We start from the raw sequence: 52,539 nt of genomic DNA, 5'->3' as shown, positions 1-52,539 counted from the left end.
TCCTCACCGCGGCGCGCCTCCTCCTCCTGGCTTCGCGCCTCTGCGTGGGCGCGGGCCCGCTCCTCGGCGCGCGCGCGCGCCTCCGCCTCGCGCGCGCGGGCGGCCTTCTCGACCGCCACCCGCTCCGCCTCGGCGCGCTGGGAGGCCTCCACGGTGGCGCGGTCCGCCTGGCGCGCGCGCGCCTTTCGCTCGGCGAGGTGGCGCCGCTCGGCCTCCTCCGCGCGCCGCAGGAGCGCCTCGAGGCCGTCCTCCTCCGCGGCATCGGAAGCAGCGGACGGAGCGGCCGTGCGGCGGAGCTCGTCGGCGCGGGCGCGGAGAGCCTCCGCCGCGGCGCGGCGGGCGTCCGGGGCGGCGGATCTCGCGGAGGGCGCCTGCGGGCGCGAGGCCGGAGTCGTCGCGGCTCGGGTCGGGTTCGAGGTCGCGGGGGGCGCGGTCGGGGTGCGGGTCGAGGTCGGGGTCGAGGTCGAGGTGCGCGTCGGGGTCGCGGTCGCGGTGCGGGTCGCGGTCGCGGTGCGGGTCGGGGTCGCGGTCGCGGTGCGGGTCGGGGTCGCGGTCGAGGTCGAGGTCGGGTTCGTCCCTCGACTCCGTGTCTCCGCTGTCGCGGAGGCGCCACGCTCGGGAGGAGCGGCCGCTCGACTCGGAACCATCGGGTTCGGGGCGCTGGCCGCGGCTGACGGCGTTGCGCTGCCGCGCGCGGGCACGCCCGCGGTGCCCTTGGGCGCGCCCGCCGGGAGAGGGACGGCGACGTTCCGTCGCGCGGCGCTCGCCGCGGGGGCCGGCGGCGCGCCCGCCGCCGCGGCGCGGGCGAGGGCCGCGGTCACCTCCTCCGCGAGCTGTCCGGGATCCACCGGTCGAGCGAGCTGCGGCGCGCCGGCGGGAGCGCCGTCGTCGCGGCCGAGGAGGATGAGCGGCAGGAGCGGGGCGCCGTCGCCCGCGGCGAGCCGGTGGGCGAGGGCGAGCGCCTCTCCGGCCTCGCAGGTCGCGCCCACGACGGCGAGGGTGGGCAGCGCCTGCGCCATCACCGCGAGCGCGTCGGACGCGTTCGTCGCGAGCACGGTCTGGTGCCCGGCGCGCATGAGCACGCGCTTGACCGCCGAGATCTCGGCGATGTCGTCGTCCACGAGGAGGATGCGCGCCACGTCGCGCGATTATGGATCGCGCCCAGCAGGGGACCAAGCGGGCGCCTCCGTCGCCGGGTGCGATACGGCCGCTCACAGCATGGAGTGCGGGTCCATGTCGAAGCGCACCTCGGCCCCTCCGGGCGGCCGGTGCGCCACGCGCGCGAGCGCGCCGTGCACGCGGAACAGCGCCTGGGGCGAGCTCGCGCGGAAGAGGAGGTGCCAGCGCGTGCGGCCGCGGATCCGCTCGATCGCCGCGGGCGCGGGCCCGAGCATCGCGACCTCGCCGCGGAGCGCCGGTCGGGCCGCCTCCGCGAGCGCCTCCGCGGTGCGGCGGGCGCCCGCCTCGGAGCCCTCGACCCGCGCGGCGAGGAGCCTGCCGAAGGGCGGGTAGCCGTGGCGCCGGCGGCGCTCGAGCTCGCCCGCGGCGAACGCCGCGTAGTCGTGCCCCGAGGCGCAGGCCACGGCGGGCGTCGCCGGGTTGAAGGTCTGCACGATCACCCGGCCCGCGTCGGCGCCGCGGCCGGCGCGGCCCGCGACCTGCGCGAGGAGCTGGAACGTCCGCTCGGCGGCGCGGAAGTCGGGGAGGGCGAGGGCGGTGTCGGCGAGCACCACCCCGACGAGCGTGACGCCCGGGAAGTCGTGCCCCTTCGTCACCATCTGCGTCCCGACGAGCACATCGAGCTCGCGCCGCGCGAAGCGCGCGAGCAGCTCCGCGGTCTCCTCGGCCGTCCCGACCGCGTCGCGGTCGAGGCGGGCGACGCGCGCCTCCGGGAGGAGCGCGCGGACCGCCTCCTCGACCTGCTCGGTGCCGACGCCCACGCCGAGACGGGCGCCGCCGCACGCGGGGCACCGCTCGCCGACGCGCTCCGTGCGGCCGCAGTAGTGGCAGAGCAGGATCCCGCGCCGCGCGTGGTGCGTGAGGGAGACGGCGCACTCGGTGCAACGCGCCTCCTCGCCGCACGCCTCGCAGACGACGAGGGTCTCGTAGCCCCGGCGGTTCAGGAACAGGATCGCCTGCTTCCCGGCGGCGACGGTCTCCGCGAGCGCCTCGGCGAGGCGCGGTGACACGAGCCCCGGGCCGAGGTCGCGTCCGGGGCGGCGGAGCTTCGAGAGATCGACGAGCTCGACCTCCGGGAGCGGGCGGTCGTCGATGCGCGCGGGCAGCTCGAGGAGCCGGTAGCGGCCGCGCCGCGCGTTCTCGAGCGTCTCGAGCGAGGGGGTCGCGGAGCCCAGCACGACGACCGCGCCCTCGAGCTTGGCGCGCACGACGGCGAGATCGCGCGCGTGGTAGGCGGGACCGTCCTCCTGCTTGAAGCTGCCCTCGTGCTCCTCGTCGACGACGACGACGGCGAGGTCCGGCACGGGCGCGAAGATGGCGCTCCTCACGCCCACGCAGATGCGCGCCTCGCCGGACCGGAGCCGCTGCCACTCGGCGTGGCGCTCCGCCGGGGAGAGTCCGGAGTGGAGCAGCGCGACCTCGTCGCCGAAGCGCGCCCGGAACCGGCCGGCGAGCTGCGGCGTGAGCGCGATCTCCGGGACGAGCACGAGGGCGCCCTTGCCCGCGGCGCGCGCCCGGGCGATGGCCTGGAGGTAGACCTCGGTCTTCCCGGAGCCGGTGATGCCGTGGAGGAGGAACGGCGTGAACGCGCCGAACGCCCCCGCGATCGCCTCGAGCGCCGCCGCCTGGGCCGGGGTGAGCGCGAGCGGCGCGGCGGAAGCGGGGAGGAGCCCGCCGCGCGCGACCGGCACCTCGCGCTCGAGCCGGACGAGCCCGCGGCGCGCGAGGGCGCCGAGGGCGGGCCTTCCCGCCGGGAACGCGGCTCGGAGCTCCTCGACCGGGATGCGCCCGCGCGCGAGCAGGTACTCGAGTACCGCGCGCTGGGCGCGGGCGCGCGCGAGGGTGGGGAGGGCGTCCGCGGCGGAGGCCTCCGGCGCGGCGTACTCGACGCCGCGGCGCACCGGCGCGGCGGCGCCCTTGCGCGTGTTGAGACCGGGAGGGAGCGCGGCGCGGAGCAGCTCGCCCGCGGGGACGAGGTAGTAGTCCTCCGCCCAGCGGATGAGCTCGACGAGCTTCGGCGTGAAGGGAGGGACGCGGTCGAGCACCGCGGCGACCTCGCGCAGCGCGACGCCCTCCGGCGCCGAGGCCGGGAAGCCGACCACGTAGCCGGTCGCGCGCCGGCTCTTGCCGAACGGCACGGCGACGCGCTGCCCGAGCGCGATCTCCGGAGCCAGCGCGGGTGGGGCGCGGTAGGTGAATGTCCCGCGCACCGCGGCGGCGACGGCGACCTCGACGAGCACGGCGGGAGTGTAGCAAGCGATCCCGCCGCGCGCCCCGCGCGGTAAACTCCGCGGCACCGCCCCCGCCTTCCGTTCCCGAACCGAGGAGAATCCCGATGCGCTCCCGCACGCTTCCGCTCGCCCTCGCCCTGCTCGCTGCCGTTGCCTGCGGCGAGCGCAAGGCCGAGCCACCCGCGCAACAGCCGGCCCCCGCCGTCGCCCCGCAGCAGCCGGCCCCGGCCCCGGCCCCGGCCCCGGCCCCGGCCCCGACCCCGACCCCGACCCCGACCCCGACCCCGACCCCGGCCCCGACCCCGGCCCCGGCCCCGACCCCGACCCCGGCCCCGGCCCCGACCCCGACCCCGACCCCGACCCCGACCGTGAAGCCGGCTCCCTCCCCGAAGCCCGCCGCCGAGGCCAAGCCCGCCCCGGCCGCGTCGCCCGCTCCTGAGGCCGCCCCCGCCGCGCCCCAGGGAGCGCAGCACGCGAAGGTCGGTGACTCGAAGTGCAAGATGTGCCACCGCGTCCAGCACCAGTCGTGGGCCGCGAGCCCGCACGCGGCGAAGGGGCTCGACTGCGAGGGCTGCCACGGCAACGGGGCCGACTACTGGCCCGCCTCGGTCATGCGCGACCGCGAGAAGGCGGTCGCGGCCGGGCTCGTCCTGCCGACGGTCGCGACCTGCAAGCGCTGCCACGCGAACCCGGACGCCGCGCTGCTCGCGAACGTCCACGCGCACAAGGCGAAGTAGCGGAGCGCCCGGGGAAGGCGCGCTCCTCCCGGCGCTCACCCGCCGAGGAGGAACGCGCGCGCCTCGTCGAAGATCCGGTCGAGCGACGCCGCGAGCTCGTGGCCGTCGTCGACCGCGACGAGGCGCGCGGTCGGGGTGCGCTCGACGAACGCCTCGACGTCCTCGAACGGGACGGTGTCGTCGCGCATGCCGGCGATGCAGAGCGTCGGGACGCGGACCTCCGGGAACGCCGGGTAGGCGCCGGCGTCCTCGAAGAACTGGAAGCCGATGCGCCGCATGCGCCCGGACGCGTAGTGCATCGTCTCGAGCCCGTTCGCGCGCCAGTCCTCGAGCGCCCCCGGCCCGAGCCGTGCGCGCCACCGCTCGAACAGCCGGAACGCCGGCGCGAGCAGGACGAGCTTCTCGACGCCGGGATCGCGCGAGGCCGCGAGCGCGGCGAGGTACCCGCCGAGCGAGCTGCCGATGATCGCGTGCGGCGGCGCGGCGCCGTCGAGCGCGGCCTCGGCGATGCCGAGCATGGACGACGGCGAGGAGCGCTCGAAGCCCTCCGCGCCGGGCGTGAGATCCGGGACGTGGAGGGGCGCTCCGAGGGCGGCGAACCGCTCCGAGAGGATGCGCGCCTTGTGAGAGGAGGGGCCCGACGCGAAGCCGTGGAGGTAGAGGATCACGGCGCCGAGCCTAGCGCGGAGGCACGGGGCGCGCCCGCTCGAACGCCACGTTGAGGGGGCGACGCGATCGCGACCCCGACGTCGACCGCGACCCCGACCACGACCACGCTCGTGGTTCGACAGGCTCACGACGAGCAGAAGATATCGTCCGCTCGCCCTGAGCCTGTCGAAGGGCGAGCGGTTCCGATGGCGACGAGGACAGCGGCAACCGAGGCCAAGCCCCACCACTCACCCCGCCCCCAGCGCGCCGCCCTAAGTGGCGGGACCTCGCGCCCGCAGGCGGGCCACTGGACGCGGTAGGCACCGCCCCGACCCACGGACCGCAATGCAACGCGGTTGGCCACGGCGACCTCGCCCATGCGCAGCCCCCGCCCGCAGCCCCGCGTTGCCGGCGGCGTCTGGCGGACGGCACCGCCCCCTGTACCTTGTCCCCGTCCATCGTGGCCCGCCGAGGACGTGAGGTCCCGTCCAGGCGGCGCGCCAAGGTGACCTCGGTCGCGGGAATGCCGGACAACCCGACCCGACCCCCAACCCGCCGTCGCCCCCGCGACGCGCCCGCCGATCCTCACGCCGCGGACGAGCCCGCCGCGTGCCGATTCGCCCCGGCCGCGCCATCCACTCCGGGCTTCACGCGCCGCCCGCCGCCGCCCGAGAACCCGCGCCGAAGCGCCCGCACCACCCCCTCCTCCCGCCACCGCGAGAGCTCGCGCCGGAGCGCCCGCGCCTCGCGGTCGCGCTCCTCGCGGAGGACGGCGAGCGTGGCGCGCGCGGCCCGGCGCTCGCCCCGCCCGCCCCGCCGGGCGAGGCGCTCGAGCCGCTCGATCCGCACGTCCGTGTCGTGGAGGTCGCCGAGCCGCTCCTGGAGCGGCACGAGCGCAGCGAGCATCCGCGTCGCGGCGTCCGGGAAGCCGCGGTCCACGAGCTCGGCGGCGTACCGGAGCTTCTTGGCCGCGATGCGGAGCCGGTGCACCTTGCGCGGCGACCGCGCGTCGTGCGCGTCGGCGAGGCGGCGATTCACGGTCCTGAGCCGCCTCGTCACCTCCTTCGCGAGCCGCTTTCCCTCGAGCCGTCCCTTCCCTGCCGCGTCCTCCGCCGCGCGCGCGATCGACGGCGCCACGGCGCCTTGCCACGCGCGGAGCGCGCGCCGCAGCCGCTTGGCAGCCTTCGGCAGGCCCGCGCCGGCCCACGTCGCGAGGCGGCCGGCGCCGCCCTCCTTCCTCGCGTGGCGCGCGAACCAGCGCCGCTGCACCTGGCCGTCGCGGACCTCGCCGAGGGCGTCCTGGAGCGCCTTCACCTCGCCCTCGAGCGCGGCGAGCTCGCCTCGGCCGAAGAGCTGGATCGCGGCGCGCAGCCGCCGCGTCGCGATGCGCATGTCGTGCACCGCGTCCACGTCGGGCTCGCCGTCCCCCTCCCCCAGCGCCGCGGCCTCGTACCGGCGCACGTCGTCGAGGCGCGCGCGGACGAGGAGTGGCCCGGCCACGGAGACCGGGGTGCCGGGCTCGAGCCCGGGGATCTCGGTCGGCTTCGCCACCCGCTAGCTCCCCGCGAGGAGGCGCTCCGCGTCCTCCGGCCCCTGCCACCCGAGGATGCGGGGGTTCTTCGGCTCGAAGAACACCGACGAGGTGAAGAAGTGCTCGATCTCCTCGAGCACCCGGCGGTCGAGGTCCGCGTGGGTACGCAGCGCCGCGCCGCGGGAGTGGACGAGGGGGAGCGCCAGGATCCGGTCGTTCCGCTCCCGCCCGCCGCGCTTCGCGTCCTGCTCGAGCGCGAGCACGCCGAGCGCGCGGCAGCGGACGACGACGCCGGGGTAGCTCGAGACGTCCCAGTACACGAGCGCGTCCACCGGGTCGCCGTCGGAGGCCTTCGTGCCCGGCACGAAGCCCCAGTCGTACGGATAGGCAAACCCGAGCGGCAGCGGCCGGTGGCCGATCATCACGTCCAGCGCGGGGTCGTGCTTGAGCTTCAACGTCGCGCCGCGCGGCGCCTCGACGACGACGTGAAAGCCGCCCTCCGCGCGGGCGGGAACGGAGGAGAGGGGCATGCCTCGAATGTGCGATCCGGCGCCCGTCCCCGCCACGGCCTGGCGAGCCGCCGAGCGCCTGGCGCCGTCCGGGCCGCGGCTCACCCCTTCGCCTCCCGCGCCCCGAGGAGCCTGAGGACCTTCGCCGTCGCGAGCCAGCGCAGGCGCGCGCCGCCCGGGCGCGGCGTGCCGTCGAGCGTGAGGAGGCACGCCCCGCCCTTGCGGAACGTGAACAGCGGCTCGGGGTCGCCGGCGACGAGGAGCGCCGCGAGGCGAGAGAGGTGCGGCTCGTGCCCGACGAGCGCGACGGTCCCGTCGCGGCGCCGAGCGCACAGCCACGCGATCACCTCCTGCGGCGGGCGGTCCGGCGCGAGCGCCGGGAGCCCTTCCTCCGGCGTGAGCCCGTACGCGTCGGCCACGATGCGCGCCGTCTCGACCGCCCGGACGAGGGGGCTCGGGAAGACGCCGTCGAGCTCCGCGACGAGCGCCGCGAGCCCGCGCGCGCCCCGGACCATGCGCCGGCGGCCCTCGGCCGTCAGCGGTCGGCGCGCATCCGCCGACTCGCCGCGCGAGGAGGTCCGCGCGGCGATGGCGTGGCGGACGAGCAGGAGCTCCATGTCCGCTGAGTATGGCCCGGGGCCGCGGCGGCGGAAGGGACGAGCCCCGCGGCGGGCCGGCAGGGCCCGAGCGAGCCACGGTCCCTCCGGGCTCCTCCGCTCGCTCGCGCGCCCGACCGGGTGGGGAGCGTGGGTCGAACGCGTCGCCCGACCGGGACTTCGGTGGCGGCCGCGACCCGCGCGCGCATATGAGCTTGGGAAGGATCGCTCAAATGCTCAGAGGCACGGGCGTGTCGCCGGGAGTCGCGCGGGGCAAGGCCCTCGTGATCGCCTGCGGCTACCGATCGGCGGCGCCGCGGCGCAGCATCCAGCCGTCGGAGGTCGAGGGCGAGCGGCTGCGCTTCGACGCGGCGCTGGCCACCGCCGCCGCGGAGCTGGCCACGCTCCAGGACGACGTGAACGCGCGGCTCGGCAAGAGCCAGGCGGACATCTTCGGCGCACAGGCGCTCGCGGTCGACGATCCGGAGCTGCGCGACCGGGTCCTCCGCCGCGTCCGCGAGAAGCTCATCAACGTCGAGGCGGCGCTCTCGGAGGTCATCGACGAGTACCTGCGGATCATCGAGGCTATCCCCGACGCCTACCTCCGCGAGCGCGCCGCCGACGTCCGCGACGTCGGCCGCCGCGTCCTCTCGACGCTCATCGAGCGCCGCGGTCCCTCGAGCCTCGTCATCCCGCCGGGCGCCATCGTGGTGACGGAGGAGCTCCTGCCGTCCGTGACGGCTCGCCTCGAGCTCGACCGCGTCGGCGGCCTCGTGACGGAGCGGGGCAACCGGTTCTCGCACAGCTCGATCCTGGCGCGCTCGCTGGGGACGCCGGCCGTCGCCGGGGTGCCGGAGGCGTCGCTCCGGATCCGGACCGGCGACCGGCTGATCGTGGACGGCATCGCGGGCGTGGTCTTCGTCGACCCGGAGCCGTCGCTGGAGCGCGAGTACGATCGGCTGGAGGCGGAGCTCCGCGCCGGCAAGGAGGAGCTCAGGCACCTCGTCGGGCTGCCCTCGGTGACGCGCGACGGCACGTCGGTCCCGCTCTACGCCAACGTGAACAAGCTCGCGGACACCGAGTCCGCGCTGCGCTTCGAGGCCGAGGGGATCGGCCTCTACCGGACCGAGTTCGCGTTCGCCATCCGGCCCGCGTTCCCCACCGAGGAGGAGCAGTACGAGTACCTCTCGCGCGCGGCGGGGCGGTTCCACCCGCGGAAGGTGGTCTTCCGCCTGCTCGACCTCGGCGGCGACAAGGTCCTGCCCTACTTCCCGATGCCGCCCGCCCGCAACCCGTCGCTCGCGCAGCGAGGCGTGCGGCTCCTGCTCCGCCACCTCGACGTGCTGAAGCCGCAGCTGCGCGCGTTCCTGCGCGTCAGCGCGGACCACCCGGCCTCCATCCTGCTCCCGGTCGTGGGCGGGCTCGAGGAGGTGCGGGAGGCGCGCGCGATCGTGCGCCAGGTGCAGGCGGAGCTCGCCGCCGAGGGCCAGCGCTTCAACCCCGAGATCCCCCTCGGCGCGATGATCGAGGTCCCCTCGGCGGCCCTGATGGCCCGGACGCTGGCGCGAGAGGTCGACTTCCTGAGCCTCGGGACGAACGACCTCGTGCAGTACGTGCTCGCGGCCGATCGCGAGGACGAGACCATCGCCCCCTACTACCAGCCCCTGCACCCGGGGGTCCTGCGCCTCATCCGCTCCGTCGCGGAGGCCGCGGAGAGCGCTGGGCGCGAGCTCACCATCTGCGGGGAGATGGGGGGCGACCCCGCCCACACGGAGCTGCTCCTCGGCCTGGGCCTGCGCGCGTTCAGCGTCGCGCCGGGCGAGATGCTCGAGGTGAAGAACGCGATCCGCGAGACCCGCCTGGACGAGGCGCGGGAGCTCGCGCAGCAGGCCGTCGAGCTGGGCTCGGCCGCGGAGGTGGAGGCGTTGCTGGGCGAGCGGCCCGCGGCCGCGCCGGACGCGAGCTGAGCGCGCGGGGTCACGCCGCGATCGCGCGGCCCGCGCGAACCGCCGCGACGGCGCGGAGCAGGTCGGCCGCGGCGTACGGCTTCGCGAGGTACCCGCTCGCCGCGAGGGCGCCCGGGTCCGCCGAGGACGTGACGAGCACCGGCACCCGGGCGAGCACCGGATCGCGCAGCTGCTCGCGGCGGAACTCCCAGCCCGACATGACGGGCATCTCGAGGTCGAGCAGGATGAGCTCCGGCGTGACCTCGGCGTCCTGGAGTCGCGCGAGCGCCTCGCGCCCGTGCCTCGCGGCCACCGCCTCGAAGCCGGCGTCCTTCAGGACCCCGACGACGAGCTCCCGCAGATCCTCGTCGTCGTCGACGACCATCACGACGCCACCCGTCCGCTCGACCATGCCGTCCTCCCGTCGGACGCCGACTCCACGCTACGCCGCGCTCCATGGCCGTCGAGCTTTCGGCGCCCGGGAACGTCAGCTCTCGTGGGTTCGGCCGACGGGAGGAGCGGCGGAGGCGCCTGGTCGCCAACGGCAGGGGCAGGGACCGTTCACCTGCGCCAGGGGCGCCCCTCGCTCGGGGGTTCAGGCCATAATCCCGCCCCTTCCTCGAGGAGAACCCCATGCCGCTCGTTCGCATCTCGCTCAGAGCCGGAAAGCCCGCCGCGTACCGCGCCGCCGTCGGCGACGCCGTCCACCGCGCGATGGTGGAGACGATGAACGTCCCCGCGAAGGATCGCTTCCAGGTCATCACCGAGCACGACGCCGCCGGCCTCGTCTACGATCCGTCGTACCTCGACATCGCCCGGACCGACGAGCTCGTCGTCGTGCAGATCACGCTCAACGCCGGGCGCACGCTGGAGATGAAGAAGGCGCTCTACGCCCGCATCGCCGAGCTGCTCTCCACGTCACCGGGGGTGAGGCCGGAGGACGTCCTCGTCTCGCTCGTCGAGGTCACGAAGGAGAACTGGTCGTTCGGGAACGGGATCGCGCAGTACGCGTGACGCCCGGCGCGGGTGGCTCGCCCGCGCGCCGCCTCGGGCCGGCGACCCGGCGTGAACGCGCCGGTACGCTCGAGTGTACCGGCGCGTACGGAGCCGTTCGCGCACAGCGCCGCACGCCGAGCGCCGACGTGGCCGCGGGACGGCGCTCGGGAGGCCCCACGTCTCGCGCGCTTGCACGCGAGAGACGGGCGCTCTTCGCTGTCCGTGACGCTTGCGACGACGCGGCATTCGCCTTGCGTACGCGCGTCATCTCGTCGCAGGGCCAGTAGGCCACGCCGGCCGAGGCGCCTGCGGAAAGGGAGCTGTATGCCGCGCACCACGCCACGCGCGCTCGCGTGCTTCGTCGCGCTCTCGCTCATCGCCTGCTCGGGCGGCTCGTCCGATCCCGCCGCTCCGCCCTCCCCCTCCGCGCTCGTCGTCACGACGACCTCGCTCGCGAACGGAGTGGTCGGCGCCGCGTACGCGGCGACGCTCACCGCGGGCGGCGGCACGCAGCCGTATTCCTGGAGCCGGGCCGGCGGCTACCTGCCGCCCGGGATCGCCCTCGCGTCGAACGGCACGCTGTCCGGAACGCCGAGCGTCAGCGGCACCTACGTCTGCACGGTGCGCGTGAGCGACGGCTCCTCTCCCGCCCAGGCAGCGACCGCGAGCCTGGGCATCACCGTGCTCGCGGACGCCGGGAGCGCCCAGATCACGACGGCCTCCCTGGCCGGCGGCACCGTGGGCTCCGCCTACTCCGCGACGCTCGTCGCGGCGGGCGGCACGGGCCCGTACGTCTGGAGCGTGGCGGCGGGGGCGCTGCCCCCCGGGCTGACGCTCGGAGCGGACGGCGCGCTCTCGGGCACGCCCACCGAGACGGGCAGCGCCACGTTCGTCGTCCAGGTCGCGGACGGCTCGACGCCGCCCGAGCTCGCGCAGAAGCAGTTCACCATGACCATCGGTACCGCGCCGCTCACCGTCACCACGGTCTCGCTGCCGAAGGGGGTGCTCGGGGCTCCGTACGCCGAGGCCGTGGCCGCCAACGGCGGGGCCGAGCCCTACGCCTGGAGCGTCGTCGCCGGCACGCTGCCTCCGGGGCTCGCGCTCGACGTCGTCACGGGCGCCCTCGCCGGCAGCCCCACGGCGACCGGCGGCTACACCTTCACCGTGCAGGCCGCCGACGCCTCGACGCCGCAGAAGGTCGCGTCCCAGGCGTTCAGCGTCACGATCGCCGCCGCGTCGAACGCGCTCGTCATCACCACCACCGCCTTCGGCGACGGCGTCGTGGGCGCGCCATACGCGGCGCACGCCGCGGCGATCGGCGGGACCGCCCCGTACACCTGGTCCGTGAGCGGAGGCGCGCTGCCCCCCGGGCTCGCGCTCGACGCCGCGACCGGCGAGCTCGCCGGCGTACCCACCGAAGCAGGGAGCCACAGCTTCACGCTCCGGGTCCTCGACGCGTCCGCGCCCCAGAAGAACTTCAGCGCGCCGTTCACGCTGCGCGTCTTCGCGCCGCTCGAGGTCACCACCGAGAGCCTCGCGGACGGCGCCGTCGGAGCTCCGTACTCCGCGGCGCTCGAGGCGGCCGGCGGCCTCCCGCCCTACGCGCTCTCGCTCGCCTCGGGCAGCCTGCCGCCCGGGCTGACGCTCGGCACGGCGGGCGCCATCGAGGGCACGCCGACTGCGAGCGGGATCTACGGGTTCGCGGTCCAGGTGACGGACAGCGCGAACCCGAAGCAGACCATCAGCGTCAACCGCTCCATCGCGATCCCGTGATCGCGCGCCCGCGTGGCCCCTGGCGATTCTCGCCCGCCAGGGGCCACGGGCGGGTACGTCCTGGCGGCGATCAAGGCGCCGCGACGCTCCAGGCGTCCATCACGCCCTGCCCGTTCGTGTCGCCCGGCTTCTTGTCCCCGACGAAGGTGTAGAGCGGCTTGCCCTTGTAAGTCGTCTGCTTCTTGCGGTCCTCGCGCGTGATCGTCTTGAAGTCGGCCGCGCTCGCGCCGCCGGCCGGCTCGACCTTCTCGCGGTGGTAGATCGGCCAGTTCGTCACGCAGGCGCCGGCGCAGGCGCTCTTCCCCTCCGAGTCCTTCTTGAAGACGTAGAGCGTCATGCCCTTGTCGTCGGTGAGGTAGCTCCCGGCCTTCTCGCTCTTCGCCACCTTCACCGCGCCGTCGGCCGCCCGCGCTCCAGGGGCGAACCCCAGCACCGCGGCGGAGACGATCGCCGCCACGATCCCACGCTTCGAAGCTCGCATCTCGAAACCCTCCCCGCCCGTACGGGCGCGATGAACGTAGGGCACGGAGCCCCGCGCGATCGCGGCTCGCGCGGGGCCACCGCCGGCGGGTGCGTCATGCCCTGGCGGGAACCGCGCCCGGGTCCCGCCTCGACCCTTCAGCCGACCGTCAGGGCGCCGCGGCGCGATCCACGAGCCAGAGGACGGAGCCGTCCGTCGGCCGGACGCGCCCCGCGGGGAGCGCCCCCGCGCCGCTCGCGCCGGAGAGGGCGCGCGCGAGCGCGGGCGCCTTCGCCGCGCCGGAGACGAGGAACACCACGCGAGCCGCCGCCTGCAGCGCCCGGAGGGTGAGCGTGATCCGGGGCGGACCCGGAGCCGGCGCGGGGGCGGCCACGACGAGGTGCGATGGCTCCTCGAGCGCGGGGCTCCCCGGGAAGAGCGAGGCGGTGTGACCGTCGGCGCCCATCCCGAGCAGCAGGAGGTCGAAGCGGGGGGCGCCGCCGAAGAAGGCGCGCAGCGCGTCCTCGTATGCGCGGGCGGCCGCCTCCGGCTCGTCCTCCCCTCGGATCCGGTGGACGTTCTCCGGCGGGAGCGCCACGGACGCGAGGAGCGCGTCGCGCGCCATGCCGTAGTTCGACTGCGGGTGATCGGGCGGCACCGCCCGCTCGTCACCGAAGAACACGTGCGTGCGCGCCCACGGGAGGGCGTCGCGGTACGGCGCGGCCGGGTCGGCGAGCAGCGCGTAGACCGCGCGCGGAGTCGAGCCGCCCGAGAGCGCGACCGCGAAGCGGCCGGACGCGGCCACCGCCGCGAGGGCTCGCGCGCGCCACTCGTCCGCGGCGGCCGGGGCGAGCGCGGCGGGGTCCTCGACGACGCGCACCTCCGGCTTCGCCGTGTCTCGCTCGGCCGCCATGGCCTCCCTTCAGCCCACCACCCAGCGGCGCCCGTCGCGGCGGAGGAGCTTGTCCGCGGCCGGCGGCCCCCAGGAGCCGGCGGGATGGTTCGGGAAGTCGGGTGCGGGCCGGCTCGACCACGCCTCGAGGATCGGCGTCACGATCCGCCACGCGGCCTCGACCATGTCCGCGCGATGGAACAGCGTCGAGTCGCCCACCAGCGCGTCGTAGAGGAGCCGCTCGTACCCCGTCGCCGCGCACCCCTCGCCGATGCTCCGGTAGTCGAAGGAGAGCCGCACGTCCTCGACCCGGATGGCGGCACCCGGCGCCTTCGCCTTGATGTCGAAGGAGATCGCCTCGTCGGGCTGGATGTGGATGTGGAGCCGGTTCGGCTCGATCTCCCCGACCCCCGACTGCTGGAACAGCATGAGCGGAGGCCGGCGGAACTGGACGACGATCTCGGTGCAGCGGCGCGCGAGCCGCTTGCCGGACCTGACGTAGAAGGGGACCCCGGACCAGCGCCAGCTGTCGATGTCGAGCCGCACGGCCGCATAGGTCTCGATCGTCGAGTGCGGATCCACGTCCGGCTCCGACCGGTAGGCGGGCACCTGCACCCCCGCGATGGTGCCCTCCCCGTACTGCCCTCGGACGGCTCCCGTCGCGCGGATCGCCTGGAGCACCTTCACCTTCTCGGCGTGGACCGCGTCGGCGGCGAGGCTCGTGAGCGGCTCCATGGCGACGAGCGTGACGAGCTGGAGGACGTGGTTCTGCACGACGTCCCGGAGCGCCCCGGCGCTCTCGTAGTACGCGCCGCGCCCCTCGACCCCCAGGTCCTCCGCCACCGTGATCTGGACGTGGTCGACGTAGCGGCGATTCCAGATCGGCTCGAACACCCCGTTCGCGAAGCGGAACACGAGGATGTTCTGGACCGTCTCCTTCCCGAGGTAGTGGTCGATCCGGAAGATCTGATCTTCCCGCAGCACCGCGTGCAGCTCAGCGCCGAGGGCCTTCGCCGAGGCGAGATCGCGGCCGAAGGGCTTCTCCACGACCACGCGCCGCCACCCCTGCGCCTCGCGGGCGAGCCCCGCGGCATCGAGGCGGCGGACGATCGTCCCGAACGCGGTGGGCGGCGTCGCGAGGTAGAAGAGCACGTTCCCTCCGGTCCGATGCCGCGCGGAGACCTCGGCGAGGCGGGCCTTCAGCCACCCGTAGGTCGCGGGGTCGTCGAACGCGCCCTGCACCACGAAGATCCGCTCGAGGAACTGGCCGAAGCTGCGGTCGTCCTGCGGCGGGCACGCCCCGAACCGGCGCACGCTCGCGCCGATCTCCTCGCGGTACGCGGCGTCCGAGGCGATCTTCCGCCCGACGCCGATGACCGCGACGTCCGCGGGCAGGAGCCCGTTCGACCACAGGTTCCAGAGGGACGGGAACAGCTTGCGGCGGGCGAGATCGCCCGTGCCCCCGAAGATCACGATCGACGCGGCGTCGGCCGGTCGCTCGAGCGGAGCCGGCCCCGGCCTGCCTCCTGCCTCGGGGGCGGCTGGCGACCCGGGATCCGTCGTCATGGCCGCCCCTTGGAGGCCGCCGGAGGGCCCTGCGGCGAGCTCGCCGGCGCCTCCGCGTGACCGCCGAACTGCCGCCGCATCGCCGACAGGAGCTTCTCTCCGAACGTGTGGTCCTGCCTCGAGCGGAACCGGGCGTACAGCGCGGCGGAGATGACGGTCGCCGGGACCGCCTCCTCCACCGCGGCCTGCACGGTCCAGCGCCCCTCGCCCGAGTCCGGCACCCTGCCCGTGAACCCGACGAGCCCGGGATCCCGCGCGAGGGCCGCGGCGGCGAGGTCGAGGAGCCAGGAGGAGACGACGCTGCCGCGCCGCCAGACCTCGGCCACCTCCGCCAGATCGAGCTGGTAGCGGAGCTCCTCCGGCACCTCGTCCCCCGCGGCGCCGCGCAGGATGTCGAACCCCTCGGCGAACGCCTGCATGAGGGCGTACTCGATGCCGTTGTGGACCATCTTCACGAAGTGCCCGGCCCCCGCCGGGCCGCAGTGGAGGTAGCCGTCGTCGGCGGTGCTCGTCCGGCCCTCCCGCCCGGGCGTGGCCGGCACCGCGGCGCGCCCCGGCGCGAGCGAGCGGAAGACGGGCTCGAGGAGGCGGACCGCCTCGGCGTCCCCGCCGATCATGAGGCTGTAGCCGCGCTCGAGCCCGAAGACGCCGCCGCTCGTCCCGGCGTCCACGTACCGCACGCCCTTCGCTTCGAGCCCCCGCGCCCGCCGCGCGTCGTCCTTGAACCAGGAGTTGCCGCCGTCGACGATCACGTCGCCCCGCGCGAGCCGATCCCCGAGCGCCGAGACCGTCTCCTCGGTGGGCGCTCCCGCGGGGAGCATGACCCAGGCCGCGCGCGGGGGGTCGAGCCGGCGGACGAGGTCGTCGAGCGACGCCGCGGCCACCGCTCCCTCACGCTCGAGGGCCGCGCCCGCCGCGCGATCGCGGTCGTACGCCACGACGCGGTGCCCGGCCCGCAGGAGCCGCCGCGCCATGTTCGACCCCATCCGCCCGAGCCCCACCATCCCGAGCTGCATCGCGCCGCCTCCCCTCACCGGGCCGCGGGGGCGCCGAGCCCCGCGCGCCGCGCGTCGATCGTGGCCAGGAGCGCCTGGAACGGCTCGGCGAACTTGCGCACGCCCTCCGCGAGCACCTCGTCCGTGACCGCGTCCATCGAGATCCCGAGCGCCTCGAGCGCGGTGAGGTCGGCGTGGGCCCCCGGAACGTCCTCCTCGAGGGTGGGGCGCACCGTGAGGCCGCGACGGAGGGCCTCGAGCGTGTCCGGAGGCACCGTGTCCACCGTGTCCGACCCGATGAGCGACTCGACGTACATGAGCTCCGGGTAGCGCGGATCCTTCACGCTCGTGCTCGCGAAGAGCACGCGCTGCGTGCGAGCGCCGCGGGCCGCGAGCCGCTGCCAGCGCTCGCTCGCGACGAGGGCCGCGTAGTCCTGGTAGGCGAGCTTCGCGTTGGCGATCCCGGCCTTGCCGCGGAGCGCCTCGATGCGCTCGCGCTCGCTGGGTCCGGCCGCGCGGCCGGCGTGCGCGTCGAGCCGGCGGTCCACCGCGGTGTCGATCCGCGAGACGAAGAAGCTCGCCACGCTGGCCGCCCGCGAGAGCGTCTCGCCCCTCGCCGCGCGCGCCTCGAGCCCGGCCATCCAGGCCTCCGCGGCCAGGCGGTACGCCGAGCGCGCGAACAGCAGCGTGACGTTCACGTTCACGCCGTCGGCGGCGAGCGCCTCGATGGCCGGCATGCCCTCGGGCGTGCCTGGGACCTTGATGAAGACGTTCGGCCGCGAGAGCGCCTTCCACAGGCGACGTCCCTCCTCGATCGTGCCTCGCGTGTCCTGGGCGAGGAGCGGAGAGACCTCCAGGCTCACGAACCCGTCGCGCCCGTCCATCTCGTCGAAGACCGGGCGCATGAGGTCGGCCGCGCCCCGCAGGTCCTGGATCGCCAGCGTCTCGTAGACCGCCTTCGCGTCGAGGCCGCTCCCCCCCACCGTCGTGATGTCGGCGTCGTAATCCGCCGTCCCCGCGATCGCCTTCTCGTAGATGGACGGGTTCGTGGTGAGGCCGCGGACGCCGTCCTCGATGAGCCGCGCGAGCGACCCGGTGCGGAGGAGGTCCCGCCTCAGGCCGTCGTACCAGATGCTCTGCCCGTACCTCGCGAGCTCACGGATGGGCTCGATCATGTGCGTCTCCTTGCAGCGCGCGCGCCTCGATGCCGCGCGTCTTCGAGATCCGGCGGCGGTGCCGCTCCTCGCCGGAGGGGCGGGCGGCGAGGAAGGCCCGGAGGATCTCCTCCGCGAGCGCCACTCCGACGACGCGCGCCCCGAGCGCGAGGACGTTCATCGCGTCGTGCTCGACGCCCTGGTGCGCCGAGTAGGTGTCGTGGCACACGCCCGCGTAGATCCCGGGCAGCTTGTTCGCTGCGATGGCCACTCCGACGCCGCTCCCGCACACGAGGACGCCGCGCTCGGCGCCGCCGGACCGCACGGCCTCGCCCACGAGCAGCGCGTGGTCCGGGTAGTCGTCCTCGGGCGCCGGCTCGCGCGGGGTGAGGTCGACGACCTCGTGCCCGAGGGCCGCGAGGCCGTCTCGCAGCGCCTCCTTCAGGGGGAAGCCTGCGTGGTCGGCGGCGATGGCGACGCGCACGGCCTAGCCCTCCCCGCGCGCGAGGAGCGCGCTCGCCGTCGAGACGATCGCGTCCGGGGTGAACCCGAAGCGCGTCTGCAGCGCCTTGAGCGGCGCGGAGGCGCCGAAGGTGCGCATGCCGACGACTGCGCCCGCGCTCCCCACGTAGCGGTCCCAGCCGAAGGTCGAGGCCTGCTCCACCGCGACGCGCGCCTTCACCTCCGGTGGCAGCACGCTCGCGCGGTACTCCGGCGGCTGCTGCTCGAAGAGCTCGAATGACGGCATGCTCACGACGCGCACGCGGACGCCCCGCGCCGCGAGCGTCTCCCCCGCCGCGAGGGCGAGGTGCACCTCGCTGCCGGTGGCGAGGAGCAGGAGCTCGGGGCGACCGCCGGGAGCGTCGGCGAGGACGTAGGCGCCGCGCGCGAGGCCCGCCGCGGAGGCGTAGCGCGTGCGGTCGAGGACCGGCACGGCCTGCCGCGTCAGCACGAGGGCCACCGGGCCGTAGCGCCGCTGCATCACCACGCGCCAGGCCTCCACCACCTCGTTCGCGTCGGCCGGGCGGATCGTGACGAGGCCCGGGATGGCCCGCAGCGACGCGAGGTGCTCGACGGGCTGGTGGGTGGGACCGTCCTCGCCGAGCCCGATGGAGTCGTGGGTGAAGATCGCGATGATCGGCAGCTCCATGAGCGCGGAGAGCCGGAGCGCCGGGCGCATGTAGTCGCTGAAGACGAGGAAGGTCGCCTCGAAGGGGCGCAGCTTCGCGAGCGAGAGCCCGTTCGTCACCGCGCCCATGGCGTGCTCGCGGATCCCGAAGTGCAGGTTCCTGCCGCCCGGCGTGTCCGCCTCGAGGTCGCCGGCGCCGTCGACCGTGAGGCGGGTCTTCGTGGAGGGCGCGAGGTCGGCGGCGCCCCCGAGGAGCCAGGGGACGTTCGCGGCGACGGCGCTCGCGACCTTCCCGGACGCGTCGCGCGTGGCGACCCCCTTCGCGTCCGGGGAGAACGCCGGGAGCCCGCGGTCCCACCCCTCGGGCAGCTCGCGGCGCTGCATGCGCTCGATCTCGGCGGCGAGGTCCGGGTGGCTCGCCCGGTACGAGGCGAACATCCGCTCCCACTCGCCGCGCAGTCGCGCGCCGCGCGCGCCGATCCCGGCGCGGAAGTGCTCGCGGACGCCGTCGGGCACGAGGAAGTGGGCGTCCTCCGGCCACCCGTAGCGGCGCTTCGTGGCGCGGACCTCCTCCTCGCCGAGCGGCTCCCCGTGCGCCTCCGAGGTGTCCTGCTTCCGCGGCGCGCCCCAGGCGATGTGGCTGTCGACGACGATCAGCGTCGGCCGATCCCGGGTGGCGCGGAACTGCTCGAGCGCGCGCGAGAGCGCGTCGAGATCGTTCGCGTCGCCCACGCGCGTCACGCTCCACCCGAGGGCGATGAACCGGCAAGCCACGTCCTCGCTGAAGGCGAGCGCGGTCCGGCCCTCGATGGTGATCCGGTTGTTGTCGTAGATCCAGCAGAGGTTCGGGAGCCGGAGGTGTCCCGCGAGCGACGCCGCCTCCTCGGAGACCCCCTCCATGAGGTCGCCGTCCCCGCACAGCGCGTAGACGTCGTAGCCGAACGGCGCGAGGCCGGGGCGGTTGTAGCGGGCGGCGAGCCAGCGGCCGCCGATCGCGAGGCCGACGCTCGTCGCGACGCCCTGCCCGAGCGGACCGGTGGTCGCCTCCACGCCGCTCGTCCACCGGTACTCCGGGTGGCCGGGGCACTTGCTGTCGAGCTGGCGGAAGCGCTCGATGTCCGAGAGCTCGACGGCCAGCCGGCCCAGCGTCTCGTAGTCCGGATCGACCGCCTTCACGCCCGCGAGGTGGAGCAGGGCGTAGAGCAGCATCGACGCGTGCCCGTTCGACAGCACGAACCGGTCGCGGTCCGGCCAGATCGGTTCCTCGGGATCGTAGCGGAGGAAGCGCTGCCACAGCACGTAGGCGACCGGCGCGAGCGCCATGGGCGTGCCCGGGTGCCCGGAGCGCGCCTTCTGGACGGCGTCCATGGCGAGGGTGCGGAGGGTCGCCACCGAGAGCTGATCGACATCGCGGTCCACGTCGGTCCTCCTGATCTGGATGCGCCGCGCGCGGCAGGCATCCCCTCGGGCTCGCGAACGGCGCCGCCGGCGAGCGCGGCGAGCGGCCGGACGAGAGCGTGCTCGGGCGCGACGCCCTCAGCCCCCGAGCTCCTCCATCGCCCGCCGCGCGGCGCCCAGGAGGCCCGCCAGATCGTCGAGGATCACGTGCACCGGGATGTCCTCGAGCAGCGCGCCGAGCCGTCCCTTGTCCACGAAGACCTCCCGGAACGACGGCCGGCGGAGCCACGCCAGGACGTGGGGCGCGATGCCGCCGCCGAGGAAGACGCCGCCCGTCGCGATCAGCCGCAAGGCGAGGTTCCCGGCCTCGGCGGCGTAGGCCGAGACGAAGAGCTCGAGGGCCTGCGCGCAGACGGGATCGCTCCCGGCGAGCGCCGCGGACGACACGACCACCGCGGCGTCACCCTCCGCCATCGCCCGGGCGAGCGCGGGCGGCTCCGGGTCCCCGCTCCGCTCGCGGAGGAAGCGGTACGCGTCGCCGAGCCCGGGGCCGGAGAGGACGCGCTCCCAGCTCACGCGGCCGTGGCGCACCCTGAGCCAGCGGAGGAGCTCGATCTCGAGGTCGGTCCGCGGCGCGAAGTCCGCGTGGCCCCCCTCGCTCGGGAGCGCGACGAAGCGACCGGCGACGGGCACCAGGGCGGCCTCGCCGAGCCCCGTGCCCGCGGCGAGCACCGCCCGCGCCGCCGCCCGGTCCGGCCGGCCCGAGTGGATCGTCCCGAGCTGGTCCGCCTCGAGCACGTCGAGTGACCACGCGAGCGCCTCGAGGTCGTTCACGAGCACGACCTTCCGGAGCCCGAGCACCGCCCCCAGCCGGTCCGCGTCGACCACCCACGGCAGGTTCGTGGTGACCACGGCGCCGGCGCGCAGCGGCCCGGCCACGCCGATCGCGGCAGCCTCGATCGCGCCACCGACCTCGCGCAGGAAACGCTCCAGGATCTCCTCGAGGCCGGCGAAGCGGTCGCTCGGGTAGATCCGGAGCGCGCGCAGCGCGGGACGCCCGCCCAGGACGTCGAAGGTGGCGAGGCGAGCGTTCGTCCCGCCGATGTCCCCGGCCAGGATCACCGGCCTCTCCGAGCCGCCTCGATCGCGCGGGCCTCGCTCATCGCCGCTTCCCATGCCACGCCTGGTGGCGCGCGGCTCGTCTCGGGCGGGCCATCCGGGCCCTGCGCGCTCCTGGCCTTGCGCACGGAGAGCGCGGGGTCAACGATCCCACACCGACGGGCGGTCCCGGCCATGCCCGACAGGATCCTGGTCCTCAACGCGGGCTCGTCGTCCATCAAGTTCTCGCTCTTCCGCGAGCGCGAGGGAGCGCTCGCGGCCGACGTGCGCGGCCAGATCGACGGGCTCTCGGCCGAGGGCGAGCCGCGCTTCGTCGCGCGCCGGGCGGATGGCGCGCTGCTGGCGGAGCGTCACTGGCCGGCGAACGCGTACCTCGGCCACCCCGGCGCGGTGAGGGTGATCCTCGAGCTCGTCCGCGGCGCGCTGGGCGACGGGGCGCTCGCCGGCGCGGCGCACCGGGTGGTTCACGGCGGCGCCGTCTTCGCCGGCCCCGAGCGGATCGACGACGCCGTACTCGCGCGGCTCCAGACGTTCGTCCCGCTCGCGCCGCTCCACCAGCCGCACGGCCTCGCGCCCATCCGGATCCTGCGCGACCTCGATCCGTCGCTCCCGCAGGTCGCCTGCTTCGACACCGCGTTCCACCGCACCCTGCCGCCGGTCGCCGAGCGCTTCGCGCTCCCCGAGGAGCTGCACGCGGCCGGCCTGCGGCGCTACGGCTTCCACGGCCTCTCCTACGAGTACGTCGCCTCGACGCTGGGGGCGCTCGACCCAGCCGCCGCGCGCGGGCGGAGCGTGGTCATGCACCTCGGCAGCGGCGCCAGCATGTGCGCCCTGCAGGACGGCCGCAGCGTCGCGACGACGATGGGCTTCAGCGTGCTCGACGGCCTCTGCATGGGGACGCGGTGCGGCGCGCTGGATCCGGGGGCGGTGCTCTGGCTCGCGAGCGAGCGCGGCCTCGACCCGCGCGCGATCGAGCGGCTCCTGTATGACCAGTCCGGCCTCCTCGGAGTCTCGGGCATCTCGAGCGACCTCCGCACGCTGCTCGCCTCGTCCGACCCGCGCGCGCGGCTCGCCGTCGACCTCTTCGTCTACCGGATCGGCCGGGAGCTGGGGTCGCTCGCGGCCGCGCTCGGGGGGCTCGACGCCGTCGTGTTCACGGCGGGCATCGGCGAGAACTCGGCCGTGATCCGCGAGCGGGTCTGCCGCGACGCCGCGTGGCTCGGCGTCGAGCTCGACCCGGCCGCGAACGCCGCGGCAGGCCCGCGGATCAGCACCGAGCGGAGCCGCGTCTCCGCGTGGGTGGTCCACACCGACGAGGAGCTGATGATCGCGCGGCACGCGCGCCGGATCCTGGCGCACGCGGCCGCCGGGGAGGGACGAGCCGTGAGCGAGCAAGCGCCGAGGCTTTCGGGAATCGCCGAGCTGTCCGCGTTCGGGCCGGCGCGCTCCACGGTGCGCGGAGCGCCGCTCACGCCCGAGGAGGTGGGCCGGATCGAGGCCTTCTGGCGCGCCTGCAACTACCTCGCGCTCGGCATGATCTTCCTGCAGGACAACCCCCTCCTGCGCGAGCCGCTCCGCCCCGAGCACGTGAAGAACCGGCTGCTCGGCCACTGGGGGGCGAGCCCGGCGCTGTCGTTCGTCTACGCGCACCTCGACCGGATCATCCGCGCGCGCAACGTGGAGATGCTCTTCCTCGCGGGGCCGGGCCACGGCGCGCCCGGCGTCCTCGGCCCGGTGTACCTCGAGGGCACCTACTCCGAGGTCTATCCGGACAAGAGCCTCGACGAGGAGGGGCTCCGGCGCCTCTTCAAGCAGTTCTCGTTCCCGGGCGGCGTCGGCAGCCACTGCACGCCGGAGCTCCCGGGCTCGATCCACGAGGGCGGTGAGCTCGGGTACGTGCTCTCGCACGCCTGCGGCGCCGCGTTCGACGACCCCGACCTGATCGTCGCGGCCGTCGTGGGCGACGGCGAGGCCGAGACCGGCCCGCTCGCCACGTCGTGGCACGTGAACAAGTTCCTGAACCCGATCCGCGACGGCGCGGTCCTCCCGGTGCTGTCGCTGAACGGCTACAAGATCGACAACCCCACCCTGCTGTCCCGCATCCCCTCGGACGAGCTCACGCGGCTCCTCTCCGGCTACGGCTGGACGCCGTTCCTGGTGGAGGGCTCCGAGCACGAGTCGATGCACCAGGCCATGGCGGCCACGCTCGATCGCTGCGTGGAGCTCATCCGCGGCGCCCAGGCCGAGGCGCGGCGGACGGGGGTCGCCACCCGCCCGCGCTGGCCCATGGTCGTGCTGCGCGCGCCCAAGGGCTGGACCGCGCCCGCCGAGCTGGACGGCCACGCGCTCGAGGGCTCCTGGCGCGCGCACCAGGTGCCCATCCCCGGCGTGAAGCAGGACCCGGCCCGGCTGGCGCTGCTCGAGCGCTGGCTCCGGAGCTACCGGCCCGAGGAGCTCTTCGACGCCGCGGGCGCGCCGGTCGCCGCCGTGCGCGAGGCGGCGCCCGCGGGGCCGCGCCGCATGGGCGCGAGCGCGCGCGCGAACGGCGGCCTCCTCAAGAAGGCGCTCCGCCTGCCAGACTTCCGGGAGTACGCGGTGGCGGTGGACTCACCGGGCGGCTCGCAGGCGGGGAACACCGGGCCGCTCGGCGCGTTCCTGCGCGACGTGCTGCGGGCGAACGCGAGGAACTTCCGCGTCTTCTCGCCGGACGAGACCACCTCGAACCGGCTCGACGCGGTGTACGAGGCCTCGGGGAAGCTCTGGCTCGGCGAGACCTTCCCGGAGGACGCCGACGGGGGCCGGCTCGCCCCCGACGGCCGCGTCGTCGAGGTGCTCTCGGAGCACACGCTGGAGGGGATGCTCGAGGGCTACCTCCTGACCGGTCGCCACGGGCTCTTCGCGTCGTACGAGGCGTTCGTCCACATCATCGACTCGATGTTCAACCAGCACGCGAAGTGGCTCTCGATCTGCAACCGCCTCTCGTGGCGCGAGGAGATCGCCTCGCTGAACCTGCTCGTCACCTCGACGGTCTGGCGCCAGGACCACAACGGCTTCACCCACCAGGACCCCGGCTTCCTCGACGTGGTGGTGAACAAGAGCGCCGAGGTCACCCGCATCTACCTCCCGCCCGACGCGAACTGCCTGCTCTCGGTGGCGGACCACTGCCTCCGCAGCGAGAACTACGTCAACGTGATCGTCGCAGACAAGCAGCTTCACCTCCAGTACCTGTCGATGGACGCGGCCATCGCGCACTGCGCGAAGGGGATCGGCATCTGGGACTGGGCGAGCAGCGACGAGGGGCACGAGCCCGACGTCGTCATGGCGTGCGCCGGCGACGTCGCGACGCTGGAGGCGCTGGCCGCCACCGCCATGCTGCGGCCGGCGTTCCCCGACCTGAAGCTCCGCTTCGTGAACGTCGTGGATCTCTTCAAGCTGCAGCCGGAGACGGAGCACCCGCACGGCCTCTCCGACCGGGACTTCGACTCCCTCTTCACCGTGGAGGCGCCGATCATCTTCAACTTCCACGGCTACCCGTGGCTCGTGCACCGGCTGGCCTACCGCCGCCGGAACCACCCGAACCTCCACGTGCGCGGCTACAAGGAGAAGGGCAGCATCAACACGCCGCTCGAGCTCGCGATCGAGAACCAGATCGACCGGTTCAGCCTGGCCATGGACGTGATCGACCGCGTGCCGCGGCTGCTCGGCCCGGGCGCTCACGCCAAGGAGCGGTTCCGCAACCAGCAGATCCAGTGCCGGCTTCACGCCCAGGAGCACGGCGTCGACCCGCCCGAGATCGTGGGCTGGCGGTGGCCGGCGGGGGGCGCCGTTGGCCGCGGTTAGCCCGGCCGAATCGCCTCCTCACCGGCTCGCGGCGGCGGAGGTCGTCGCCGGGCTCGCGAGCGACGCGCAGCGCGGGCTCCCTGGGGACGTGGTCGAGGAGCGCCTCCGGCGCCACGGCAGGAACGAGCTGCCCTCGCCAGCGCCGGTCCCGGCCTGGCGGCGCTTCCTCGCCCAGTTCCGCGACGTGCTGACGATCCTGCTGCTCGTCGCGACGGTGGTCTCGTTCGTCGCCTGGTGGATCGAGCGCGAGACGCCGCTCCCCTACGACACGCTCACCATCCTCGCGATCGTGCTCCTCAACGGCGTGCTGGGCTTCGTCCAGGAGAGCCGGGCCGAGCAGGCGGTCGCGGCGCTCCGGGCGATGTCCGCGCCGAGCGCCCGCGTCCTGCGCGACGGGAGGCAGCAGCTCGTTCCGACCGCCGAGCTCGTCCCGGGCGACGTCCTGCTCCTCGAGGAGGGCGACACGGTCCCCGCCGACGCCAGGGTGCTGCAGTCGATCGCGCTCAGGGCCGCCGAGTCGGCGCTCACCGGCGAGAGCATGCCCGTCTCCAAGGACAGCGCCCCGCTCGCCGCGGAGCTCGGCCTCGGCGACCAGGAGAACATGGTCTTCAGCGGCACGGCCATCGCATCCGGCCGCGGCCGGGCGGTCGTCACCGCCACCGGATCCTCGACGGAGCTCGGCAGGATCGCCCGCTCGCTCCAGACGACCGAGGAGGTCGAGACTCCGCTGCAGAGGGAGCTCGACCGCGTCGGCAAGCAGCTCGGCGCGGCGGTCATCGCGATCGCGATCGTCATCAGCGCGACGATCCTGGTCGTGGAGGAGCTGCGCTCGCTCACCGACGTCGTCGACGTGCTCCTGCTGGCGGTCTCCCTCGCGGTGGCCGCCGTGCCGGAGGGGCTCACGGCGATCACGACGATCGTGCTGTCGCTCGGGACGCAGCGCATGGCGGAGCGCCACGTGATCGTGCGCAAGCTCGCGGCGGTCGAGACCCTGGGCTCGACGACGACGATCTGCTCCGACAAGACCGGGACCCTCACCAAGAACGAGATGACCGTCCGCACCGTCGTCACCGCGAGCGGCACCGTCGACCTGACCGGCACCGGGTACGAGCCGACCGGCGAGGTGCGCCGGGACGGCCGTTCGGTCGAGGATCCCGTGCTGCTCGAGGAGGTCGAGAAGACGCTGGAAGCGGGCCAGCTCGCGAGCAACGCCGTGCTCGTCGAGCAGGACGGCCGTTTCACGATCCAGGGCGATCCGACCGAGGGCGCGCTGGTGGTGGCCGCGCGCAAGGTGGGGCTCGCCCTGGAGGCGCTCCAGGCGCGCTACCCGCGCCTCGGCGAGGTGCCGTTCTCGTCCGAGCGCAAGCTGATGAGCACCGCCCACGCCGACGCCGAGCAGGAGCGCGTGCTGGTGTTCACGAAGGGCGCGCCCGACGTCCTGCTGGCGCGCTGCACCCGGGAACGGATCGGCGAGGAGACCCGGGCGCTCGGCGAGGAGCGCCGCGCGGAGATCTCGGCCGCCGTCGACCGGCTGGCCGCGGCGGCGCTGCGGACGATCGGGGTCGCCTACCGCACCCTCGATGCCATCCCCGGGGAGCTGACGGACGAGGTCGAGCAGGAGCTCGTGCTCCTCGGCGTGGTCGCCATGATCGACCCGCCGCGCCCGGAGGCCCGCGCCTCCGTCGCCGACGCGCGGCGGGCCGGCGTCCGCCCGGTGATGATCACGGGCGACCACCCGATCACGGCGGCGGCGATCTCGGCCGAGCTGGGGATCGCGGCCAGGGGCGGCGCGGTGCTGACGGGCGCCCAGCTCCAGCGGCTGGACGACGAGGGGCTGCGCGCGGCCGTCCGCGACGTCTCGGTCTACGCCCGCGTGGCGCCGGAGCACAAGCTGCGGATCGTCCGGGCGCTGCGTGCGAACGGCGAGGTCATCGCGATGACCGGGGACGGAGTGAACGACGCGCCTGCGCTGAAGGCGGCCGACATCGGCGTGGCGATGGGCATCGCCGGCACCGACGTCGCGAAGGGGGCCGCCGACATGATCCTCACCGACGACAACTTCGCCTCGATCGTCGCCGCCGTCGAGGAGGGGCGCTCGATCTTCGCCAACATCCAGCGCTTCCTGCGCTACCTGCTCTCGTCGAACATCGGCGAGGTGCTCGTCATGTTCCTCGGCGTGCTGCTCGCGGGGGTGATCGGGCTCCAGCCCGAGGAGGGCTCGGCGGTGGTCGTGCCGCTGCTCGCGACCCAGATCCTCTGGATCAACCTCTTGACCGACTCGGGCCCCGCGCTGGCGCTCGGCGTCGAGCCGGCGGACCGCGACCTCATGCTCGAGCCGCCGCGCGACCCGCGGAGCCGGGTGCTCGACGGACGGACCTGGTTCGACCTCGTCCTGGTCGGCGCGGTCATGGCCGTCGGTACGCTCGCGGTGATGGACGGGGCGCTGCCCGGCGGGCTCATCGGCGGCGCCGGCCCCTCCGCCCCGGGGCGAGGCCTCCGGCACGCCCAGACCCTGGCGTTCACCACGCTCGTCCTGTTCCAGCTCTTCAACGCCTTCAACTCCCGCTTCCCCGCCCGCAGCGCCTTCCACAGGCCGTTCGCCAACCGCTGGCTCTGGCTCGCGGTGCTGATCTCGGCGGCCCTGCAGGTCGCCGTGGTCCACGCCCCGTTCCTCCAGGGCGCGTTCCGGACCGTCCCCCTGACCGCGGGGGACTGGCTCCTCTGCGTCGCCGTCGCGAGCTCGGTGCTCTGGGTGATGGAGCTGAAGAAGGTGCTCACGCGCCTCGTCGCCGCGCAGCCGCGGCCCGGGCGCCTGCCACGCACCCGCCCGGCCTGAACGCTCCGGCGCCGCGCCGCGCGGCGACGGTCACGCCGGGATCCGCCCGCGCAGGGTCGCGGCGGCGTGCGGGCCCGGCTCTGCGATGAGGGCACGGGCGGCGTCCATCGCGCCGAAGACGCCCCAGGTCAGCACGCCGAGCACCCTGCCCTCCGCGAGGTAGTAGACGACGCCCCTGCGGAAGGGCTCCGCCCAGTCGGCGACGACCTCGAGGCGCGCGTCGAGCACGCCCACGGCCTCGTACCCGAGGTCGAAGAGGTCCGAGTAGAAGAAGGGCAGGTGGCGGTACGCGGTCTCCGCGCCGGCCATCGCCCTGCCGGCCGCCCACCCCATGCGGTTGGCGTTGTCCTCGTGCTCGACCCGGATCCTCTGCCCGAGCGCCGGGCTCCAGAAGCGCGCGACGTCACCCGCGGCGAACACGTCGGGGTCGGAGGTGCGCAGCGTCTCGTCCACGACGATGCCGTCGTCGACGGCGAGCCCGGCGCCGGCGGCGAGGGCGTCGTTCGGGACGATGCCGAGCCCCGCCACCACGAGGTCGGCCCGGAGCTCGGCCCGGGAGGTCGCGACCGTGAACCCGGAGCCGTGCGCCGAGATCCCGGTGACCTGCTCGACCGCTCGGACCTCGACGTCCCGCTCCGCGTAGTAGCCGTTCAGGTGCAGCGCGAGGTCCCGTGGGAGGAGGCGCGCGCAGATGCCGTCCTCGGGGAAGACGAGCGTGACCCGGTAGCCGGCCGTCGCGAGCGAGGCCGCGAGCTCGGAGCCGATGAAGCCTCCGCCCACCACCGCGACGTGCTTGCCCACCGGGAGCGCGTGGACGCGCCGGAAGCCCGCCACGGTCCGGTAGTAGACGACGCCGTCGCCGCCGAACGGCAGGCGCCGCGGAGTGCCGCCCGTCGCGAGGAGGAGCCGCTCGTAGCCGAGGGTCTCCCCTCCCTCGAGCGCGACCCGGCGCCGCGCGCGGTCGATCGCGACGACGCGTACGCCGGTGAGGAGCGAGACGCCCTTCACCTCGGGCAGCCAGATCGCCCCCTCCTCCTTCCCTGCCCAGAGCCCCTTGGTGAGCGGCGGGCGCGCGTACGGCGGGACCGGCTCCTCGCCGACGAGCGCGATCGACCCGCTCGCGTCCGCCGAGCGGATCCCCTGCGCCGCGGCGTGGCCCGTCATCCCACCGCCGACCAGCACGTACTTGAAGTCGGGCATGCGTCCTCCGGTCGCCGCCGAGGACTCCTGCGACCGTCCATTCGATGCCGTGGTCGCGGTCGGGGTTACGGCCGGCGAGGTGGCGCTCGATCTCGCGCCAGCGCCGGATGGCCTCCTCGTCCCTCCAGGACGAGACCGTGATGCTCGTCGGCGCGTCATCCCCTCGGCGAGGCCCAGACATGACGAGCGAGCGGCGCGCTGCCCGCACGACCGGTTCCCGCCGCGCCCCGTCGAGGCCCCGACACCGCGGTGTCCCCTCCGCATCGGAGAGGGAGCTCGACGAGGAGGAACGACAATGGCCCCGACTCGCCCCGGGTTCCGCCTGGGCATCTACGTGTTCAAGGACGCCGAGATCGTCGACTTCGCGGCCCCGCACGGCGTCTTCTCGGTGGCGCGCCGCTACGATCCGGAGCTGGACGCGTTCCTCGTCGCGGACGCGATGCGCCCGGTGCAGGCGCAGGCCGGCTTCACGGTCCTGCCGAACTACGGCTTCTCGGACCGCCCTGCGATGGACGCCTTCCTCATCCCGGGCGGCTACGGCACGCGGCAGGAGCTGCACAACCGGCGGCTCCACGAGTTCGTCCGCAGCCAGCCCGAGGAGACGCTGCTCGTCTCGGTCTGCACCGGCTCCTGGATCTACGGAGCGATGGGCCTGCTCGACGGCCTCCCCGCGACGAACCGCAAGAAGCCGGACCGCGCCGAGGCGGCGCCGCCGGGCCTCGTGCCGCTCGAGCGGCTCGCGCGGATCGCGCCGGCGTGCAAGCCGAGCCGCGCCCGCGTCGTCGACGCCGGCCGGATCATCACCGCCGGAGGGATCACCTCCGGCATGGAGCTGGGCTTCCACCTCCTCCGCCGCGCCGGCTATCCGGAGAGCTTCATCGCCGACGTCGCGCGGGTGATGGAGTACACCGCGGCGTACGAGCTGTACCGGGACGATCGCGAGGAAGGGCGGAGCTGATGGCCCTCGCCGCGCGGTTGCGCCCCGGACCGGCGGGCGCGCAGACGACGCGGGCCCGGGCTCGCCGGTCGTGCCGACCGGCGGGCCCGAGCCCGTGAAGCTTCAGGATCGACGCTCCCGGCGCGGCGGACCGCGCCGGGAGCTGACGTCGCCTACAGGCAGGTCGCCGCGCACGCCGCCGCCGGCGTCGCCGCCTTGAGCGCCTCGTCCGTCGCCTGCAGCACCTCGAACACGAACGTCGGGTTGTGGATGGCGTTCGACCCGTCGTCGACGAGGCCGAGGTTCCACAGCGAGCGCGAGAGCACGCCGTCCTTGTCGGCGAGCGCGAACGCGCCCGTCGCGTCCTTCACGTTCGCGGCCGCGCAGTACACCGTCGACGTCGAGATCGTCCCGGCCGTCGGGAAGGTCACGTCGATCGGCGCCGTCAGGCTGAACACGATCGTGGTCCCGCTGACGTCGATGCTCGCGATGCTCGCGAGCGGCAGGACGAACGCCGTGCCGGTTTCCGCGCCGTGCTCCAGGCTGTAGACCGGCGTGACCGTGAACCCGGCGGTGCCGGCCACCGCGGCCTCGAGCGTCGCGCCGAGCTGCGCGATGACGCGGGCGCGCGAGTCCGTGTACGCGGTCTCGATCGCCTCACCGTTCACCTCTTCACCGTGGCACTCCTTGCAGATCGACTTCGCCATGTCGACGCCGCTGTCGTTCGTGAAGCCGAACGTGTGGTTCGTGATGGTGTAGCGGAGGCCCTCGACCGCGGTCTTCATGTGGCAGCCGACGCAGGTCTCGGACACGGCGGCGTGACCGGAGACCTTGTAGCCGTTGGCGTCGCCGATGAAGTACGCGTTCATGCCCATCAGCACCTCGGCCTGGGTCGGCGGGTGCGGGGTCGTGAACGACGTCATCGGGATGGCGTCGCCACGCAGGCCGCGGCGGCCGTTGTGGCAGGTCATGCAGAGCGCGCCCGTTCCGGCGCCGGAGACCGTGAAGCCCGCGGCGACGTAGACGGGGGCCTTGCCGTCGATGCGGACGGTCGTCGAGTGCGAGTCGTGGCAGGCGGCGCAGGTCTGCGGCTGGACGGTCGCCTCGGTGGCGCCGCCGTCGACGGTGGCCTGCGTCGTGTCCGAGGCGTACTTCACGAAGCCCTGCGCGGAGTGGCAGCGCGCGCAGCTGTTCGCGACGCCCGGGTCGTTCGTGCCTTCCGCGAGGGCCAGGCCGGTGTTCGCGTGGCCGGACCGGCGCCACAGCGCGACGCGGTCGTGGTTCGTCGGGCGGTCGTGGCACACGGCGCACGCGGCGACGTTGTACTCGCCCACCGGCTTCGAGCCGCCGTTCGCGGCGTGGCGGCCGAGCGGCCCGTGGCAGCTCTCGCACTGCATGCCGGCGTAGGCCTTGGCGACCGCGGGGACGAGGTCCCACGCGCCGTACTGCGGCTCCGGCGTGACGAGGTCGGGGGGAGTGCCGGTGAGACCGGTGAAGTACTTCGTGAAGTCGGGGAAGGTCCAGCCCGCGTCCCTGGCGACGTCGTCGAAGCCGTTGTTCTGGATCGCCGCGTTGTAGCCGGTCGTGTGGCACGCGACGCAGTTCTCGCCGTAGTGCGTGCCCTCGGCGCCGGTCATGCCGTACTCGAACGTCGTCATCGCGCCGGGCTCGGTCCAGAACACGGTCGGATTCGCCGTGGGCGCCGGGATCGGCTTGCCGTCGGGGCCGGTCTTCCAGACCAGCACGCCGTTCGCGTCGTACTCCATGTACTTGAAGAAGTGGTTCCCGTGCGCCGAGTTGCTCCACTTCTTGAACTTCAGCGCCATCGCCGCCTGCTTCGCGGGGGTCATGAGGTACTCGTGGCATCCGCCGCAGCTCGGGTTCGAGCTGACGTAGTTCGAGACGGCGACGCGGAGCCCGTCGAACTGGTAGACGCCCGGCGCGTCCGCGATGAACCAGGGGAACGCCGTGTCGGCGTCGTTCAGCACGGCGCTCGAGGCGATCGGCTTCTCGCTGAACGCGAGCGCGGTGGCGTTACCGGGGACGCTGGCGATGACGAGCGTGCCGGTCGGGACGGAGCCGTTGCCCTGGGCGAGCGTCGCCGGGACCACCGCGACGGTCACCTTGCCCTCGAAGCCCATCTGGTCGGTGACGACGACGTCGAAGTTGTAGGTCATCTCCGTGAGCTGGCGGTTGCTGACGCCCAGGAACTCGGCGCGGAAGGGGTTGCCCTCCTCGTCGAGCGACGGGCCGAACCCGATCACCTTCTTGTCGGCGGCGACGATGTCGGCCAGCGCGCCGGTCGTGAAGGTCGGGGCCGCGACGTCATTGGCGGACAGCGTGACCGCCGTCGGGTTCGCGGTCCGCGGCGTCCACTTGTACGTGTAGGGCGGCGTGCCGCCCGTCACGGTGACGCCGAGGGTCACCTCGCGCTCGAAGCCGGCGGGGTTCGGCGTCTTCGCGGCCTTGAGGACGATCGGGCTCACCGCGGTGAGCTCACGGTTCAGGATGTACTCCTTGCCCGCGGCGATCGAGATGTTCGGCACCTCGAGGGTCTTGAAGCCGTTGCCGGAGAAGACGATCGTGTACACGCCGATCGCGCAGCCCGAGCCGAGCTCGTACTCGCCGTTCGCGTCCGACGTGGCCGTCCCGCACCAGTCCGGGATGCTCGCGACGGTGACGTTCGTCGCCGGGTACTCCTTCCCCGCGACCTTGAACGTCAGCCGGCCCATCACCCCACCGGTCGACCTTCCGTCGGCGCCGTCCTGGCCCCCCGGCCCCACCGGTCCCTGCGTACCGTCCTGGCCGTCGTGACCGTCCTTGCCGTCCTTGCCGTTCGAGCCTCCGGAACAGGCGGCGAGCGCCAGGACCATCAGCAGCGAGAGCACGCGATGCTTCGTCGCATCCATGAAGGGATTCCCCCTGATTACGTACCGTGAACAATGAATTGAAGAGACGCCTCCGGCCACACGGCCGGCGGTGCCCGCGCTGCACGTGCGAAAGCCGGGCCGCTCGCTCGACGCTCGATCGCACTCGGCGTGTACCGGGTCGCCTGGACACGCCCGCACGGGAACCCCGGGTGGGCGAGCTCCGCGCGCGCGAGGCGTTCGCTGCGAGTGATCCCGTGGCCTTGAGCCCCCCGGTTCCTGCACTGGGTCCGGCCCGCCGATCGGGCGGATTCCCGGGAGGACGGCCTGCCGCGCCCCGCATGCGCCCACATGCGTGGCAAGGTCGCACGGGTGTGGTCTTACCCTGCGTGATTTCACCCGCGCGTTTTCACCCAGCGGCGCTGCAACCGCGCGTCAACATGCCGAAATGCGAGGCGATTTATCGCACTCTTTGGCAGTTCCACGGATGGTCCGCTACGACCCCATGCGAACCCGGACGGGATCCGATATCCACATGTCCGCACGATGCGCGGCCCGGCGGCGTGCCGGTCCGAGAGCGACCCTGCGTGAAGGTCGGCTCGCGCGGATGCTCGGCGCAGGACCCCGGCGCGCGCTCGACGTCATGGCGCTCATCGCTCGCGTCGACCCCGCCCAACGCTCGCCCTTCGACACAGGCTCAGGGCGAGCGGTCTTCGATCCGCTCGTCTGAGCTCGTCGAAGCACGAGCGGGGGAAGATCGACGCGAGCGGCCATGGCCATGACAGCGTCGTTCGCCTGGGTGGAGCCCGCTCGCGTTCGGCCGGGCCCGGGCTCCCGGAGGCGCCGGGCCACGCCTCGGCCCTCCGCCCAGGAACGCGAGGCTCCGCTCGATGGTTGACAACGGAGGCTGCGGCGGCGTTTCTGGGCGCCCAGCGGGCATCCGGACGAGGGCTTGTGATGAGAACACGACTGTCGACCAGCGTCGCCGCCATGTGCTTCTTCGCGTCCGGCGCGGCGGGCCTCCTGTACGAGGTGGTCTGGTTCCGGCTCCTGAGCGTCACCTTCGGTCACACGGTCTACGCCGTCACCACGGTGCTCGCCGCGTACATGGGCGGGCTCGCGCTCGGGAGCCTGCTCCTCGGGAAGCGCTCGGATCGCTCGCCCCGTCCCCTGCTCCTCTACGGCCTCGCCGAGCTGACCATCGGCGCCTACTGTCTCGCCACCCCGCTGCTCTTCCGCGCAGCGGACGCCCTCTACGTCAGCCTCTTCCGGCGGCTCGAGCCCGGGGCGGTCGGCTCGACGCTGCTCCAGTTCTCGCTCTCCGCCCTGCTGCTCGTCCCCGCGACCGCGCTCATGGGGGCGACGCTGCCGTTCCTGAGCCGCGCCGTCGTCGAGCGGTCGGGCACGACGGGCTCGCGGGTCGGTCTCCTCTACGCCGTGAACACGTGGGGTGCGGTCCTCGGCGTCGTCGGCACCGGCTTCGCCCTGCTGCCGGCGTTCGGCCTGCGCACGACGGTCTGGATCGGCGTGGCGCTCAACCTCGGGGTCGGCGCGGTGGCCCTCCTGCTCGATCGCAGGTTGCGCCCCCTCCCCGCCGGCGACACGGCCCCCGAGCCGCACCCGCCCGACGAGGCTGCGGGGGCCGGGGCCGCGGAGGAGCCCCCCCCGGTTCCGCGGAGGACCGCGACCGCCGCCCTGGCGGCGATCGGGATCTCCGGGGCCGCGTCGATGGCGTACGAGGTGGCGTGGACCCGCGCGCTCTGCCTCGCGGTCGGGAGCTCGACCTACGCGTTCACCGCGATGCTGGCGTCGTTTCTCGTGGGGCTCGCCGCGGGCGCGTTCGTCGCGTCCCAGGCGCTCCGGCGGTGGAAGCTCCGGCTCACCACGTTCGCCGTGGTCGAGTGCGTCATCGCGGCGCTCGCGATCGCCACGCTGCCGCTGCTGGGGAGCCTCCCGCAGCTCGTCCTGCAGCTCCTGTCGCGCCTGGGGCTCTCCTACGAGAGCGCCCTCGTCGCCCAGTTCAGCGCGAGCTTCCTCGTGATGCTCCTCCCCACCGCCGCCATCGGCGCCACGTTCCCGCTGGTGCTGGCGGGCCTGACGCGCGGGCTCGCCCGCGTGGGGAACGACGTCGGCCGCGTCTACGGCGCGAACACCATCGGCACCATCGCCGGGTCCGTCGGCGCGGGGTTCCTGCTCGTCCCGCACCTCGGGATCCAGGGCACCGTCGTCGCCGCGGCGGCCGCGAACCTGGCTGCGGGCGTCGCGCTCCTCCTGCTCCTCGAGGCCTCGCGCTCGAGGAGGATCGCCGCGCTCGCGCTCGTGCCGGTGTTCGCGATCGCCGCCGCGGCCGTGCCGCGCTGGGATCGGCTCGTCATGACGAGCGGCCTGTCCATCTACGCCGCGCGCCACCTCGGCGCGGACGCGGGGGCACAGTCTCCCCGCGAGAAGCCGGCGGACCGCGCCCTCCTCTTCTACGCGGAGGGGCTCACCACGACCGTGTCCGTGACGCGCTCCGGCGAGCACCTGTTCCTCGCCGTCGACGGGAAGACCGACGCGAGCACGAACGGCCTCGACATGAGGACCCAGCTCCTGCTGGGCCACCTCCCCGCGCTGCTCGCCCCCGACGCGAAGCGCGCGCTCGTGATCGGGCTCGGCAGCGGCATCACCGCGGGCGCGCTCGCGCAGCACCCGCTCCGGGTCATCGACGTCGCCGAGCTCGAGCCGGCGGTCATCGAGGCCGCGCAGCTCTTCGCGCGCGAGAACCACGGCGTGCTCCGCGACGAGCGGCTCCGGGTGATCGCGGGGGACGGCCGGCACATCCTCGCCGCGGCGGCGGAGCCCTACGACATCATCGTCTCGGAGCCCTCGAACCCGTGGATCGCCGGGGTCGCGAACCTCTTCACGCGCGAGTTCTACCGCGCCGCGCGGGAGCGCCTGTCCGACGACGGCGTGATGGTGCAGTGGCTCCAGTCGTACGCCATCTTCCCGGACGAGATCCGGATGGTCGTGCGGACGTTCCACGAGGTGTTCCCGAACGCCACCGTCTGGCGCGGCGGCGCGGGGGACTACCTGCTCGTCGCGGCGAAGCGGCCGCTGAAGGTCGATCTCGACGCGGCGGTGCGGCGCGTCGCGGAGTCGGCCTCGACGCGCGCGGACCTGGCGCGGTTCTGGGGCGGCCCCGAGGACGTCATGCAGCAGTTCGTGCTCTCGGAGGAGGACGCGCGCCGCTACTCGGAGGGCGCGGCGATCAACACCGACGACCTGCCGCTGCTCGAGTTCGCCGCCCCCCGCGCGCTGTACGCCTCGAACGACGAGGACAACGATCGGTTCCTCCGCTCGTTCCAGCGCGCCGCGGTGCCGCCCGCGGTGGGCGCCGCGGCCGCGCGGCTGACCGGGTCGGAGGGACGCATGCTCACCGCTCGCGCCGCGTGGCTCCGCGGCGAGCCCGAGCTGGCGAGGAACCTCCTCCAGCAGCTCGAGCCCGACGCCGGGTCCGGCGCGCAGATCGAGCGCGCGCGCCTGCTCATCGCGCTCGGCCGCCCGGGAGACGCGGTCCAGGCGCTCGATCGCGCGCCCAGCGGCGACCCGCGTGTCGAGCGCTACCGCGCGGCGGCGCGTTACCTGGGCGAGAACGGCCTCGGTCGTCGCATCACCCACGAGGTGGGACCGTGGCGCCTCGAGTCCACGGGGCCCGCCTGGGCATTCCACCGGCTCGGGAGCCTGCTCTTGACCGTCGCCGTGTCGCAGCGCGCGCCGGTGCTGCTGCCGGTCGCCCTCGAGCAGTTCGACGCGGCGACCGCGCTCGAGCCCGCCTCCGCCGCCTTCCACGTCGGCGCGGGGAAGGTGCTGCTCGCGATGCAGAAGCTCGACGACGCCGCCGCGGCGTTCCGGAAGGCGGTCGACGCCGACCCGCGGAGCGCCGACCCCCATTACTTCCTCGGGCTCATGTACGAGAACGCCCGCTGGCAGGTCGAGGCGGCGAAGGAGTACCAGGAGGCGGCCCGGCTCGCCCCGGCCTGGCAGGCGCCGCGCGACCGGCTGGCGGCGCTCGGCACCGCCGACGCACGTTGACGAGGGAAGGGCCCGGCTCGGCGGCAGGCTGGGCGCTCATCCCCGCGTCGTCGGATGCCTCGGCACCTTCCCTCCGGTGCCGGCGTCCTCATCGTCATGCGCGGAGGTGCCGCACATGACGAACGAATACGGAGAGCGACCGCGCGCCCGGACGAATGCTCCGGCGAAGCCCGCCAGCACGACGGAGAAGGCACCGGCTCCTCGGCGCGACGAGCACGAGGAGAAGGTGCCCAGGCGGGAGGCGAGCGACGACTACGGCGTCGGAGGCGACCGCATGCCGAAGGGCGCGGGCGAGCCGGGCGCCGGGCTGTGATCGACGTGACGTCTCGCGGCGCGTCGCGCGTGCCTACGCGCCGCGGGCGTCCCGCGGCGTCAGCCGTCTGAAGGCTTCGCGGTCGGCCTCGCTCGGGATCTCGAGCGCGAGGAGCTCGTACAGCTCGCGCTGATCGCGGGCGCGGGTGCACACCCGCCCGACGACGATCCGTGCGAGCGGGCCGAGGTAGGCCGCCAGATCGCGCCGTGCGCGCGCGAGGACGGCGGGATCCCAGGCGGCCGCGGGCGTCGTCGCGGGCGCCTGGGTGGGCGGCCGCTCGCGCGCCGGCGCCACGTGCAGCTCGGCGCTGCACCAGGCGAGGAAGGACCTCCGATCCTCGTCCGACGGGAGGTACCCCGCGAGCTGCTGGCAGAAGTCGTGAGGCGTCGCCGCTCCGAGGCCGACCTTCTTCACGAGGTAGGGCGCCACGGGGCCGAGGAGCGGCGCGATGCGATCCTCGACGCGCTTCGCGAACGAGGCCGTCTTCCCCGCCGCCGCCTCGCTGGCGCTGTCGCGGCGCGGGACCGTGGGCCGGGAGCGGGTTCGCTCGGCGCGCGGGGTCGTCTTCCGCCCCTCCGGAAGGATCTCCCGCGTGCTCGCAGGCGGCGGTGATGCCCGCGCGGGCGCCGCTCCCGACCGCGGGGGCGTGGAGCGCCGAGGGGTCGCCTCCGGTCGCGACGGGTCCCCACGGGGAAGGACCTCCGTCGCGAGCCCCTGCTCCATGTCGTCGTCCTCCGCCAGCGAGAGCGCCGCGCCGAGGAGCTCCTCGCGCATCTCCTCGGCGCTCTCCGGGCGCTCCTCGCGGGCGGCCGACAGCGCGCGCACCACGAGCGACTCGAGGTCGGGCGACACCGGCCGCCCCCTGCGCTGGCTCGGCGGCGGGATGGGCTCCGAGAGCTGCCTGTGCAGCATGTCCATGGGCGTCTGCGCGTCGAACGGCAGCTTGTGCGTCAGCATCTCGTAGAGCACGACGCCGAGGGAGAAGAGATCGCTCCTCGCGTCCACGTCGCCGCCCCGCAGCTGCTCTGGGCTCATGTAGCCCGGTGTCCCGCACACGAGGCCCGCCTGCGTGAGCGTGGACGCGCCCGCCCCCACCGCGAGCATCTTCGCGATGCCGAAGTCGAGGACCTTGACCGAGTCGAGGACGTCGCGCCGCCGCTCGATCATGACGTTCTCGGGCTTGAGGTCTCGGTGGAGGATGTGGTTGGCGTGAGCCTCCGCGAGCGCGGACAGGATCTGCGCGCCGATGTGCACGACGCGGCGCTCGGTGAGCGGCGCGTCGTCCGCGATGACCTGCGCGAGGCTCTTCCCGGCCACGTACTCCATGACCATGAAGAGCACCCCGGCCTCCGACTGCCCGAAGTCGGTCACCGCCACGACGTTCGGGTGGTGCAGCCTCGACGCGGCGCGCGCCTCCCGCTGGAACCGGTGGACCATGGCCGAGTGCGCGATCAGCGCCGGCTTCACGATCTTGAGGGCGACCGGCGACTCCAGCTGGCTGTGGATGGCCTTGTAGACGTCGCCCATCCCGCCGCTGCCGATCTTCTGCTGGATCAGGTACCTGCCGCTGAGCGTCTGCCCGACGAAAGGATCGACCGGCGACTGGCTCGAAGGACCCGCGACGAGGCGCGACCCGCACGATCCGCAGAAGAGCGCGCCCGGGCTCCCCTCTTCACTGCACGTCGGGCAGGTCGACATCGCAATGCGTCTACATAAGGCCTCGGCCGCGATCACGCCCCTCGCTTCGGTCGGCCGTGACCCGTTCCACGGCGAGCTCGGTGCACGGGACGGGACGATGGGGTCACCCCGAGCTCGGCCCCCTCTCCGGTCGGTGCGGCCGCCCCGCTCCGGGAGCGAGCGCGCGTCCTCCGGCCGCATCCCCGGTCGCCGGGGCGGCGCGGCCGGTCACCGGGCCCGCTAGCCGTTCGCGAAGACCACCTCGAGGAAGGTGCTCGGCTTCGAGCTGAGGCTCGCGCGCAGGCAGCGCAGGTAGCAGCGGGCGCCGTAGAGCCGAACGATCGTGAGTGAGTGCCGGAACACGTCCTTGCCAGTGATCACGCCGCGCATACCGTCCTCCTGCCCGTAGGACCGGACGCGCGGCCGAAGCTGACGCTCCGGCGCGAGGTGGCGGCACCGTTCCGTGCTCGTCGGGGATCGCGGACGGGGGACCCGGCGGCCGGGGTGACGTCCGCCGGGCGTGCACAGCCCGTTCAGTCGCTCGGCTTGCCTGCGGCCGCGCTCGCCTTCGGGAGCTCGGCGAGGAGCTTCTTGGCGCGGGCCGCCGCCGGCGTCCCTGGGTATCGCCGCGGGATCTCGACCAGCAGGGTCGCGGCGTCGTCCTTCAGGTCGAGCTGGAGCATCGAGTCGGCTGTCCGGAGGAGCGCCTCGGGCGCCCGCTCCGAGCGGGGGAACTCTCGCGCGACCTTCCCGAACTCGACGATGGCGTCGCGGTATCGGCGCTCGCCGAACGCCAGCTCGCCCAGGCGGAAGCGGGCCTCGGCGGTGGACGGGTCGGACGGGAACTCGGTGGCGTACTGCTCGTAGAGCTCGCGCGCGACGGTCTTCTCGCCCTTCAGCTCCTGCTCACGCCCGAGGGCGAGGTAGTCCGTCTTGCCCGGAGCAGCCTGCGGGACCTGCGGGACCTCCCGCATCGCGGGCTTCTGCGGCTTCTGCGGCGCGACGTGCCTCGGCTCGGCCACTCGCTCCCCGGCGCCGCGCGGCGCCTGGGCGAGCGTCTTCTCCACCGCATCGAGCCGCTGCGCTTGCTGCTCGAGCATCCCGCGCAGGCGCTTCAGCTCCTCGGCGAGCTCACTCTCCGGAGGCGAGGGCTTGGCTCCGGCTTTGCTCGCGGCCTCGCGCGCCTCGAGCGCCTCGAGCCTGGTCTTCACCTCCGCCAGCATCACGTCGACGCGCCGGGACTGCGCCTCGATCGCCGCGGCTTCCGCGCCGGTCTGCCCCGGCGCCGGGGCCTCTCCCTCGATGCGGTCGACGCGTTGTTCCAGACGCGCGCCGCGTTCCTTCGGGTACCAGCAGGCGCCGAGGAGCAAGGCGAGCGCGACGACCTCGCCCCGCCGGCGGAACGTCGTCGACTCACCGCGCGATCCGCCGGGCGCTCGAGCACGGGGGAGAAGCATTGTCCCTCCCTCGTCCCCTTCCCACGGGGACTCGAATCATTCGTGCTCCGTACGTTGCGACGCCCCGACCTCCCCGGCGTCGCGCAAGACGAGCGCGCCCCAAGAGAGCGCTGTCCGGTCCTCCGGGGAGGGAAATCCATCCGACCGTTCCAGCCGGCGTGGACCCGCTGGCGCCACCGTCGCGCCACCTGCGCCCGGGTGGCAGCCGGGCGTCGCGCTCGATCGGGAGGGGGAATGCGACTGCTCGCGAAGTTCAGCCTGATCTTCGTCGTGGTGTTCGGCATCGGCCTCGGCGCGGCCGCCTACCTGTTCTACGGCCTGCTGCAGCGAAACGCGCGCGATCAGGTCCTCCACAACGCCCAGCTGATGATGGACACCGCGCTCGCGATGCGGAGCTACACCATCAAGCAGGTGAAGCCCGCGATCAACGACAGCTTCACGCAGAGCGCGACGGCCGATCACACCGACGACGTCTTCCGCGAGCTCTGCGCCAAGCGGGGCTTCGCCGCGAAGCGGGTGTTCCGCCCGCAGACCGTCCCCGCGTACTCGGCGACGGAGATGTTCATGGAGCTCCGGAAGAAGTACCCGGACTACCTGTACAAGGAGGCGACCCTCAACCCGACGAACCCGCGCAACCGCGCGCTCGACTGGGAGGAGGATCTCATCAAGAACTTCCGGAACCGTCCCGAGCTGGCGCTCTTCGACGGCGAGCGGGAGACCCCGCTCGGTCGCGCGCTCTACCTGGCGAAGCCCTTGCGCGCCCAGTCGGACTGCATGGAGTGCCACTCGATCCCCACCGCCGCGCCGAAGGAGATGATCCAGCTCTACGGGCCGAACAACGGCTTCGGCTGGAAGGAGGGGGACGTGGTGGCGGCGCAGATCATCTCGGTGCCGGTCTCCGTCCCCGTCCAGATGGCGAACCACGCCTTCCAGCGACTCATCGTCTCGCTCGTCGCCGTGGGCTTCCTCACCCTGCTCGTCCTCGACGTGCTGCTGTACGTGACGGTCATCCGGCCGGTGAGCCGCTTCGCGACCCGCGCCGACGAGATCAGCCGGGGTCAGCTGGACGTCCCGGAGCTGCCGGTGCGCGGCAAGGACGAGATCTCGATCCTCGCCGCAGCGTTCAACCGCATGCACCGCAGCGTCGTCGCCGCGATGAAGATGCTCGAGGACGAGCCCGAGCCGCCGCCCGAGCGGGACGAGGAGTGACACGTCGTTCGCTGGGGTGGGGCGAGGTGCCTATTCCTCCTCCGCCTGCTTCCTGACCATCTCCGCGAGGCGCTTCTTGATCCGCTCGAAGCGCTTCATGAGCGTGAGGGCCTGCACGGGCTCGCCTCCGGCGGACAGGATCTCGGCGGTCTCCTCCCACGAGAAGCCGCGATCGAGCCGCAGCGCGAGCAGGGACTGGTCCTCGGCCGAGAGCGCCTGGCGCAGCTTGTCGAAGGCATCCTTCTGGCGCGCGACGCGCACGACGGTCTTCGTGCGGATCTCCTCGGCGAGCGCGGACGCCTCGCCGGTGGCGAAGCGCCGGCCCTTGCGGTGCCACGCGTCGTTCCGGAGGGTCAGGGCGGAGTTCCAGGCGATGCGAAAGGCCCACGTGCGGAGGGAGGACTGACCCCGGAAGCTCGAGAGCCCGCGCCACAGGCGCTCCGCGAAGTGCGAGAAGGCGTCGGCGGCGTCCTCCTCGTCGCGGAGCACGGAGCGGAGGAACCGGAGGATCTCGGGGCCGAGCGCGCGCAGCGCCTCGGTCGCCGCCGCCGACGTGTCCCCGGCGTCGATGTGCTGCTGGACGGACTGCTGAACGGACGCTGGCGTGGGGCGCTCGTGTTCCACGACGTGGAAGTACCGGGCCGGCCGGCGCGCGGCCACGGCGTGAAGGTGGCGCTCCACGAGAGACGCCGCTCCCGGGCGAAGGGAGCGGGGGTGCGGACGCCTCGTCGGACATCTGGCGCCGGGAGCGCGAGGTCGCTCGACCGGGACCACGCTCGGCCTCGCCCCGTGACCAGGACGTCCCTCGACGGCGCACGTCGGACATCGCGTTCCGGCGCCGCCGCGACACGAGCTCGTTCCGGCGCAGCGCGCGACTCCATCCGCGGCTCGACCGTATCGCGGAACGCCGACCTCGGCTCGACCGCACCGGTGCCGCGTGCGGCCGAGCGCGAGGTCGGCGATTCCGTGCCTGGAGGAGACGAGACGCGCCAGGCTCGCGTCCTGCCGCTTGCGACTACGCCGTCTGGGACGCGGTCTGGCTCTGGTCGCCGAAGGTGATCGTGAGGCTGGCGTTGCCCTTCAGGATCACGTCGCCCCCGACGTCCACGCTCTGGTTCTGGTTCTGGTCGAGCGACTGCTCGACGTGCTTCCGGTAGTACCCCTTGCCCTTGTGACCGCCCGACACCGCGAACAGCTCCTCGTCCCCGAGCACCATCAGCTTGCGATCCATGTCTTCGTCTTCTCCTGGTCCTGCGTTCGAGTGATTGCTGCGTGATGGGCGGAGGCTCGGCTCGGCCTGTCCTCACCGTCCCTCAGCCCGTTCGACCGAGAGACTCGCCGCGAGCGGAGACCTGACGTCCCCGAGCGGGTCTCGCCGTCCCGAGAGCCACCTTCCCCGACGCCAGCCGGTCAGATCGACGCGCCTCGCCCGTCCACCTTCGCGGGAGGTCGCCGTGAGCGGGGTCAGGACCGGCAGGAACGCCCAGGCAACCGTTTCGGAGGCTGCGCGGGCGCGCAGGCGGGCGGCGTTCATCGCGTCGATCCGCCAGGCGTCGCAGGCGGAGCTGGCGACGACGCGGGCGGAGGAGCGAAGCCGGAAGCGGAAGACCGTCGAGGTCGAGGTCCGCCCGCGGCCAGCGCGCGCGACCGTGCAGACCGTCGCCCGGCGAGATCGCGAGCCGGCCCCCGAGGTCGAGCAGCCGAAGCCCGCGCCGCGCCTGTTTCGCGATGAGGCCCTCAAGCACCGCCTCGCGTACGAGGAGGGGAGAGGCCTCGTCCGCGTGTCTCCTCCGTGGACGTGGGCGCTGCTGTGGATCGTGGTCGCGGGGCTCGTCGCGGCGCTCGCGGCGTCGTTCGTCGGCCAGGTCGAGGTCACCGGCCGGGGGCGGGGGATCCTCCGCCCCGCGGCGGGCGTGCGCGCCCTGACGGCTCAGCTCGGCGGGACCGTGACGCGCGTGGAGGCGCGCTCCGGCGATCGCCTGCGCTCCGGCGCCCCGCTCCTCCGGATCGAGTCGCCTGCCGTCCAGGCGCAGCTCCTCGAGGCCGACCGCGAGCTCGATGCCGTTCGCACCCAGTACTCGACCGTCTCCTCGCAGCAGGACCACCACTACACGGAGCAGATCGAGAGCCTCCGCGCGCGGGCCCAGCGGATGGGCGAGCAGATCGCGAGCCTGAAGGGCTCGGCGGCCCTTCACGCGCGCCGCGTCCAGGCGGACCTCGGGCTGCTCGGGAAGGGGCTCCTGAGCGAGATGGCCGTGGCCGAGTCGCGCGACGGCCTCGCGCAGGCGGAGCGCCAGCTCTCCGCCGCCGAGCAGACCCTCGACCAGACGCGGCAGGAGCTCGCGTCGCTGGAGAGCCGGCGCCAGGAGGAGCTCTGGAACCGCCAGCAGCTCGTGGCGACCGCCCAGAACAAGCGCGACGCGCTCGCGCTCGTGCTGCAGCAGAGCGTGATCCAGGCTCCCGACGACGGGACCGTCGAGCTCCTCGTGAAGCCGGGCGAGGTGATCCAGCCCGGGCAGGTCGTCGCGAAGCTCGTCCCCGTCGACTCCCCGCTCCAGGGCGTCTCCTTCCTGGCCGAGCGCGATCGCGCCTTCGCGAAGGCCGGCGACGAGGTCCAGCTCGAGCTCGACCAGCTCCCGCACGCGCAGTACGGGACCGTGCGGGCGCGGGTGACGCGCATCAGCGACGATCTCGCCTCGCCGGCGGAGATCCGGGACGCGCTCGGCGACGAGCAGAGGAACGTCCCCCCGAGCTACCGCGTCGAGCTCGAGATCACGGACGCCGCGGCGGCGGAGGCGGCGCACGTGAAGCTCCGCACGGGCGCGCTCCTGAACGCCCGGTTCACGCTGCGGCGGCAGCGGCTCGTGACGCTCGTCCTCAAGCCCCTCCAGAGGTGGTTGCCATGAAGCTCCCGTTCGGGCGACGCGTGCGTTTCGTCCCGCAGATCGAGGTCACCGAGTGCGGCGCGGCCTGCCTCAGCATGATCCTCGGCCACTACGGGCACCACGCCCCGCTCGCCGAGGTCCGCCAGGCCTGCGGCATCTCGCGGGACGGCGCGGACGCGCTGGCCCTCGTTCGCGCCGCGCGCGAGTACGGCCTCACCGTCCAGGGGGTGCGCGTGGAGATGGACCAGCTCGCCCAGCTCGCGCTCCCGGCGATCCTGCACTGGGACTTCGATCACTTCCTCGTCCTGGAGCGCCTCACGTCCACCCACGCCGTCCTGGTGGACCCGGCCATCGGCCGGCGCTCCATCCGCCTCGACGAGCTGGGCCGGCACTTCACCGGCGTCGCGCTGATGCTGTCGCCGTCGCCGTCGCTCGAGCGTCGGGCGCGCACGCGGCCGAGCCTCGGCAAGTACCGCGAGATCTTCCGCAGCTCGCTCCCGAGCCTCGGCCAGATCCTGCTCGCCTCGCTGGGGCTCCAGGTGGTCGGCCTGCTGTTCCCGGTCGCCACGCAGATCCTGGTGGACGCGGTCGTGGTGCCTCACCAGCCGGCCTGGCTCTGGGGCCTCGCTTTCGCGCTCGGCGCCGCCGTGCTCACGAAGGCGCTCCTCGCGCTCGTGCGGAGCTTCGTGGTGCAGGGCCTGCGCAACGTCCTCGACTTCACGCTCATGACGCGGTTCCTCGGCCACCTGCTGCACCTGCCGCTCGGCTTCTTCATGCAGCGGGAGGCGGGCGACCTCGTGCAGCGCGTCCACAGCAACTCCGCCATCCAGAACCTGCTCGGGAGCCAGTCCATCTCGGCGCTCCTCGACGGGCTTTTGCTCGTCGGGTACGCGGGCCTGATGATCGCGTTCGACTGGAGGCTCGGCCTCGTGATCATCGGGTTCGGGGCGCTGCGGGTGGTCCTCCTCCTCGTCTTCCGCGGGCGGAGCCAGCTCGCCATGGCCTCCGAGCTCACCTCCGCCGGCCGCGAGTTCGGGGCGCTGCTCGAGGCGATCAGCGGCCTCGAGACCACCAAGGCGAGCGGCGCGGAGAGCCGGATGATCCAGCGCTGGTCTCACCGGATGACCGGGCGGGTCAACGGGGCGCTCGAGCGCCGGAGGCTCGGGATCCACGCCCGTCAGGCCACCGTCCTGCTGCAGGGGCTCGGCACCGCCCTCGTGTTCATGGTCGGCGGCGAGCAGGTGGTCGCGCAGCGCATGACGCTCGGGACGTTCGCCTCGTTCCTCGCGCTCCAGGGCATGTTCATGTCCCCGCTCGAGTCGCTCCTGGAGACGGTGAGCCAGCTCCAGTACCTCGGGAACCACCTCGAGCGGCTGGACGACGTGCTCACGACGCCCGCCGAGCCCTCGGGCAGCGAGGACCCGGGCCGGCTCCGGGGCGCCGTCGACCTCGAGGACGTCAGCTTCGGGTTCTCCCCCGCGGGCCCCCCGACGCTCCTCGACATCTCGGTGCGGATCCGCCCCGGCGAGAAGGTCGCCATCGTGGGCCCTTCCGGCGCGGGAAAGTCGACGCTCGCGCGCCTCCTCCTCGGGATGCACCTCCCGTCGAGCGGCACGATCGCCTTCGACGGCCGCGACCTGCGCATGCTCGACCTGCAGAAGGTGCGGGCGCAGATGGGCGTCGTCCTGCAGGAGACCTTCCTCTTCGACGACACCATCCGCGCGAACCTCAGCCTCACGGACGAGGAGCTCCCGCTCGAGCGGCTGCGGACCGCCGCGCGGCTCGCCTGCGTCGACGACGTCATCGAGGGCCTGCCCCACGGGTTCGGCACGCGGCTCGGGGACAACGGGAGCGTCCTGTCCGGCGGGCAGCGCCAGCGCCTCAACCTCGCGCGTGCCCTCGTCCACGACCCCGCGATCCTCCTGCTCGACGAGGCGACCAGCGCCCTCGACCTGGAGACCGAGCGCCGCGTCCACGACAGCCTGGCGAGCGTCGGCTGCACTCGGATCCTCATCGCCCACCGCCTCGCCACGGTGAAGGACGCCGACCGCATCCTCGTGCTGCAGGCCGGCCGCATCGTCCAGGAGGGCACGTACGACGAGCTCTCCCGGCGTGACGGCCTCTTCCGTTCGCTCGTCGAGGCCAGGGAGTTCGCCGATGCCTAGCGCCGCCGCCGTCTCCGACACCGTGCTCGCCGTGAGGTCCGCGGCGGCCCCCGCCGCGCTCCCCGTCGACGGGTTCGACGCCGTCGAGGCCGTGTGGCGCCTCCTCCGCCTCCACGGGCACGACGGAGGGCTCCAGGCCTTCCGGGAGGCCCACGACCTGCGCGGCACCGCGGAGTCCCTGGCCGAGCCGCTCGAGCGGGCGGGCGTCCAGGCCCGGCCGGCGCTCGTCGCCGCCGACGAGCTGGCCTACCTGGACCTCCCCACGCTGCTCCAGCTCCGCGACGGCACGTGGGTGGTGCTCGTCGATCGCGAGCGGGACGCGCTCCGGCTCGAGGGCGCCAGCGGCGGCACCTCGATGGCCGCGGCCGAGCTCGGGCCGTTCCTCTCGGGCTACGTGCTCGACGTCTCCCCTTCCCTGCCCGACGGAAAGGGGCTCTGGTCCCGCCTGCTGGCCCTGCTGCTCCACCACCGGCGGACGCTCGTGATGCTGGCGCTCGCGAGCCTCCTCCTGCAGCTGCTCTCGCTCGTCGGCCCCGAGATCACCGGCGCGGTCATGAACCAGGCCCTGCCCGACCGCGCGCGCTCGACGCTCCACGTGGTCGCCCTGGGCGTCGTCCTCGTGGCCGCCTTCCAGGCCTGCACCGGCCTGCTCCGCGATCGCGTGCTCCTGTTCCTGGTCACGCGGATGGAGGTCTCGGCCGAGCGCGGCATCCTCCAGCACCTGCTCCGCCTGCCGTTCCCGGTCCTGGACCGGATGACGCTCGGCGAGCGGCTGCAGGCGATCAACGGCGTGAGCAGCGCGCGCGAGGTGATCGCGGAGCGCGCGCTCGCGACCGTGCTCGACGGCGTGATGGCCGTCACGTTCGTCGCGGCCATGGCGGCCAAGATGCCGGCGGCCACCCTGCTCGTCGTGGTCGTGGCGATGGTCATGGCCGGGCTCGCCCTCCTCGTCGGGTCCGCCCAGGCGCGCCACCAGCGTCGGGAGATGGAGGCGCAGGCGCGCGAGCGCGGTCTCCTGTCCGAGCTCATCACCGGCGTCGGGACGATCAAGGCGGCGGGGGCGGAGCCGCAGGCGCTCCAGCGCTGGGTCCGGCGGTTCAGCGCCGAGCAGGACCACGCGCTGCGCCGCCAGCGGCTGGGCCTCTTCAGCGACGTGGGGCTCGAGACGATGCGACAGGGGCTCTACGTGGCGCTGCTCGTGTGGGGAGGGAGCCTCATGCTCCAGGGAGAGCTGCTCGTGGGGACGCTCCTCGCCTTCGTCCAGCTCAGCTCGGGGTTCCTCGGCTCGGTCTTCAGCCTCGTGCGCGTCTACCTCTCGGTCGCCGTCCTGCGGCCCCAGCTCGAGAGGACCCAGGAGATCCTGGGCCACGCGCCGGAGCGGCGGTCGACGCGCCGCGCCGCCCCCGGCGCGCGCGGCGTGCCCGTGGTCATGGAGGGCGTCTGGTTCCGCCACGCGCCCGACGCTCCGTGGATCGCGAAGGGGTACTCGAGGCGCTTCGAGGCAGGCGCCAAGGAGGTCATCTCCGGGGCTTCCGGGTTCGGGAAGAGCACGCTCATCCGCATGCTCGCGGGGCTGTACGCGCCGGAGGAGGGGGCCATCCACGTCGGAGGGACGAGCCCGCAGGCGGCCGCGGGCGACATCCTCTACCTGCCGCAGTTCGTGAGCCTGTTCTCCGGCTCCGTGATCGAGAACCTGCGGCTCCTGTCCGGCGGCGCGCCGGTGGCGCGCCTCATGGAAGCCGCCGAGCAGACCGGCCTCGCCGCGCTGGTCGCGACCCTGCCCATGGGCTACCAGACCGTGCTCTCGCCGGGAGGGAAGAACGTCTCCGGCGGGCAGCGCCAGCTCATCGCCCTGACGGCGGCGATCGCCTCGGATCGCAAGCTGCTGCTCCTCGACGAGGCGCTGTCGAACCTGGACCCGATCCGGGCCCGGTCGATCCGCAAGATCCTCGACGCCCTCCCTGCGACCATCATCGAGGCGCGCCATGCGGCGTGAGCGCGCGGCGCCCTACATCCCCCCGCCCACCGCGCGGTTCAGGTCGGCGCGGGCGACCACGAGATCCACGACGGTGCTCACCCACGCGAGCCTCGCGTCCGAGAGCTTCACCGTCGCGTCGCGCACCTCGAGCTGGCTGCCGACGCCGGCCTCGAGCCGCTCCCTCGCGAAGCGGAGCGCAGCCTCGGCGGCCTTCACGTTCTCCTGCACCGTCGCCGCCGTGTCGGCGAGCGCCGCGGCCTGCTCCCGGGCGACGGTGACCTCCGCCGCGACCGTCTGCTCCTCCTGCTCGAGGAGGACCCAGGCCCGGCGGGCCTCCACCTCTGCGCGCTCCACGCCGGCGCGCGTCGAGCCCCCGGCGAAGAGGTTCCACGCGAGCGTGACCTGCGTCGCCGCCACGTACTGCTTCGACGGATTCCCGAACAGCCCGAACTGCCCGCCCAGGTCGGGAGATGCCTTCTGGTAGCTCGCCTGGAGGCCGACGACCGGCCAGTACGCCCCGCGCGCGCGGGCGATCTCCAGGTCGCCCGCCTCGCCCGACAGCTTCCGCGCCGCGAGGACCGGCCGCCGCTTCCGAGCTTCCGTCAGCAGCGTCGGGAGCGGAGGGAGCTCCTGCTGAGCGGGCAGGAGCGGCCCGGTCACCGTGCCCGGGGGGACCACCTCCAGCCCCACGGCGGAGCTGAGCCCCAGGACCACCGCGAGCTCGGCCCGGGCGCTCTCGAGGACGGCGGCCTGGCTGCGCACCGCGATCCGATCGTTGCCGAGGTTCACCCGGGCGCTGTAGGTGTCGGCCTTGGTGCCTCGGCCCGCCGAGAAGAGCGCGTCGGCTCGCTGCACCAGCTCCTCCGACAGGGCCGCCGTCTCGCGCCGCACCTCCAGCGCACGCTGCTGCTTCACGACCTCGTAGAACCGGCGCGTCACCTCGAAGGCCACCCGGAGCGACGACTCGTCGAGCAGCCGCTGGGCCGCCTCGGAGCGGGTGCGGGACGAGGAGATGAGGTTCCAGCTCGCGAGGCCGTCGAAGACGGTCCAGCTCGCGGCGAGGCCGTACTGGTGCGCGCCGAAGTCATTCGACGGGTACGTCACGGGGACGCGGACGAAGTCGGGAGGTGGGGTCGGGTTGGGGACCACGTTCACCTGCTGCTGCTCCCCCTGGTACTGATGACCGAGGTTGCCGGTCAGATCGAGGCGGGGCAGGACACCCTGGTAGCTCTGGCGGACCTCCACCCGGGCCGCCTCCTCGTCGAGCCGGGAGATGGCGAGCTCGGCGTTCCGCTTCGTCGCTGCGGCGAGCGCGTCGTCGAGCGTGAGGGGCGCCGCGCCGGCGAGGCACGCGGAGACGAGGAGAGCCAGGGTGCCCATGCGTTCCCCCAGATCGAAGGGCCGGAGGGCGCGCACGGGCGCAGGGCGAGCATCACCCTCCGGAACGGATCTCCATCTGCCGCGGTGCGACGGGACCGGCTCGCTGCCTCATGGGGTAGCTCCGAGGTGCACGGACGGAAGGGGGCATCCGCGGCGCCCGGTCACCGGAGCAGCTCGTAGAGGAGCACGCCCGCGGCCGCGGTGATGCCGGCCGCCACGAGCGCGACGCGCCACTCGATCCGGCTCGCCCACCGCCGCGCCATGTCGATGGGCGACGTCTCGACGGGCCTCGGGCGATCGAGCCGCTCCTGGATCGCGAGGAGGGCGGCGAGCCACTCCGCCCCGTCGCGCGGACGCTCTGCGGCGTCGGGTGAGAGCGCGCGCCGCAGGAGGTGCGCCAGCTCCTCGGGGACGCCGGGCGCCTCCACGCTGGGGCGAGCCCCCGGCTCGAGCGCCGCGCTCCAGTCGCGAGTGACCCGGTACGGGAGCCGGCCCGTCACGAGCTCGCACAGGATCGCGGCGGCCGCATAGACGTCGGTGCGCGGCTCCTGCTGGCCCATGCGCCACTGCTCGGGCGCCATGTAGGCCGGCGTCCCGACCGCCCGGACGTCGCCGCCGCCGAGCACGCTCGCGATGCCGAAGTCGAGGACCTTGACCGCGCCCGTCGAGCAGACGAACACGTTCGCGGGCTTGAGATCGCGATGGACCACGCCCGCCGCGTGGGCGTGATCGAGGGCCCAGGCGATCTCGATGGCGACCTCGATCGCCTGCGACAGCCCGAGCCGCGAGCGCCGCATCGCGTCGTACAGGGTCTCGCCGCGCAGGAGCTCGAGCACCAGGTACGGGCCGCTCTGGCAGGTGCCCGCGTCGTAGAGGGTCACGATGTTCGGGTGCGTGAGCTGCGCGATCGCCTCCGCCTCCTTCTGCAGCTGCTCCTGGCGCAGCTGGACCTGCGAGGTGCGCCCGGGGCGGACCGCCTTGAACGCGACGCGCCTCCGGAGCTGGCGGTCCTCGGCCTCGAACACGACCCCGAAGCTGCCTCGCCCGATCTCGCGCACGAGCTCGAACCGTCCGATGACCGAGCCGGGGAACAGCACGTCCTGCCACGCCTGGTCCAGGGTCGGCGCGCGGGCGATCTGCTGCATGACGGCGGTGATCCCGCCGGGACGGATGACCGACGGTGAGGCGGACTCCAGCGCGGCGTCCTCGCCGCCCGTCGCGAGGACCGGCGCCGCGCCGGGGAACGTGAGACGCAGCGAGCCGATGAGGAGCTCCGCTCCGGGCCCGAGCGGGACCGCCACGCGCGGGGCGAGCTGCGCGCCGTCGAGCACGCTGCCGTTCGTCGAGCCGAGATCCGTGTAGCTGCGCTCGCGGGGGGAGAACTCCACGAGACCGTGCGAGGCCGACACGAAGCGGTGATGCAGCGGGAGGTCGTTGCGTGCGCTGCGCCCGATGCGGACCGGCGAGTGCGTGAACGTGTACTCGACCGTCGAGTGGTCGCTCGTGTCCTCGACGCGGACGACCAGGGGCGCCGGAACACCCTCCCCTGCGCGCAGCGACCGAGCCGTGCCCACGCGAGAGCACGTTGCCCCTGCGTGACCCACGGGCAACGCCCGGGTGGGGACGGCGAGGCCCCGTCGCCCCGGGCCGCCGAGCCCCGACCTTCCCACCGGGACGCCCGCGCGCTCGCCGCGGGGCTCCGCCTCCGTGGATCCCTCGCTCGAGCATGGCGGGCTACCAGAGGTCGATCACGATCGGCCCGCGGGGGCGCTCGGGCTCCGGGCGCTCGCGGCTCACGGGCTCGGACGGCACCTCGATCCAGAGCTGCGGCCGCTCCTGCTCCTCGCGCTCCCTGCGGCGCCTCTCCAGCTCCTCGATCATCCATGTGGGCGGGATCATGTCTCGTCTCCTGCGTCTCTCTCCGTCTTGCAGACGCGCGAGGCGCCACAGGCTGACATCCCCGACCCGGGTGCTCGCGACGACCGGCCGCCAGGGGCGCGGGCCCTCGAGCGGCCGCGCGACGCAGCCGTGCGCCAGGCCCTCGTGGCGCGGGTGTCAGGGACGGCGATCCGCGCAGTCGACCCGGCGGAGGGGGCCATGTTCCATGAGACGCGCGGTGTCGTGATGGTGGTCGACGACGACGAGGACTGGCGGGAGCTCGTCGTGCACTTCCTGGAGGGCGTCGGGTTCGAGGTGCTGGAGGCGCGTGACGGGCACGAGGCGCTCGCGCGCCTCCGCTCCGGTGCTCGCACACCCGATCTCGTCCTGACCGACCTCGAGATGCCGGTGATGACGGGCTGGGAGCTCCGCCGCGAGCTGCTGCGCGATCCGGTGCTCGCGCGCGTGCCGGTGATCGTCGCGTCGTCCGCGGATCCGGGCGCGATCGTCGCGGACTTCTTCCTCCCGAAGCCCTACTGCGCGACCGATCTGCTCCGCACGGTCTCCTCGGCCCTCGCGCTCCTCCCTGTCGAGTCGATCGCCGCGTGAGTCAGATCGTTCGCCGCCCGAGGTCAGACCTCCCGGAGGCGCCACCGACGGACATCCCCGCGGTCGGCTCACGGGACCATGAAGACCACGATGAAGGCGGTGATGCTCCTCGCGTGCGTGCTGCTCCTGGGGGCGACGGTCCGCATGCAGCACGCGACCTTCGCCGAGCGAGCCGCTCGCTCCGAGCTCCAATGCCGCTCCGCGAGGCCGACGAGGGGAGCCGAGCTGGCGTCCGCCCGCGCCCCGGGCACCCGCCGCCTCTGATCTTACCGGGGGCTGCGCCCCCGCCCCGCCGAGCAGAGCTCGTCGGGGCCCCACCCTGGCTCGCCGGGTCCCATGCGCCACCGCGCGCGGCTTCGCCGCTGTCGCGGTGGCGCC

Annotated in this window: 39 protein-coding genes and 1 pseudogene; 15 read left to right on the top strand and 25 right to left on the bottom strand. The window is 74.0% G+C overall.

Translation table 11 applies throughout. From position 1 onward, the window contains the following. Together MNY62_RS17075 and priA are read right to left on the bottom strand one after the other, a co-directional pair. Window positions 1–1,139: pseudogene (locus MNY62_RS17075) on the bottom strand (hypothetical protein); the annotation flags it as partial. 72 nt (window positions 1,140–1,211) lie between these two features. Beyond that, window positions 1,212–3,419 (bottom strand): replication restart helicase PriA, encoded by a 2,208-nt coding sequence (gene priA, locus MNY62_RS17070; RefSeq protein WP_242345396.1) that lies wholly within the window; start codon window positions 3,417–3,419, stop codon window positions 1,212–1,214. Window positions 3,420–3,514: 95 nt separating this feature from the next. Between priA and MNY62_RS17065 the strand changes: the two genes are divergently transcribed. Continuing rightward, on the top strand, window positions 3,515–4,147 hold the full coding sequence (locus MNY62_RS17065; protein ID WP_242345395.1) for a hypothetical protein: 633 nt from the start codon (window positions 3,515–3,517) through the stop codon (window positions 4,145–4,147). 35 nt (window positions 4,148–4,182) lie between these two features. Here MNY62_RS17065 and MNY62_RS17060 read toward each other — a convergent pair whose 3' ends face one another. The 4 genes from MNY62_RS17060 to sixA all read right to left on the bottom strand — a co-directional run bounded on the left by MNY62_RS17060 (window position 4,183) and on the right by sixA (window position 7,452). Continuing rightward, window positions 4,183–4,815, bottom strand: a complete 633-nt coding sequence (locus MNY62_RS17060) for a YqiA/YcfP family alpha/beta fold hydrolase (protein WP_242345394.1) — start codon at window positions 4,813–4,815, stop codon at window positions 4,183–4,185. 565 nt (window positions 4,816–5,380) lie between these two features. Then, a complete protein-coding gene (locus MNY62_RS17055) occupies window positions 5,381–6,346 on the bottom strand; it encodes a CHAD domain-containing protein (protein ID WP_242345393.1) in 966 nt (321 codons plus the stop codon). A gap of 3 nt (window positions 6,347–6,349) precedes the next feature. Further along, on the bottom strand, window positions 6,350–6,856 hold the full coding sequence (locus tag MNY62_RS17050) for an inorganic diphosphatase (RefSeq protein WP_242345392.1): 507 nt from the start codon (window positions 6,854–6,856) through the stop codon (window positions 6,350–6,352). A gap of 80 nt (window positions 6,857–6,936) precedes the next feature. Beyond that, entirely contained in the window at window positions 6,937–7,452 is a 516-nt protein-coding gene (gene sixA, locus MNY62_RS17045; RefSeq protein WP_242345391.1) for a phosphohistidine phosphatase SixA, read from the bottom strand. A 212-nt stretch (window positions 7,453–7,664) separates the two neighbouring features. Here sixA and ptsP point away from each other — a divergent pair, with 212 nt between their 5' ends. Then, complete coding sequence (ptsP, locus tag MNY62_RS17040; protein WP_242345390.1) at window positions 7,665–9,398, top strand: phosphoenolpyruvate--protein phosphotransferase; 1,734 nt, start codon at window positions 7,665–7,667, stop codon at window positions 9,396–9,398. A 10-nt stretch (window positions 9,399–9,408) separates the two neighbouring features. Here ptsP and MNY62_RS17035 read toward each other — a convergent pair whose 3' ends face one another. After that, window positions 9,409–9,789, bottom strand: a complete 381-nt coding sequence (locus tag MNY62_RS17035) for a response regulator (RefSeq protein ID WP_242345389.1) — start codon at window positions 9,787–9,789, stop codon at window positions 9,409–9,411. A 221-nt stretch (window positions 9,790–10,010) separates the two neighbouring features. On the opposite strand from MNY62_RS17035, the gene MNY62_RS17030 reads away from it, so the two are divergent. Beyond that, on the top strand, window positions 10,011–10,391 hold the full coding sequence (locus MNY62_RS17030; protein ID WP_242345388.1) for a tautomerase family protein: 381 nt from the start codon (window positions 10,011–10,013) through the stop codon (window positions 10,389–10,391). Window positions 10,392–10,697: 306 nt separating this feature from the next. Beyond that, window positions 10,698–12,146, top strand: a complete 1,449-nt coding sequence (locus MNY62_RS17025) for a putative Ig domain-containing protein (protein ID WP_242345387.1) — start codon at window positions 10,698–10,700, stop codon at window positions 12,144–12,146. A 70-nt stretch (window positions 12,147–12,216) separates the two neighbouring features. On the opposite strand, the gene MNY62_RS17020 is transcribed toward MNY62_RS17025, so the two are convergent. The 8 genes from MNY62_RS17020 to glk form a co-directional block, all read right to left on the bottom strand. Further along, window positions 12,217–12,627 carry a COG4315 family predicted lipoprotein gene (locus MNY62_RS17020; protein ID WP_242345386.1) on the bottom strand — a complete coding sequence of 137 codons (411 nt, stop codon included), beginning with the start codon at window positions 12,625–12,627 and terminating at the stop codon, window positions 12,217–12,219. Between the two features lie 148 nt (window positions 12,628–12,775). Further along, the gene (pgl, locus tag MNY62_RS17015) at window positions 12,776–13,519 is read right to left on the bottom strand and encodes a 6-phosphogluconolactonase (RefSeq protein ID WP_242345385.1); all 744 of its coding nucleotides are present in this window, start codon (window positions 13,517–13,519) and stop codon (window positions 12,776–12,778) included. A 9-nt stretch (window positions 13,520–13,528) separates the two neighbouring features. Further along, window positions 13,529–15,064 (bottom strand): glucose-6-phosphate dehydrogenase, encoded by a 1,536-nt coding sequence (gene zwf / locus MNY62_RS17010; protein WP_242345384.1) that lies wholly within the window; start codon window positions 15,062–15,064, stop codon window positions 13,529–13,531. Next, window positions 15,061–16,080: a phosphogluconate dehydrogenase (NAD(+)-dependent, decarboxylating) gene (gene gnd / locus MNY62_RS17005; protein WP_242345383.1), complete on the bottom strand. Its 1,020-nt coding sequence runs from the start codon at window positions 16,078–16,080 to the stop codon at window positions 15,061–15,063. The genes zwf and gnd overlap by 4 nt, the downstream gene beginning before the upstream one ends. A 14-nt stretch (window positions 16,081–16,094) precedes the next feature. Next, window positions 16,095–17,234 (bottom strand): transaldolase, encoded by a 1,140-nt coding sequence (tal, locus tag MNY62_RS17000; protein ID WP_242345382.1) that lies wholly within the window; start codon window positions 17,232–17,234, stop codon window positions 16,095–16,097. Next, on the bottom strand, window positions 17,215–17,697 hold the full coding sequence (locus MNY62_RS16995; protein ID WP_242345381.1) for an RpiB/LacA/LacB family sugar-phosphate isomerase: 483 nt from the start codon (window positions 17,695–17,697) through the stop codon (window positions 17,215–17,217). The genes tal and MNY62_RS16995 overlap by 20 nt, the downstream gene beginning before the upstream one ends. A 3-nt stretch (window positions 17,698–17,700) precedes the next feature. Further along, on the bottom strand, window positions 17,701–19,761 hold the full coding sequence (tkt, locus tag MNY62_RS16990) for a transketolase (protein ID WP_279426692.1): 2,061 nt from the start codon (window positions 19,759–19,761) through the stop codon (window positions 17,701–17,703). Between the two features lie 117 nt (window positions 19,762–19,878). After that, entirely contained in the window at window positions 19,879–20,862 is a 984-nt protein-coding gene (gene glk / locus MNY62_RS16985; protein ID WP_242345380.1) for a glucokinase, read from the bottom strand. 171 nt (window positions 20,863–21,033) lie between these two features. Here glk and MNY62_RS16980 point away from each other — a divergent pair, with 171 nt between their 5' ends. Continuing rightward, the gene (locus MNY62_RS16980) at window positions 21,034–24,699 is read left to right on the top strand and encodes a phosphoketolase (RefSeq protein WP_242345379.1); all 3,666 of its coding nucleotides are present in this window, start codon (window positions 21,034–21,036) and stop codon (window positions 24,697–24,699) included. Then, entirely contained in the window at window positions 24,686–27,535 is a 2,850-nt protein-coding gene (locus MNY62_RS16975) for a cation-translocating P-type ATPase (protein WP_242345378.1), read from the top strand. Before MNY62_RS16980 ends, MNY62_RS16975 begins: the two co-directional genes overlap by 14 nt. A 30-nt stretch (window positions 27,536–27,565) precedes the next feature. Here the strand turns inward: MNY62_RS16975 and MNY62_RS16970 are convergent, their stop codons facing one another. Next, a complete protein-coding gene (locus tag MNY62_RS16970; RefSeq protein ID WP_242345377.1) occupies window positions 27,566–28,735 on the bottom strand; it encodes an NAD(P)/FAD-dependent oxidoreductase in 1,170 nt (389 codons plus the stop codon). A 295-nt stretch (window positions 28,736–29,030) separates the two neighbouring features. On the opposite strand from MNY62_RS16970, the gene MNY62_RS16965 reads away from it, so the two are divergent. Next, on the top strand, window positions 29,031–29,693 hold the full coding sequence (locus MNY62_RS16965) for a DJ-1/PfpI family protein (protein WP_242345376.1): 663 nt from the start codon (window positions 29,031–29,033) through the stop codon (window positions 29,691–29,693). A 152-nt stretch (window positions 29,694–29,845) separates the two neighbouring features. Here MNY62_RS16965 and MNY62_RS16960 read toward each other — a convergent pair whose 3' ends face one another. Continuing rightward, on the bottom strand, window positions 29,846–32,581 hold the full coding sequence (locus MNY62_RS16960) for a cytochrome c3 family protein (RefSeq protein WP_242345375.1): 2,736 nt from the start codon (window positions 32,579–32,581) through the stop codon (window positions 29,846–29,848). Between the two features lie 915 nt (window positions 32,582–33,496). Here MNY62_RS16960 and MNY62_RS16955 point away from each other — a divergent pair. After that, window positions 33,497–36,610, top strand: a complete 3,114-nt coding sequence (locus MNY62_RS16955; protein WP_242345374.1) for a fused MFS/spermidine synthase — start codon at window positions 33,497–33,499, stop codon at window positions 36,608–36,610. Between the two features lie 115 nt (window positions 36,611–36,725). Continuing rightward, entirely contained in the window at window positions 36,726–36,923 is a 198-nt protein-coding gene (locus MNY62_RS16950; RefSeq protein ID WP_242345373.1) for a hypothetical protein, read from the top strand. Window positions 36,924–36,956: 33 nt separating this feature from the next. Here MNY62_RS16950 and MNY62_RS16945 read toward each other — a convergent pair whose 3' ends face one another. The 3 genes from MNY62_RS16945 to MNY62_RS16935 form a co-directional block, all read right to left on the bottom strand. Beyond that, window positions 36,957–38,621, bottom strand: coding sequence for a serine/threonine-protein kinase (locus tag MNY62_RS16945; RefSeq protein WP_242345372.1), 1,665 nt, complete (start codon window positions 38,619–38,621; stop codon window positions 36,957–36,959). 219 nt (window positions 38,622–38,840) lie between these two features. After that, the gene (locus MNY62_RS16940) at window positions 38,841–38,990 is read right to left on the bottom strand and encodes a hypothetical protein (RefSeq protein ID WP_242345371.1); all 150 of its coding nucleotides are present in this window, start codon (window positions 38,988–38,990) and stop codon (window positions 38,841–38,843) included. Between the two features lie 143 nt (window positions 38,991–39,133). Beyond that, window positions 39,134–40,057 carry a tetratricopeptide repeat protein gene (locus MNY62_RS16935; RefSeq protein ID WP_242345370.1) on the bottom strand — a complete coding sequence of 308 codons (924 nt, stop codon included), beginning with the start codon at window positions 40,055–40,057 and terminating at the stop codon, window positions 39,134–39,136. A gap of 234 nt (window positions 40,058–40,291) precedes the next feature. Here MNY62_RS16935 and MNY62_RS16930 point away from each other — a divergent pair, with 234 nt between their 5' ends. Next, window positions 40,292–41,266 carry a c-type heme family protein gene (locus MNY62_RS16930; RefSeq protein WP_242345369.1) on the top strand — a complete coding sequence of 325 codons (975 nt, stop codon included), beginning with the start codon at window positions 40,292–40,294 and terminating at the stop codon, window positions 41,264–41,266. Between the two features lie 30 nt (window positions 41,267–41,296). On the opposite strand, the gene MNY62_RS16925 is transcribed toward MNY62_RS16930, so the two are convergent. Both MNY62_RS16925 and MNY62_RS16920 read right to left on the bottom strand, forming a co-directional pair. Continuing rightward, on the bottom strand, window positions 41,297–41,947 hold the full coding sequence (locus tag MNY62_RS16925) for an RNA polymerase sigma factor (protein ID WP_242345368.1): 651 nt from the start codon (window positions 41,945–41,947) through the stop codon (window positions 41,297–41,299). Window positions 41,948–42,281: 334 nt separating this feature from the next. Beyond that, complete coding sequence (locus tag MNY62_RS16920; RefSeq protein ID WP_242345367.1) at window positions 42,282–42,497, bottom strand: hypothetical protein; 216 nt, start codon at window positions 42,495–42,497, stop codon at window positions 42,282–42,284. Window positions 42,498–42,720: 223 nt separating this feature from the next. Between MNY62_RS16920 and MNY62_RS16915 the strand changes: the two genes are divergently transcribed. Genes MNY62_RS16915 through MNY62_RS16905 form a run of 3 tightly spaced genes read left to right on the top strand, consistent with a single transcriptional unit; the run spans window position 42,721 to window position 48,312 of the window. Further along, window positions 42,721–44,172, top strand: a complete 1,452-nt coding sequence (locus MNY62_RS16915; RefSeq protein WP_242345366.1) for an HlyD family secretion protein — start codon at window positions 42,721–42,723, stop codon at window positions 44,170–44,172. Then, entirely contained in the window at window positions 44,169–46,316 is a 2,148-nt protein-coding gene (locus MNY62_RS16910) for a peptidase domain-containing ABC transporter (protein ID WP_242345365.1), read from the top strand. Before MNY62_RS16915 ends, MNY62_RS16910 begins: the two co-directional genes overlap by 4 nt. Then, window positions 46,309–48,312: an ABC transporter transmembrane domain-containing protein gene (locus tag MNY62_RS16905; protein ID WP_242345364.1), complete on the top strand. Its 2,004-nt coding sequence runs from the start codon at window positions 46,309–46,311 to the stop codon at window positions 48,310–48,312. Before MNY62_RS16910 ends, MNY62_RS16905 begins: the two co-directional genes overlap by 8 nt. A gap of 12 nt (window positions 48,313–48,324) precedes the next feature. Here MNY62_RS16905 and MNY62_RS16900 read toward each other — a convergent pair whose 3' ends face one another. The 3 genes from MNY62_RS16900 to MNY62_RS16890 all read right to left on the bottom strand — a co-directional run bounded on the left by MNY62_RS16900 (window position 48,325) and on the right by MNY62_RS16890 (window position 51,573). Next, the gene (locus tag MNY62_RS16900) at window positions 48,325–49,674 is read right to left on the bottom strand and encodes a TolC family protein (RefSeq protein WP_242345363.1); all 1,350 of its coding nucleotides are present in this window, start codon (window positions 49,672–49,674) and stop codon (window positions 48,325–48,327) included. Window positions 49,675–49,835: 161 nt separating this feature from the next. Continuing rightward, window positions 49,836–51,248 carry an FHA domain-containing serine/threonine-protein kinase gene (locus MNY62_RS16895; protein ID WP_242345362.1) on the bottom strand — a complete coding sequence of 471 codons (1,413 nt, stop codon included), beginning with the start codon at window positions 51,246–51,248 and terminating at the stop codon, window positions 49,836–49,838. A gap of 160 nt (window positions 51,249–51,408) precedes the next feature. Continuing rightward, the gene (locus MNY62_RS16890) at window positions 51,409–51,573 is read right to left on the bottom strand and encodes a hypothetical protein (protein ID WP_242345361.1); all 165 of its coding nucleotides are present in this window, start codon (window positions 51,571–51,573) and stop codon (window positions 51,409–51,411) included. A 198-nt stretch (window positions 51,574–51,771) separates the two neighbouring features. Between MNY62_RS16890 and MNY62_RS16885 the strand changes: the two genes are divergently transcribed. Next, window positions 51,772–52,161 carry a response regulator gene (locus MNY62_RS16885; protein ID WP_242345360.1) on the top strand — a complete coding sequence of 130 codons (390 nt, stop codon included), beginning with the start codon at window positions 51,772–51,774 and terminating at the stop codon, window positions 52,159–52,161. Window positions 52,162–52,239: 78 nt separating this feature from the next. Continuing rightward, the gene (locus MNY62_RS16880) at window positions 52,240–52,425 is read left to right on the top strand and encodes a hypothetical protein (protein ID WP_242345359.1); all 186 of its coding nucleotides are present in this window, start codon (window positions 52,240–52,242) and stop codon (window positions 52,423–52,425) included. Window positions 52,426–52,539 lie beyond the last annotated feature (114 nt).

Origin of the sequence: Anaeromyxobacter terrae, from assembly GCF_022690685.1 — a bacterium.
Classification (GTDB): domain Bacteria; phylum Myxococcota; class Myxococcia; order Myxococcales; family Anaeromyxobacteraceae; genus Anaeromyxobacter; species Anaeromyxobacter terrae.
The sequence above is the reverse complement of the archived record's forward strand: the minus strand, read 5'-3'. Positions and strand labels throughout refer to the sequence as shown.

Bases quoted from the DNA above. Each gene is read 5' to 3' on its own strand.
- MNY62_RS17065 (WP_242345395.1), top strand. From the start codon at position 3,515: ATGCGCTCCCGCACGCTTCCGCTCGCCCTCGCCCTGCTCGCTGCCGTT.
- MNY62_RS17050 (WP_242345392.1), bottom strand. From the start codon at position 6,856: ATGCCCCTCTCCTCCGTTCCCGCCCGCGCGGAGGGCGGCTTTCACGTC.
- sixA (WP_242345391.1), bottom strand. From the start codon at position 7,452: ATGGAGCTCCTGCTCGTCCGCCACGCCATCGCCGCGCGGACCTCCTCG.
- ptsP (WP_242345390.1), top strand. From the start codon at position 7,665: ATGCTCAGAGGCACGGGCGTGTCGCCGGGAGTCGCGCGGGGCAAGGCC.
- MNY62_RS17035 (WP_242345389.1), bottom strand. From the start codon at position 9,789: ATGGTCGAGCGGACGGGTGGCGTCGTGATGGTCGTCGACGACGACGAG.
- MNY62_RS17030 (WP_242345388.1), top strand. From the start codon at position 10,011: ATGCCGCTCGTTCGCATCTCGCTCAGAGCCGGAAAGCCCGCCGCGTAC.
- MNY62_RS17025 (WP_242345387.1), top strand. From the start codon at position 10,698: ATGCCGCGCACCACGCCACGCGCGCTCGCGTGCTTCGTCGCGCTCTCG.
- MNY62_RS17020 (WP_242345386.1), bottom strand. From the start codon at position 12,627: ATGCGAGCTTCGAAGCGTGGGATCGTGGCGGCGATCGTCTCCGCCGCG.
- pgl (WP_242345385.1), bottom strand. From the start codon at position 13,519: ATGGCGGCCGAGCGAGACACGGCGAAGCCGGAGGTGCGCGTCGTCGAG.
- zwf (WP_242345384.1), bottom strand. From the start codon at position 15,064: ATGACGACGGATCCCGGGTCGCCAGCCGCCCCCGAGGCAGGAGGCAGG.
- gnd (WP_242345383.1), bottom strand. From the start codon at position 16,080: ATGCAGCTCGGGATGGTGGGGCTCGGGCGGATGGGGTCGAACATGGCG.
- tal (WP_242345382.1), bottom strand. From the start codon at position 17,234: ATGATCGAGCCCATCCGTGAGCTCGCGAGGTACGGGCAGAGCATCTGG.
- MNY62_RS16980 (WP_242345379.1), top strand. From the start codon at position 21,034: ATGCCCGACAGGATCCTGGTCCTCAACGCGGGCTCGTCGTCCATCAAG.
- MNY62_RS16970 (WP_242345377.1), bottom strand. From the start codon at position 28,735: ATGCCCGACTTCAAGTACGTGCTGGTCGGCGGTGGGATGACGGGCCAC.
- MNY62_RS16965 (WP_242345376.1), top strand. From the start codon at position 29,031: ATGGCCCCGACTCGCCCCGGGTTCCGCCTGGGCATCTACGTGTTCAAG.
- MNY62_RS16960 (WP_242345375.1), bottom strand. From the start codon at position 32,581: ATGGATGCGACGAAGCATCGCGTGCTCTCGCTGCTGATGGTCCTGGCG.
- MNY62_RS16955 (WP_242345374.1), top strand. From the start codon at position 33,497: ATGAGAACACGACTGTCGACCAGCGTCGCCGCCATGTGCTTCTTCGCG.
- MNY62_RS16950 (WP_242345373.1), top strand. From the start codon at position 36,726: ATGACGAACGAATACGGAGAGCGACCGCGCGCCCGGACGAATGCTCCG.
- MNY62_RS16945 (WP_242345372.1), bottom strand. From the start codon at position 38,621: ATGTCGACCTGCCCGACGTGCAGTGAAGAGGGGAGCCCGGGCGCGCTC.
- MNY62_RS16940 (WP_242345371.1), bottom strand. From the start codon at position 38,990: ATGCGCGGCGTGATCACTGGCAAGGACGTGTTCCGGCACTCACTCACG.
- MNY62_RS16935 (WP_242345370.1), bottom strand. From the start codon at position 40,057: ATGCTTCTCCCCCGTGCTCGAGCGCCCGGCGGATCGCGCGGTGAGTCG.
- MNY62_RS16930 (WP_242345369.1), top strand. From the start codon at position 40,292: ATGCGACTGCTCGCGAAGTTCAGCCTGATCTTCGTCGTGGTGTTCGGC.
- MNY62_RS16920 (WP_242345367.1), bottom strand. From the start codon at position 42,497: ATGGATCGCAAGCTGATGGTGCTCGGGGACGAGGAGCTGTTCGCGGTG.
- MNY62_RS16910 (WP_242345365.1), top strand. From the start codon at position 44,169: ATGAAGCTCCCGTTCGGGCGACGCGTGCGTTTCGTCCCGCAGATCGAG.
- MNY62_RS16905 (WP_242345364.1), top strand. From the start codon at position 46,309: ATGCCTAGCGCCGCCGCCGTCTCCGACACCGTGCTCGCCGTGAGGTCC.
- MNY62_RS16900 (WP_242345363.1), bottom strand. From the start codon at position 49,674: ATGGGCACCCTGGCTCTCCTCGTCTCCGCGTGCCTCGCCGGCGCGGCG.
- MNY62_RS16890 (WP_242345361.1), bottom strand. From the start codon at position 51,573: ATGATCCCGCCCACATGGATGATCGAGGAGCTGGAGAGGCGCCGCAGG.
- MNY62_RS16885 (WP_242345360.1), top strand. From the start codon at position 51,772: ATGTTCCATGAGACGCGCGGTGTCGTGATGGTGGTCGACGACGACGAG.
- MNY62_RS16880 (WP_242345359.1), top strand. From the start codon at position 52,240: ATGAAGACCACGATGAAGGCGGTGATGCTCCTCGCGTGCGTGCTGCTC.